Source organism: Streptomyces sp. NPDC002577, assembly GCF_053594815.1.
Map to the genome: position 1 here is coordinate 1 of NZ_JBSFWK010000032.1, position 54,935 is coordinate 54,935.

Genomic DNA, 54,935 nt, shown 5'->3' on the forward strand with positions numbered 1-54,935 from the left:
GCGACCTCGGGCCGGTTCAGGGTGATCGTCGCGATCCGGTCCTTCACCTCGTACACGATGTTCACGGCGGCTCCTCAGCGTCGCGGCAGACCGAGCGCTCGATAATATCGTTCTCGTGAACTGAAACAATAGTCTCTTCAAGGCTACGGGGCCCACCCAGTAGGCTCCAATACCATTCTCCAATTTGAGCAGTACCATCACAACATGACACAGAAGGCAGATCTCAACGGCGGTCCACCCCTCGGTGAACCGACCTGGAAGCAGCGCGCCGTCGAGCGTTCCACGAGGACGATGCAGCTGCGGGCCGAGCAACGGGTGCAGCGCTTCCTGGACTCGGCCCAGGCGATCATGGCGGACAAGGGCACCACGGACTTCACCGTGCAGGAGGTCGTGGACCGTTCACGCCAGTCGCTGCGCAGCTTCTACCAGCACTTCGACGGGAAGCACGAACTGCTGCTGGCGCTCTTCGAGGACGCCCTGAGCCGGACGGCGAAACAGATCAGGGCCGCAACAGACGAAGCGGACACGCCGTCCGCGCGACTGGAGGCCGCCGTACGCCTGCTCTTCGACGGCTCCCGGCCCCACCCTGCGATGACACACCCGCTGTTCACCGACTTCGCCCCGCGGTTGCTGCTGTCACACCCCGAGGAGGTGAAGATCGCGCACGCACCCGTCCTCACGGTCCTCACCGAACTCATGACGGAGATCGACGCGGAAGGCGGTCTGCGCCCCGGCCTGAAGCCCCGCCGCGCGGCCGCGATGGTGATGCAGACAGCGATGTTCCTGGCCCAGTCCAGCGGGCCCCACGCAAGGCCGGCCTCCCACCCGCTGACCTCCGACGAGGTCTGGGCGTTCTGCTCCGGCGGGTTCGCCCGCAGCTGAGGCACGCACACCACTCAAGGGTGAGAATTCTATTCTCGTTTCCAAAGAACTATCTTACACTCGGTGCATGTCAGACCTCTGGAGCGATCTTCTCGACTGCCTCGGCCTGCGTGCGCTTCCCTCACCGCCCCCACAACCGGACACGGATGGCGCGGGCACCCAGCCCTTGAGCCCCCAGTCCCCCCGCTTGGTCTTCGAAGGGCCCAACCAGCAGCTGAGTTATCACCGGCTCTTCGGCGGGCAGCTTCTGGCCCAGTTCGTGCGCGCCGTGCAACTCGCCTGTCCCGGCAAGGCCGTCAAGTCCCTCCATGTGCTGTTCCCACGGGCCGGCCGTACGGACGAGACCGTCCGGTACGAGGCGGAGCGCCTGCACGAGGGCAGCACCTTCGCCACCTGGTCGGTCGTCGCCCGGCAGCGGTCGGGCGTCGTCGCCACGGCGTCCGTGTCGATGCATTCCGCCGAGGACGGACCGGACCATCAGACCGTGGCGCCCGTTACCGCCCTCCTTCCTCCGGAGAAACGGGTGGAGCTCGGTCTGCTGCCCTGGGAGACGCGGGTGTCCGCCGATCTCGACTCCCCTGCGGCTCAGCCGCCGCAACTCGACCTGTGGATGCGCACGCCGCAGGCCGACCCCCGACTGGCCCCCGCCCTGCTCGCGTACGCCACGGACCTGACGCTCATCGGCACCGCCCTGCGCCCGCTCGAAGGCGTCAGCCAGCGGGACGCGCAACAGGCCTTCACCTCGGCGGTCACCTCGCACACCGTGTGGTTCCACCGGCCGTTCCGTACCGACGAGTGGCTGCTGCTGCGCCAGCACGCCCCGCTCCTGGCCCACGGCCGCTGCCACGGCCGCGGCGACGTGCTCACCGCCGACGGCTCCCTTGTCGCGTCGTACGCCCAGGAGGCCCTGTTGCGCTTCCGTACGGCGGATCAGCCCTCTTCCTAGCCCGGCCAACGAGGTGGGGGCACCCCGATGAGGGTGCCCCCCTTAAGTCCGGCTCGTCGTCACGAGCGCCCGGTCGCACTCAGGGCGCGGCCACCTCGATCACCACGGCCGAGCCCATGCCGCCGCCCGCACACATCGACGCGACGCCGATCCCGCCGCCCCGGCGGCGCAGTTCGTGGACGAGCGTGACGAGCATGCGCCCGCCGGTGGCGGCCACCGGGTGGCCGAGGGAGCAGCCGCTGCCGTTGACGTTGACCTTGTCCGGGTCGAGGTCGAGGAGGCGCACGGTCGCGACGCACATGGCGGCGAAGGCTTCGTTGATCTCGTACAGGTCGACGTCACCGGTCGAAAGGCCCGCGCGGGCGAGGGCCTTGGGGATCGCCTGCACGGGGGCGAGCCCGGTCTCGGCGGGGTCGACGCCGACGGACGCCCATGAACGTACGGTGGCCAGAGCGGGCAGGCCCAGCCGGCCGCTGGCGACGACCAGGGCTGCCGCGCCGTCGTTGCCGCCGCAGGCGTTGCCCGCCGTGATGCTGAACCCCTCGATCTCGGGGTGCAGCGGCTTGAGCGCGGCCAGCTTCTCCATCGTCGTGTCGCGGCGCGGGTGTTCATCGACCCTGAACAGACCGTACGGCGTGTCGACGGGGACGATCTCCGCGTCGAAGTACCCCTCGTCGATGGCGCGTACGGCGTTGCGGTGCGAGCGGAGCGCCCAGGCGTCCATGTCCTCGCGGCTCACGCCCGCCTTGACGGCGGCGTTCCAGCCGACCGTGATCGACATGTCCGCGTTGGGGGCGTCCGGCCGGTCGGGGTGGGTGGGCGGCAGCCACGGGTCCGTCCAGTCCTCGCCCTGCCGGAAACTCAGCCTGGGCGAGGTGGACGCGGAGTTGACGCCGCCCGCGATGACGACCTCGTCCATCCCGGCGCGTACGGAGCCGGCGGCGGTCTGCACGGCGGCCAGTCCGGCGGCGCAGTGCCGATTGTGGGCCAGCCCCGGTACGGAGGTCAGCCCCGCGGTGATCGCGGCGTGCCGGGCGATGACGCCTCCGCCGTACAGGCCCTCGCCGAGGACGACGTCGTCGATGCGGCCGGGCTCGATGCCCAGGCCGGCGAGGCGGTCGACGGTGGCGCGGACGACGACGTCGGCCAGGTCGTAGGCGGTGGTGTCGCGCAGCGTCCCCTTGCGGGCGGTGCCGACGGGGGTGCGCAGGGCGGACACGATGACGGCTTCGGGCGCTTCAGGCATGGGTGGTCTCCAGAGTCTCCGGGTTCTCCAGCTCGGCGAGGAGGGCGCGGCGCAGCAGCTTTCCGGTGTCGGTACGCGGCAGTTCGGGACGGAAGACGATGGCGTCGGGGGTCTTGGAGGTGCGCAGCCGCGCGTTGGCCCACTGCCGGATCTCGTCCGGGTCCCCGTCGCCGACGAGGACCGCGACGATCCGCTGCCCCCACTCCTCGTCCGGCACACCGACCACCGCCGCCTCCGTGACGCCGGGGTGGGCGACGAGGACGTCCTCGATCTCGGCGGGGGCGATGTTCTCGCCGCCGCGGATGATGGTGTCGTCGGCCCGCCCCTCGATGAACAGGTAGCCCTCGCCGTCCAGGCGGCCCCGGTCGCGGGTGGGGAACCAGCCTCCCCCACTCTCGGCTTCGCTCGAGCGGGAGGTACCCCCATCGTCCAGGGCGCTGCGCCCCAAGTACTCGCCGGAGATCTGCTCCCCGCGCACGAACACCAGGCCGGTCTCGCCGGCTTCGCAGGGCTCGTCGTCCTCCGTGCGCACGGCGATCTCGACGCCGGGCAGGGCGCGCCCCACGGAGGTGAGCCGGTCGCGTACGGCGGGGTCGTCGGAGGCGAGAGCGGCGCGGTGGTCATCGGGGCCGAGGACCGCGATCGAGGATGCGGTCTCCGTCAGACCGTACGCGTTGACGAAGTCCGTTGCCGGAAAGGCCCGCAGCGCCTTCTCGACGACGCTCCTCGGGGTGCGGGCGCCTCCGTAGGCGAGGCTGCGCAGGGTCGGCGTTCCGGCGTCGCCGCCGTCGGGCACCCGGTCGACGATGCGCGCCAGCATGGTCGGCACCAGCATCGCGTGGGTGACACGCTCCCGGCGCACGGTGGCGATCCACTCCTCCGCGTCGAACGCGGGCAGGTAGACGACGCGGCGGCCGGTGTAGAGGTTGGACAGCAGGTTCGTCAGCCCGGCCACGTGGTACGGCGGAACCGCCACCAGCGCCGCATCGCCCTCGGCCGCCGAGCCGAACTCCATGGTGTTCAGCACATAGGCGAGCAGGTGCTTGTGGCGCAGGAGGGCCGCCTTGGGAGCGGCGGTCGTACCGCTGGTGTAGAGGATGACGGCGACGGCGTCCTGGTCCCACGGTGCCGCTTCCTGCTCCGCGGCGGGGTCCGGCTCGGCCGAGCCGTCCACCAATGCGTCGCAGTCGTCGGGGCCGAGGACCAGAGCTCCGGGATGTCGTCCCGCTATCTCCTCCAACTGTTCATTGCCCAAGCGGTAGTTGAGGGGCACGAAGGGAACGCCCGCCAGCGCCGCACCGAACAGCGCCACGGGATAGGCGAGGTGGTTGACCCCGCGGTAGAGGACGGCGGGCGCCTCACGGAAGCGCCCGGCTGCGCGGCGGGCGAGACCCAGGAGTTCGGCAGCTGTCAGCGACCCGCCGTCCCGTGTCACCGCCGCCCGCTCGCCGCCCGAAGCAGCCATCTCGAGAATCATCGATATATTCATGAGAGTGCTATTCTCAGGTCCGAAGAGCGGGACTTTCAAGAGTGGGGAGCGTAGATGCAGATCACCGGGAGCTCCGCGATCGTGGTGGGCGGTGCCGGCGGCCTCGGAGAGGCGACCGTGCGCCGGCTGCACGCGGCAGGGGCGAAGGTCGTGGCTGCCGACCTCGCCGACGACAAGGGCAAGGCGCTTGAGCAGGAACTGGGCATCCGCTACGTACGGACGGACGCCACCAGCGAGGAGAGTGTGCAGGCGGCGATCGCGGAGGCCGAGTCCGCCGGTCCGCTGCGGATCGTGGTGGACGTGCACGGCGGCCCCGCAAGCGGCGGGCGCCTGGTCGGCAAGGACGGCAGCCCGCTCGGCCTCGACGGCTTCCGCACGACCATCGACTTCTACCTCACGGCCGTCTTCAACGTGATGCGGCTGGGCGCCGCCGCGATGGCCCGGCAGGAGCCCCTGGACGGCGGTTCGCGCGGCGTCATCGTCACCACCGCCTCCATCGCCGCGTTCGAGGGCCAGATCGGCCAGATCCCCTACGCCGCCGCCAAGGGCGGTGTGGCGAGCATGACGCTGGTCGCCGCGCGCGACCTGTCGCCGCTCGGCATCCGGGTCGTCGGCGTCGCGCCTGGCACGTTCCTCACCCCGGCCTACGGTCAGGCGGGCGACAAGCTGGAGGCCTACTGGGGGCCGCAGGTCCCGCACCCCCGGCGCATGGGCCGCCCCACCGAGTACGCCGAGCTCGTCCACCACCTCTGCGAGAACGACTACCTCAACGGAGAGGTCATCCGCCTGGACGGAGCCCTCCGTTTCCCGCCCAAGTAACCACCGGCGGGCGACCGTTGTACGACCGCAGCCGGAAGCCGAGAGAGAGGCAGGGGCCAGGGATGCGATCACAGGACGGTACGGAGGCCCGGCCGCCGTACCGCGTCGTCCAGTGGGCCACCGGGAACATCGGCAGCCGGACGCTGCGGGCCACCATCCAGCATCCGCAGCTGGAACTGGCCGGGGTGTACGTGCACACCCCGGCCAAAGCGGGTCGTGACGCCGGAGACCTGTGCGGTCTGCCTCCCGTCGGAGTCGCCGCCACCGACGACATCGAGGAGATCCTGGCGCTCGGCGCCGACTGCGTGCTCTACACGCCTCGCGAGCTGGACGTCGACGTACTGTGCCGGCTGCTCGCGTCCGGCACCGACGTGGTGACGACCCGGACCGACTTCCACCACCGCGACAGGCTCGAGCCGGACTTGCGCGAACCGGTCGAAGCCGCGTGCCGCAAGGGCGGGTCCTCCCTGCACAGCACAGGGAGCAGCCCCGGGTTCATCACCGAGGCCGTACCGCTGGTGCTCAGCTCGATCCAACGGCGGCTGGACAGCCTGCTGATCGAGGAGTACGCCGACCTGTCCCGGCGCGACTCCCCCGCGCTCCTCTTCGAGGTGATGGGTTTCGGCAGGCCCCCGGCGGAGTTCGACGCCGGGCGGGTGGAGAGTCTGGGCGCCAGTTTCGGGCCGTCGCTGCGACTGGTCGCCGACACCCTCGGCGTCCGGCTCGACGGGATCGAGGCGACCGGGGAAGCCGCCTGCGCACGCAGCCGCATGCGGATCGCCGCCGGCACCGTCGAGCCCGGGACCGTCGCCGCACAGCGGGTCACCGTGGCGGCCATGCGGGACGGCCGCCCGCTGCTGCGCTTCCGCGCCAACTGGTACTGCGGCACCGACCTCGACCGCGACTGGGACCTTCGCAGCACCGGCTGGCATGTCACGTTGGACGGGGACGCACCCCTCGACATCGACATCCGCTTCCCGGTCACGCTGGAGAGGCTGGCGGCGGTCTCCCCGTCGTACACCGCCAATCGCGCCGTGAACGCCGTCCCCTACGTCTGCCAGGCGCCCCCGGGCATCCGGACCACGGCCGACCTCCCGCAGATCGTCGCCGTACTCGGCTGATGCCCCGCGGTGCACTCGCCTTCGGAGAGTGAGTATGGACATGGAACACGCGAAGCACGTTGCCGCCCCGACGAGAGACGTCGCGGCGGTGCCCCAGCCATGAAGGCCGAAGACCAGTTCCATCTCGGCATCGTCGCGGAGGACTTCGAAGCGACCATGGCCGGTCTCTCGTCCCTGTTCGGTTACGAATGGGGTGACGAGGTCGGCGGGCCGATCCCGGTCACGCTGCCCACCGGTGACACCGTCCTCGATCTCAGATGCGCGTACTCGGTGACATCACCCCGGCTGGAGATCGTCCGGAGCATCCCGGGGACCATGTGGGAACCGGCGGCCGGAACAGGCATCCATCACGTCGGCTACTGGTCCGACGACGTGGCGGCGGACTCCGCCGAGCTCGTACGCCACGGCTTCGTGATCGAGGCGGCCCGGACGGGGCCCGACGGCACCCCGTTCTTCACGTTCCACCGGAGCCAGAACGGGTTTCGGGTCGAGCTGGTGACCCGAGCTGCGCAGCCCGGGCTGCAGCAGTGCTGGGCCGTCCCCAAGGGCACGGCATGACGTCGACTCCGTGCCGACCGCGACGATCTGACGGGAGAAATCCATGACGACTGTGGGCATCGCGACCGGCGGCGGCCGCGGGATGGGGCTTGCCTGCGCGCAACGGCTCACCGGCATGGTCGACACGGTGCTGCTCGTGGACCGGGACGAGGCATCCGTGACCGCCGCAGCCAAGGAACTGTCGACGGCGGATCGCGGAGCCGTCGTCGAACCCTTCGTCCTCGACATCACCGACGGGGACGGCCTGGCCCGGCTTGCCGCCCGCGTCCGCGAACTCGGCACGCTGCGGGCCGTCGCCCACGCCGCGGGCATCTCCCCGACCATGGCCGACTGGCGTCGCATCTTCACCGTCGACCTCGTCGGAACCGCGATGCTCGCCGAGGCACTCCGTCCGCTCGCCACCACCGGGACGGCGATGGTGTGCTTCGCCTCGATGGCACCGCTGCTCGACACCGCCGAGCCGGACCCCGCCGCCGTCGCGGCCCTGGACGCCCCGCTCGACGAGCACTTCCTGGACCGGATCCACGACGCCCTCGGTCCGGCCGTCGAGAACACAGGAGTGGCGTACTCGTGGGCCAAGCGCGGCGTACACCGCTTCGTACAGCAGGAGGCGGTACGGCTCGGGCCGCTCGGAGCACGCGTCTGCTCGGTCTCCCCCGGTGTCATCGACACACCCCAGGGCCGGCAGGAGGCAGCGAGCCACCCATCCATGGAGATGCTCGTGCAGCGCACGCCGCTCGGGCGCCCGGGACGCCCCGAGGAGGTCGCGGCCGTGGTCGCCTTCGCGCTGTCGGACGAGGCCGGCTTCCTGAGCGGCGTCGACCTCCTCGTCGACGGCGGCGTGTGCGCGGCGCTGCACGGTCCTGCCGGTCGGCGGTAACCGGCACACACGGCGGCACCACCTGCAGGAGTACGACGAGACTCGGCAAGGAGGACACATGGCTGCGCGACGAGTGGTGACCGGCCGTGCCGGCGACGGAAAGGGACACGTCGTCAGCGACGGTCCGGCTCCATGCGTGCTGACGACCGAAGGCCGGCCCGGCTTCCAGACGGTCTGCGTATGGGCGACGGATGCGGTGCCGCGTGTGCCCAACGCCGGAGCCGACCCGACCCGGGTGGAGCAGAAGTTCTTCCCCGGACCCGAAGGATCGCGGTTCCTGATCAACGTCTTCCCCCCGGGCTTCGGCACCGGCTCCGGTGTGTTCATGCACGCCACCTCGACGGTGGACTACGTGGTGGTGGTCACCGGTGAGGTCACGCTGGTCCTGGACTCCGGCGAGGAGGTGACGCTGCGCGCCGCCGACACCGTGGTGCAGAACGGCACCGTGCACGGCTGGCGCAACCCGTCGGACGAGCCCGCGGTCGTCGCGTTCACGGTTCTGGGCGCCCAAGGAGAGGATCAGTGACAGCGGAGCGGATGACACCGAGCCGGTACGCCGTTCAGACGCCGGACAAGCCGGCCATCGTCATGGGCTCGAGCGGCGATGTGGTGACCTATGCGCAGCTGGAGGAGCGGTCCGTACGGTTCGCCCGGGCGCTGCGCTCGCGCGGCCTGGCGGTCGGCGACCACATCGCCATCCTCATGGAGAACAACCGCGCGTATCTGGAGGTCGCCTGGGCGGCGCAGCGCTCGGGCCTGCACTACACGGCGCTCAACAGCCATCTCCGCGCGGCCGAGGTGCAGTACGTCCTCGACGACTGCGGCGCGGCCGCGCTCGTGACCAGCGAGGCGATGGCCGGCGTCGTCGCGGGCCTGGACCTCTCGCGCATTCCGGTGCGGGTGGTGGCGGCCGGCGAACTCGCGGGATTCGAGGCGTACGAGAACGTGCTGGCCGGGGAGTCCGCGGCGCCGCTCGCGGACGAGTGCGAGGGCCGCGAGATGCTGTACTCGTCGGGCACGACCGGCCGGCCGAAGGGCGTGCGCAAGCAGTTGCCCGGCACGCCGCTCGGCGACCCGTCATCGGCTCCGGTGCAGATCGCGCAGGGCATGTTCACGCTGGGCGCCGGGGCGGACTCGGTGTATCTGTCGACCGCCCCGCTGTATCACAGCGCGCCGCTCGTCTTCTCGATGTCGATGCACCGGCTCGGTGCGACGGTCGTCGTGATGGAGAGGTTCGACGCCCGCCGGTGTCTCGAGTTGATCGAGCGTCACCGGGTGACGCATGCCCAGTTCGTGCCGACGATGTTCGTCAGGCTGCTGCGGCTGCCCCAGGAGGAGCGCGAGCGGTACGACCTGTCGAGCCTGCGCAATGTCGAGCACGGGGCGGCGCCGTGCCCTGTGGCGGTGAAGCGCCAGATGATCGACTGGTTGGGGCTGATCATCCACGAGTACTACTCCGGCACCGAGGACGTCGGCTTCACGTCCATCGAGGCGGAGGAGTGGCTGGCCCACCCCGGTTCCGTCGGCCGGCCGAGGCAGGAATGCCACATCGTCGGTGAGGACGGCGAGGAACTGCCGACGGGTCACCCCGGCCTCGTGTACTTCGCGGGGGGCCGCCCGTTCCAGTACCACAACGATCCCGGCAAGACGGCGTCGATCACCACCGACAAGGGGTGGCGGACCCTCGGGGACATCGGATACCTCGACGAGGACGGCTACCTCTATCTCACCGACCGCCAAGCCAACATGATCATCTCTGGCGGTGTGAACATCTATCCGCAGGAGGCGGAGAACGTGCTCGCCGCTCACCCCGCCGTCGCCGACGTCGCCGTGATCGGTGTGCCCGACGACGAGATGGGCGAGGCGGTCAGAGCCATCGTGCAACTCGCCGACCTTGCCGCCGCCGGTACGGACCTCGAAGCGGAGCTGCTCACCTACTGCCGTAAGGAGCTCGCGACCTACAAGTGCCCGCGCGCCGTGGACTTCGTCGACACACTGCCCCGCGACCCCAACGGCAAGCTCTACAAACGGTTCCTTGGCCGCTAGTCGGGACGCAGGCTCCGGAGAAACAGCTGCACCGCGCTGCGCGTGTGGCGTTCCTGCTCGGCCGCGTCGGGCACGATGCCGAAGGACGCGTGGCGTGCGGGTACGCCCGAGACCATCCCGAGGAAGTGCCCGGCGAGCATCTCCGGGTCGTCGGCGACGATCGCGCCCGTGGCCGCATGCCGCTTCAGCAGGTCGACCACGAGCTGCCGGCGCGGCCAGAACCCGGCGCCGTACACCTGGCGGGCGATCTCGGGAAAGCGCGCCGCATGGGCGACCGCGAGCTGCCCGAGCTTGATCATCGACGGGTCGAGCGTCCGGCGCACGGAGACCTCCGCGATGGCGGTCAACGCCCCTTCGAGGTCGTCCAGGTCCGGTGCCGGCGGCTCGGGAAAGGGCCAGTCGGTGCGCTGGACCGCCCATGCGAGGACGGAGCTGAAGACGGCCTCCTTGCCAGGGAAGCGGGCGTACAGCGAGGCCTTGGTGGTGCCGGCCTCCTTGGCGATGGCGTCCATCGTGGTGCCGTCGTAGCCGTGCTCCAGGAACAGCTGGAGGGCGCGTTCGCGGACGTTCCGGTCCAGCTGCCTGGCCTGTTCCACAGTGGGCCGGCCACCGCGGCGAGGCGGTGTGCCACCCGGGCTCGGGCTGGATCGGGTCGGCGAGGTCACCCGCCGAAGTCTGCCAGAGCCGAACCCTGGAGCAAAAACTAGACTCAACAGTATAGTTATGTTCAGGCGATCCCAGGGACGACTGGAGGCGCAATGTCGGTGACGACCCATCAGCGGGAGACGATCGAGCGACTGGACGCCCGTTTCCAGCAACGGCGCGGGCAGGTGCCCGTGTTGGAGCGGCGGGCCGAGGCTGAGGGCATCAAGGCGATCCGGGCACGCGAGGACATGATCCCGCTGCTCTTCCCCCATACGACCTACAAGAGCTACCCGGAGCCGCTCATCACGAAGGGGCGCTGGGCGCAGCTGAACCGCTGGCTCGACTCGCTGTCGACCTACCGGGTCACCGACGTCGACGTGTCCGGCGTCGAGGACATCGACGGCTGGATCGAACGACTCGAGTCGGCCGGGCATCTGGTGTCGAGCTCCAGCGGCACGAGCGGCAAGAGCTCGTTCCTGAACAAGACCCGGCGCGACCGCGAGGCCACGCAGCAGAACCAGATGGCCTGCCTGGCCGAGGCCGGCATCCCCGCGGAGCCCACCTGGCACGTCATCCCCGTGGGGCCGGAGACCGGCCTGAGCGCGCACAACGCCGCCCGCGAGATGCTCATCGCCGCCTACGGGCGCCCCGACGCGATCCCCGTGCCGCGCACCGAGGCCCGCAAGGACCACTACCGCTACATGACCCGCCTCGCCGCGATCCGCAAGGCCATCGCGGACGGGACCGCCGAACCGGACGAGGTGGCGGAGGTCGAGGCCGCCGGCGCCCAGCGGCAGAGGCAGACCGAGGAACGCCTGCACCACTTCGCGGAGCACATCCTCAAGCGGCGCGGAGAGCGGATCTTCTTCAACTCCATGACCGCGCCGCTGTTCCGGCTGTGCGAGATCCTGAAGGAGTCGGGCGCGTCGGAAGGCGACATCACCGGAGAGAACGCGCTGATGACCGGCGGAGGCCTGAAAGGCAACACGCTGCCGCCGGACTACCAGACGCAGATCTACCGCATGCTGAACATCACGCCTGCCCGGCACCTGCAGTACTACTCGATGCAGGAACTGAACCTGCGCAACCCCAAGTGCCTAGAAGGGCGTTACCACGTGCCGGACGAGCTCGTCCTGTTCGTGCTCGACAAGGACGGCGAGTCGCTGGCGCCGGAGTCCGACGGTCAGGTCGAGGGCCGCGCCGCGTTCTTCGACCTCACCGTCGACGGGCGGTGGGGCGGGACGATCAGCGGAGACAAGATCCTCGTCGATCTCCGCGCCTGCCCGTGCGGCCGGCCGGGTCAGACCGTCTTCCCCGAGATCACCCGGTACTCCGACCTGCGCGACGACGACAAGATCACCTGCGCCGGCACCATCGACGCGTACGTCCGCGGCTTCGTCCAGGACTGAGCGGAGGACTCATGAGCACGGCAACCACGCACGCGCCCACCGGCGCGAAGATCCGGGTGCCGCACTTCGTGCGGGGCCGCCTCGTCTGGGGCGAGGACACCGAGTACCTGTCGCGCGACTTCGGCGTTCCGTTCGTCACCCCGCGGCTGCAGTTGAACGAGCTGTTCGTGCCACGCACCCAGCTGGGGCCGGCCTTCGACGTGCCGGTGGCGGAGATCATCGACTTCCTGGTCGAGACCGCGCAGCACCTCACGCTGGAGAAGAACGCATACCTGCAGGAGTCGCTCGAGATGACCGTGCAGGTAAGTGCCCTGCCGCGGCGCATCATCGAGAACACCTTCCGCCGGCCGGGGCAGTTCCTGACGAGGGAGGCGCTGGAGTACCGCCTCGAGCGCACCTTCGGCGGCCCAGAGGCCCTGGACGGCTGGGTCGAGCGCACCGACCCGAACGGCCGCGTGAACCGCGTCCGCGCCTTCCCGCCGCGGCTCGTCCACATGCTCGCCGGAAACTCCCCCAGCGCGGCCATGACGTCGATCGCCGACGCCGCGCTGGTCAAGGCGGTCAACGTGTTCAAGATGCCGTCCGCCGACCCGTTCACCACCGTCGCGGTGCTGCGCACCATGGCCGACATCGCGCCCGACCACCCCGTGCTGCGGTCGATGTCCGCCGTGTACTGGCGCGGCGGCGACGCGCAGGTCGAAGGGGTGCTCTACCGCTCCCAGTACTTCGACAAGCTGGTCGCCTGGGGCGGCGGCGACGCCATCGCGAACGCCGCGAAGTACGTGGGGCCGGGCTTCCAGCTGATCTCGTTCGACCCGAAGGTGTCGATGTCGGTCATCGGCAGGGAGGCCTTCGCGTCGGAGCAGACGCTGCAGGAGGTGGCCGAGCTGGCGGCCATGGACGCCACCGTCTTCAACCAGGACGCGTGCCTCGCCGCCCGCCATATCTGCGTCGAGGGCGACATCGAGCAGGCCGACCGCTTCTGCGCCCTGCTCTGCGAACGGCTCGGGGTCGACCGGGAGTTCGCCTCGGCGGTCGGTCCGAAGCCCGCGAGCGACATCCGCGAGGCGGTGGACGGCCTGCGGTTCCTCGAGCCCGACTACCGGATCTGGGGTGACTACGACGGCCGCGGCCTCGTGGTGCGCTCGCCGGAACCGGTCGACTTCCACCCCACGAACAAGACCGTCAACGTCGTGCCGGTCGCCTCGATGCTCGACGCCACCGAGTTCGCCACGGTGGCGACACAGACGGTCGGCGTCTACCCCTCGCACCGCAAGGCGGAGCTCCGCGACCGCCTCGCCACCGCCGGCGTACAGCGCGTCGTGAAGCTCGGCAGCGCCCTCACCGGCAGCATGGGCACGCCGCACGACGCCATGTATCCGCTGCACCGGTTCGTCAACTGGGTGGTGGACGATGACGCATGACACAGCCGAGGGCGGCCCCATGCGGCTGCGCGTGCTCGGCCGATCCGGTCTGCGCGTCAGCGAACTGTGCCTGGGCACGATGACGTTCGGCACCGCATGGGGATTCGGCGCGGAGGAAGCGACGTGCCGGGAGATCTACGCCGCGTACCGCGAGGCCGGCGGCAACTTCCTGGACACCGCCGACGTCTACACCGAGGGCGCGAGCGAGACGATCACCGGGCGCCTGATCGCGGCGGAACGCGACGCCGTCGTGCTCGGCACCAAGTACACACTGCCGACCGACAAGAACGACCCCAATTCCGGCGGCAACCACCGGAAGAACCTGCGGCGCAGCGTCGAGGCGAGCCTGCGCCGCCTGGGCACGGACCACGTGGACGTACTGTGGGTGCACGCCTGGGACCAGTGCACGCCGGCCGAGGAGACACTGCGGGCGCTCGACGATCTCGTACGCGCCGGCAAGGTGCTGGCCATCGGGGTGAGCAACACGCCCGCATGGGTGATCGCCCGCTCCGACGCCATCGCCGAACTGCGCGGCTGGAGCTCCTTCTGCGCCCTGCAGCTCGAGTACTCGCTGGCCGCCCGCACGCCCGATCGCGAGCTCCTGCCCATGGCGCGCGCGCTCGGACTCGCGATGTCCGCGTGGAGCCCCCTCGCGCGGGGCCACCTGGTCCGGAAGTCTGCGCAGGGCGATGCCGAGCGGCTGTCCCCACCGCTGCAACGGGCTCGGGACACCGCTGCCGAGATCGCCGCTGAGCTCGGCAGGACGTCCGCGCAAGTCGCCCTCTCCTGGGTTCTGCATCAGGGCCTCATGCCGGTGATCGGCGCACGCACCCTGACGCAGATCCGCGACAACCTCGCCGCGGTGAGCGTCCGGCTCGAGGCATCGCAGCTCGAACGACTCGACGCCGCCACGCGCGTCCGTCCCGGCTACCCGTACGACTTCCTGCAGAGGCACAGCGCCTCCCTTTCGCTCCCTGCGTAAGCGTCCGCAGCTCGTCTCGCTTCAGCGGGGAGCGGTCTTCGGCTCGCCGTCGCGGCCATGCTCGTCGTTGCCACCCCTCGTGACGGTGACGGCGAGCAAGGCCATGTCGTCGTCCGCGCCGCCGCTCCCGGTGTGCCGGTACACGTCGTCGACCACGGCGTTCAGCACCGTGTCGGGGCCGGCGAAGCGGCGGCCTGCGAGGGCGGTGAGCGGGTCGTAGAAGACCCCGGCGCGGTCGCGGGCCTCGGTGACGCCGTCCGTGTACAGCAGCAGGGTGGCGCCTTCGGGGAAGGGCGCCGAGTCCACCGCGACCCGGCCCGGGTCGGCGTCCAGCACCGCCAGGCCGAGCGGCAGCGCCGCCCTGGACGGCTCGGCGGCCAGGACCACACCGTCCGGCAGCAGCACGAGCGGCGGGGGGTGGCCGCGATTGACCAGTCTGACCTCGTCGCCGGACGGCGCGAACTCGGCAAGGAGGGCGGTGATGAAACCCTCGGTCCGGTCCAGGCTCGGCCGGGACTCGAGCTCACGGGCCAGGGTGCGCTCCAGTCTCCGCCAGACTCCGTCCAGCGTCGGTTCGTCCTCAGCGGCCTCACGGAACGCCCCGAGGACGATGGAGACCGCCTCGACCGCGCCCAGGCCCTTCCCCCGGACGTCGCCGATGATGCAGCGCAGCCCCTGCCCGGTGCTCTGGACGGCGTACAGATCTCCGCCGATCTGTGCCTCCTTGAGCGCGGCCTCGTAGCGTACGGCGATACGGAACCGCCCTATGCGGCTACGGGGGCGCGGCAGTACGGCGTTCTGCACGGTCGTGGCGATCTCGCGCGCCGAACGCAGCCCGACGTCACGGCGGTACAGCACCCGATTGATCACCACGGCCATGATCGCAACGGCCACGACCGACGCCAGCTCCGTCAGCCCGCCCTCCAGCTCGTGCGGCAGGTAGCCGAAACGGGTCAGCACAGCGGCGTCGACCGCACATGCGGCGATGCCGGTCAGCACGGTTCCCCACAGCGACATCAGCGGGGCCGCGATGATGGGCGCGATCGAGTAGAAGGCGGTCGCGCTGAACTTCGCCGGGGTCAGCACGTCCAGCAGGCCGCCGCCGACGAGCAGGACGCCGGGCAGCAGCCGGGCGCGGCGTACGAGGCCGCTTCCCACGTCGGTGCGGGGCTCACCAGCACTCGCCACGTCCGTGCTCCCGTCGTCAGGGCTGTCGCCTCAGACTTGCCGGGACCCCGCGTTCCGGCCAGCGGTGCACCCCCCGTGAGTGAATCGATTACGCCGCAGCCACACCCGGTACGAGGAGTGCCGACGGCGCGTAGGGTGCCCGGATGATCGAAATGCCGGAGGCGTTCGCGAGGAGCACTGTCGGGCGCGAAGGAGAACCCGGAGCGGTGTGGCTCGGCGAACTGCCCGGGATCGTGGAGGAGCTGCTGGAGCGCTGGGGGTGCGTCCCGGACGGCGAGGTCAGGCACGGGGGCGTCGGGGTGATCGTCCCGGTGCGACGGCGCGCCGAAGGGACCGCTGTGCTGAAGGTGTCGTTTCCGCATCCCGGCAACGTCCATGAGCCGGACGCGCTCGCGGCGTGGGGCGGGCGTGGCGCTGTGCTGCTGTACGAGCGCGACGACGACCGGTTCGCGATGCTGCTCGAGCGGGCCCGGACCTCGACCCTCGCGGAGCTCGAAGACGGTGACGAGGTCGTGGCGGTCGCGGGCCGGATCAGTCGCCGGCTTGCCGTCCCCGCGCCGCCGGGCCTGCCCCGGCTGCGGGAGCAGGCCGGCGCCTGGGAGGAGCAGCTCCGCGAGGATGCCGGGGAGCTGACGCACACACTGTCGCCCTACGTGCTGGACGCCGCCGTGGCGACCGTCCGCGAGCTGGGCGGCGTCCAGCCGGACATCCTCATCCACGGCGACCTCCACGCCGGGAACATCCTGCGTTCCGTCCGTGAGCCATGGCTGGCCGTCGACCCCAAGGGATACGCAGGAGACCCCGCCTACGACGGAGGCACGCTGCTCAAGTCGCGCGCTCTGCGGCTCCTCGAAGCGGACGACCTGCACAAGGCCGTCCACCGGACTCTGGACGTGTTCGCCGAGGCAGCGGAGCTCGATCGCGAACGGGTCCGGCGCTGGGCCCAGTTCCATGCCGTCCGGGCCGCGTTCTGGGGCCGCCGCCACGGATTCCGTGTCGCCCGCAGTGGACCACGATTGGACCGGCTCACCGAGTTCGCGGACGTCGTGGCGGAGTTGCTCGCCGAAGCCGTGGCTCCGGGACGGCGGGGCGGCGTCAGTTCAGCAGTGCCGTCATGAATGTCTCGCGCTGATCCGCCAGCCAGGACTGCAAGCGGTCCCAGCGTTCCCAGCCGCCGCGCTCCTCCAGCGCCTGGACGTAGACGGCCTCACCGTCGGCCACGCGCCTGGCGACGAAGGCCCGGCAGGTCTCGGTGGCCTGTTCGATGACGCCGGGCAGCTCGAGGCGTTCCCGCGGTGTGAGGCCGTAGCTGTCGGCGAGCAGCCGCAGTCGTGCCTGCCGGTCCAGCCCTGACGGATAGGAGGCGTTTTCGGACGCGGGGTCGGTCATCGGCACCCAGTAGAGGGCGGTCATCGCGACGTCCCAGAGGGGACGGCCGGGAGCCGCGAAGTCGAAGTCGATGAGGGCGGTGGCACGGCCGTCGTGGAAGACGACGTTCTCCGGGCACACGTCGTTGTGGCACAGCATCGTCCCTCCCTCCGGGTCGGCCAGATCCCGCGGCCAGTCGGCGGAGGCGTCGAACCCGACGGCCGCGCTCGCCTCGTGCAGACGCCGCAGCAGGCTTCCCACCGATTCCAGAGCGGTCGCTGTCATCGCCCAGCGCGGAAACGGCGGCAGGGCCACATCGCCGGGGACGAAGGTCAGCTGCTCACGGCCGTCCGCCATGAGGCCGACCGGGGAGGGAACCGCGTCGAAGCCGTGCTGTCTCAGCGCGGTGAGATGGGCATGGACAGCTCGCGCGTTCCGTGGCGCGGGCCGCTCCACCAGGGCGCCTCGGCGGAGGACCGCGCCTGCGTTCACCATGCCGCCTGCCAGCGCTTCGCCGTCCGCCCCCGCGCTCTGCTCCGTCATGCCGAGCACGCTACCGCCGTCCGGCACCGGTCACGGCCCCGGCGGCTGCTCTTACCTCGGTGGCTCCTGCCGTTCGGCGCAGAGCAGGTCGAGGGTGAGCGCAGCGGTCCAGGAGAAATTGAACGTGCCGCGGCCCTCGCCGCTGTACGGGTCGATGTACTCGGAGAACCGGGAGGCCGCTGCCGCGTTCAGGAAGGACGAGCGCAGCGAGTCCGCCCGTCCCGCGCGTTTGTGCACGCGCAGTGCGCGCTCGATGAGCCAGGCGGTGTTGAACCAGGCGGGGCCGCGCCAGTACCGCGTACGGTCGAAGGCGTGACCGGCCAGGTCGTAGCTGGGCACCAGGTCGGTGGCACGGGCGTGGAAGTGGGGGCTCGACAGGCTCCGCAGGAGCTGCTCGACGATGTCGCCCGGCAGGCCGGGGACGATGAGCGGGATCAGTCCCGCCACACTGCGCTCGGGGATCAGTTCTCCGGCGACCAGGTCCCGGACGAGGAACATGCCGGTCTCCGCGTCCCACAGACGTGCCACGAGGGCGTCCGTGAGCCGTTCGGCGCGGGCGGTGTGGACGGCGGGGTCGGCGCCCACGGCGGCGGCGATGCGCGCGAGGGCCAGTTCACTGACGATGAGGAGGGAGTTGGCCGCGGGGTCCTCGACGGCGAAGTGGTGCACGGCGGCGTCGTCGTAACCGTGGTCGCGGTAGTCGAGGGCGAGCCGTACGTACCGGCCGTAGTCGAGGTCGGTGGGCCGGTCGGCGGCGGTTCCGTGGGCGAGGTCCGCGCGCCGGAAGGTACCCGGGGCGGCCGGTTCGACGCGGGCGAGTGGGCTGTCCCAGCAGGGGCTGTTGTCCATGCCCGCTTCCCAGGGATGCACCATCGCCGTGAGGCCCGCTCCCGCCAGGTCGCGCCGGCTGAGCAGATAGCGGTGCCAGGCGCAGAGCCGCGGATACACGCGTGCGAGGAAACCCCGGCGCCCGGACCCCAACGGGTCCGCCCGGTGCACGAGCCAGGCAGCCAGGGCGTGGACGGGCGGCTGGACGATGCCCGAGGTCTCGAGCGCGGCCGGAGCGCCGGCCGCCTTTCCGGCGCGAGAGGACTGCCAGAAGTCCGGGCTCGGGAAGTACGCGCCCAGCGGGAGGACGGGGTTGAAGACGATGTGCGGGATCCGGCCGTCGCCCCACTGGGCCGCGAGCAGCGTCTCCAGTTCGCGCTGTGCGCGGCGTACGGAAAGGTGCCGCAGCCCGATCGCGATGAAGGCCGAGTCCCAGCTCCACTGGTGCGGGTACAGGCCGCGCGACGGGACGGTGGAGGCGCCCGTCCAGTTGTCGAGCAGGACCTGCGCCGCACAGCGCCACAGTGCCGGATGCCCGGAGACGGTGGGTGCGGGTGGGCCCGCGAGCGTCCTCACGCGACAGACCTCGGCCCAGGGCACCGACACCCCGTCAGTTCTGCTGCCCCTGGGCCTCTTGAGTGGCCGCTGAACTGCACTACCCGCTCCACGAAACGCTCCGGAGAGTTTGGGGATACACCGGTTACGTCGAGAATATCCACAACTTATGCCTTGTCAACAAGCAAAAGTGGGTGCTGTGATGCGTTCCCAGTAGACGAAAGTCGGCGATGGGGACACGCGCATGCGCATGAGGGCCCGGCGGTCGAAGGCGACCGCAGCCGGTCTGGCGGCAGCACTGGCGATCGGAATGCTGACGGGATGTTCGGGCAGGACCGGTCCCGGCGCACCGGACCGCGAGATCACCGTGTGGTCGCTGGAGAATCTGCCGCCGCGCGTCGCCGCGACGCAGAAGATCGTCGACCGGTTCGAGAAGCAGACCGGCATCGAGGTTCACCTGGTGGGAGTAGCCGAAGGGCAGCTGCCCCAGCTCATCATGTCGGCGGCCGCGTCCGGCCGGCTGCCCGACGTCGTCGGCGCGCTCCCCCTGGGCCCGGCCTGGCAGATGTACAGCAACGGCCTGCTCGACACCGAGATCCCGGGACAGATCGTCGACGAACTCGGCAAGGACACCTTCACCGCCAACGCCCTGGAGCTCACCTCCGACGGCGGCACCCGCCTCGGTGTCCCCTCCGACGCCTGGCTGCAGCTGCTCGTCTACCGCAAGGACCAGCTCGACAAGGCCGGTCTCGCGGTCCCGGACACATACGACAGGCTCCTGAAAGCCGCCAAGGGCCTCGACATCCAAGGTCGTGACGGCATGTCGGCCGCCACCGACCCGGGGGACGTCTTCACCCAGCAGAGCTTCGAGAACCTGGCGCTGGCCGACGACTGCCGGCTGGTCGACGGGCAGCACGACGTCGCCCTCACCTCCCCGCAGTGCGAGACCGCCTTCACGACGTACGACACGCTCGCCCGTGACTACGGCCCGCCGGGCACCCAGACCGTGGACTCCACCCGGGCCACCTACTTCGCCGGCAAGTCGTCAATGATCATCTGGTCGTCGTTCCTCCTCGACGAACTGGCGGGGCTGCGCAAGGACGCCCTGCCCAGCTGCCCGCAGTGCAAGGAGGACCCTGGGTTCCTCGCCCGCAACAGCGGGATCGTCACCGCGCTCAAGGGTCCGGACGCCGAGGAGCCCGCGCAGTTCGGCGAGATCACGTCCTGGGTCGCCACCAAGACCGCCGAGACCGACGCGTCACGGCAGTTCATCGAGTACATGATGGGCGGCGGATACGAGGACTGGTTCGGCATGGCACCGGAAGGCAAGATCCCGGTCCGGCGCGGCACCGCCGACGCCCCGGACAGGTATCTGGACGCCTGGCGCTCCAGCAGGATGGGCGTCGACACCCTCAAGCCCATGAACGAGGTCTTCTCCGACCAGTTGCTCGACCAGCTCGCCGACGGCGTCGGCAACATGCGCCGCTGGGGCATCGAGCAGGGCGAGGGGGCACTGGTGGGCGCCATCAGCGGCGAACTGCCCGTGCCCAAGGCCGTCGCCGCGATGACGAGCGGTCAGATATCGCCCGCCGAGGCGGCCCGTGCATCCGACGACGAGGTCACCGCCCTGCAGAAGTCGCTCCAGTAGCCCTCCAGTAGTCCCTCCCGTAGCCCGGCCGCCCCTGACAGAGGTCTTCGATGATGAGCACCGTGCAGTCCGGCGCGGCGGAGCGCCGCCCAGTTCCAGGCCACCGGCCCGAGTCGGCCCGGCCACCGCTACGGCGCCGCCCGCTCACCGCGAGCCGCCGCGAGAACCGAGCCGGTCTCGCCTTCGTCACCCCCACGTTCGTCGTCGTCCTCGTGGTGGTCGTCCTGCCCATCCTGTGGACGGTCCTGCTGGCCTTCCAGAAGGCCAAGCTCATCGACATCCAGGGCATGGGGCTGTTCGGCGACTGGTCCCTCGACAACTTCTCGCTCGTCTTCGGTTCGGCCGGCTTCTGGTCCAGCCTGACCACCACCCTCGCGTACACCGCGGGAGGCACGGCGGGTTCGGTGCTGCTCGGCCTCGTCGCCGCCCTCGCCCTGCGCAGGCCCTTCCGCGGCCGTGGTCTGCTGCGCGGCGCCATGCTGCTGCCCTACGTCGCTCCCGTGGTGGCCGTCGCGTTCGTCTGGAAGGTGGCGCTCAGCCCGCAGTACGGCATCGTCAACGACTGGGGCCGCCGGCTCTTCGGCTGGGACGAACCGCTGGCCTTCCTGTCCACCCGTCAGTACGAAGTGGCCTTGTTCGGCCGGCACTTCGACATCCCGCTGGCCCTGCTCACCGTCATCGCCTTCGAGTGCTGGCGCTACTTCCCTTTCGCGTTCCTGTTCATCCTGGCTCGTCTGCAGGCCGTGCCGGAGGGTCTTGAGGAGGCCGCGAAGGTCGACGGCGCCACGCCCCTGCAGCGTTTCCGGCACATCGTGCTGCCGCAACTGATGCCGGTGATCGCACTGCTGTGCGTGCTGCGGGGCATCATGACGTTCAACAAGTTCGACGACGTCTATCTGCTCACCGGCGGAGGCGCCGGCACGGACGTCGCGGCGGTGCGGGTCTACGACTTCCTCACCGCCCGCTACGACATCGGCGCCGCCGCCGCGCAGGCCCTCGTCCTGGCCGCCGTCCTCATGGTCCTGCTGGGCCTCTACTTCACGTTCTTCGGCAAGAAGGTGCAGGAGGAGTCGTCATGATGCCGCGCCCGTCCATGACGCGTCCGGCCATGACGCGCACGCAGTTCGAGGAGCGGCTGTTCGGCGCACTGCGCTGGGTGGTCATCGTCTTCCTCGCGCTGATCACCCTCGTGCCCTTCTGCTACATGCTGCTGCTGTCGGTGAAGCCCATCGACGCCCTGCTCCTCGACCCCGGATCCTTCTGGGTCTCCGCCAAGGACTTCACGCTCAGCACCTACGAGAACGTGCTCACGTCCACCGACGACGGCGGACAGGGGTTCCTGCGCCTGCTGCTCAACTCGGCCCTGGTGTCGCTGGGCACGGTCGTCCTCACACTGCTGGCGGCCGTGCCCGGCGCCTACGCCGTCAGCAGGCTGCGGTTCTTCGGCGGACGGCAGATCAGCGCACTGTTCCTCGCGGTATACCTCTTCCCCGCCACCCTGCTGGCCGTGCCGCTGTTCGTGATCTTCGCCAGGCTCGGTCTGTCGTCCAGCCTGGTGGGCCTGGCCGTCGTCTACGTTGCCCAGACGGTGCCGGTCTCCCTCTACATGCTGAAGAACTACCTGGTCACCATCCCCCGCTCCGTCGAGGAGGCCGCCGGTCTGGACGGCTGCTCGCGTCTGCAGACGATCCGCAGGATCGTCCTGCCGCTCGCCGCGCCCTCGTTGACCGCCACCGGGCTCTACGTCTTCATGATCGCCTGGAACGAGTTCCTCTTCGCTCTGCTGTTCCTTGCCGCTGATCCGGACAAGTGGACGGTGTCCCTCGGACTGGCCCAACTCGCAGGCGGCGTCGAGGTCCCCAAGACCGTACTGATGGCCGGCTCAGTGGTTTTGACCCTTCCTGTGGTACTTCTTTTCCTCACCGCCGAACGTCTGCTCACCGAGGGTCTCACCAGCGGCGCCGACAAGACCTGAGGAAACAAGGGGGTCCCCCATGCCGGCGAACCAGGCCAGTGCGGGGCATCTGCTGCGGCTCATCCGCAGTGGAGAAGCGGTCACGCGTGCCGACCTCCAGCGCGTCACTGGCCTGTCCCGGTCGACGGTGGCCCAGCGGCTGGATCTGCTGTGCGGTGCGGGCTGGCTCCGGCAGGTGGGCGGCACCTCGACCGGCGGCAGGCCCACCCAGCACCTGGCCCTCGATCCCGCCCACGGCGCGGTCATCGCGATAGACCTGGAGACACGGCACGCCCGCGCCGCCGTCCTCGATCTCGCCGGCACCGTCCTCGCCGAACACACCGCTCCGCTCCTCATCAGCGACGGTCCCGACCAGGTGCTGGACCGGCTCGGGGGCTGGTTTCCCGGGCTCATCGCCGCCGCCGGAATCGACGCGGCCAGGATCTGCGGCATCGGACTGTCCGTGCCGGGCCCGGTCGACTGGGAAACCGGCCGGGTCGTACAGCCGCCGATCATGCCCGGCTGGGACCAGTACCCCATCCGCGAACGCATGCAGGACGCCTACGCGCAGCACGTCGGCACCAGCCTGGAACCCGGGCCCGTCCCCGTGCTCGTCGACAACGACGCCACCCTCATGGCGCTCGCCGAACACCGCGCGGGCCACGCCGACTGCTCCGCCTTCGTCCTGGTCAAGGCGTCCACCGGCATCGGCGCGGGCGTCATCGTCAACTCCGAGGTGTACCGCGGCATCGACGGCAGCGCGGGCGACATCGGCCACATCCGGCTGCACGACCGCTCGGACGCCCTGTGCATGTGCGGCTCCTACGGCTGCCTGGCGGCCGTCGCCAGCGGCGGCGCGCTGGCCCAGCAGCTCTCGGCGCTCGGCATCCCCACCGCCTCCGGATCAGACGTACGGGAACTCCTCGCCAAGGGGCACCCGGACGCCATCAGACTGGCCCGGGCCGCCGGGCGGCGTGCCGGCGAAGTCCTCGTCACGGTGGTCACGCTGCTCAACCCGGGCGTGCTCGTGCTCGCCGGTGACCTCGCCGGAGTCCCCTTCATGACCGGCGTACGCGAACTGCTCTACCAGCGCGCCATGCCCCGCACCACCGCCCGTCTCCAGGTGGTCACCTCACACCTCGGCGACCGCGCCGGACTCGTCGGCGCCGCGGCCATGGTCGTCGACTTCCTCTACTCGCCCGACCGCGCCGACAGCAGGCTCGCCGCCCTCAGCCGCTGAGCCTCCCCGGCCCCACGCCGCCTTCTCGCACCGCCCTTCGCCGCAGGCGACTTATCTCCCAATGGCAGCACAACTGTTCAAGCACCTCATGAGTCAACTCTCTGAACACATCCCTAATATGAGGTGAAGAGCGTGCGAAAGAGACTTCTGGCAGCCACCGCCGTGGCTGCGCTGGCCGCTACCGGCGGCTGGGCTGTGCCCCTCGCCACTCCTGCCTTCGCCGCCGGGGCCGCCACCCCCGACGACTTCAACGGTGACGGCTACGCGGACCTGGTGGTCGCCACCCCCAAGGCGAAGGTGAACGGGCAGTCGCAGGCGGGGCAGTTGACCGTCCTGTACGGCTCGGCGTCCGGCGTGTCGACGAGCCGTTCCGCCCTGATCAGCCAGAACACCTCAGGGGTGCCCGGCACGGCGGAGGCGTACGACAAGTTCGGCACGTCCTACGCCAGCGGCGACCTCGACGGCGACGGCTACACGGACCTCGCGGTCGGCGTGCCGTCCGAGTCCTCGTCCGGTCCCGACCTCGGCATCGTCCAGATCCTGTGGGGCGGCTCCCAGGGGCTGGTCCACGGTGCGCTGACCCTGTACGGAGCCGAGGGCACGAACTCCGCCTACCTGTACGGATCCAATCTCGCGATCGGCGACTTCGACGGAGACGGCCGCGACCAGCTCGCCGTCACGGGCTACGGCGGGCTCTCGGTGTTCGACGACGGATTCACGCGGACCACGGCTCCCGCGCGGACCGAGTTGCCGACCGGTCCTTCCAACCTGTACCGCGGGACGGGGTCGGTCGTGGCGGGCGACTTCGACGGGAACGGCGCAGAGGATCTGGCCGTGTCCGGGGACAGCGACCTCGAGGACGACGACTCGAACGGCGTCTGGATCGGCTACTACGCGGGCGGCGCCGACGGCATGACGCTCACCGAGAATCCCGCGACCGTACCGCTCGACGCCGCGCACGTGCGGGCGGCGGGCGACATCGATCAGGACGGGTACGACGACCTGGTCACCTACGGATCGGGGTCCTCCTCAGCGGGCACCCTCGTCGTCCACTACGGCGGCGCCGACGGCATACCGGGCAGCTCGCGCAGCACCACGATCGACCAGGACACCGCGGGCGTCCCCGGCGTGAGCGAGTCGGGCGACGCCTTCGGTGCCAGTGCCTCGGTCGGCGACGTGACCGGCGACGGCTACGCGGACGTGGCGGTGGGCGCGCCCGGCGAGGACATCGGCAGCCTCAGCGACTCCGGAGCGGTCTGGCTGCTCAAGGGTTCGGCCTCCGGCCTGACGGGCAGCGGGGCCCAGTCCTTCTCGCAGGACACCTCGGGTGTACCAGGCGTCGCTGAGAGCTCCGACCGGTTGGGATACGACCTGCGCCTCGAGGACCTGAACCGCGACGGCCACGCGGACCTCGTCGCCGCCGCCTCCGGCGAGGACGTCTTCGACGACGATGTCCACTACGCCGATGGCGCCGACTGGGTGCTGCGCGGCAGCGACTCGGGCGTGACGACCTCCGGTGCACTGTCGTTCAGCGAGAAGGCGTTCGGCCTGACGTACCGCAACAAGTCCTTCGGATCGGGACTGGGGGGCTGACAGGGCGGGCTCGGAGGCCGACCAGACCGTCCTTCGAGCGCCGGGGAGGGGGCCACTCCGTCGTGGCTCCCTTCGCCGGGCCCTCACGGGTCAATATCGAGGCCGGCAGGGCGGGAACCGTGCCGGATCGGTGAAGTCCTGGTCGGCGTCGGGCCATCGGCGGCGCAGGAGGGCGGCGATGCGCGTTGATTGCCCGTAACCAGCCACGCAGCGACGTGGCGCGGTGGTGCGCGCAAAACGGCCGACGCTGAAAGTACGATCAACCAATGTCTGACACGACCGAAACCACGCCCGGCTGGCTGACGACCGACGAACTCGAACTCGCGCGCGCACGCATGCCGATCCTCTACGTCGAAGCGGTGCCGGTGCGAGTCGACGACAGCGGCGAAGTCATCAGCATCGGACTGCTGCTGCGCATCGGCCCCGACGGGACGGTCACCCGCACCCTCGTCTCCGGGCGGGTCATGCACCATGAACGTGTACGCGACGCCCTGCTGCGTCATCTGGAGAAGGATCTCGGCCCGGTGGCGCTGCCCCGGATCCCTGCATCCCTGCAGCCCTTCACCGTCGCCGAGTACTTCCCGACGCTAGGGATCACGCCTTTCCACGACCCCCGTCAGCACGCGGTGTCCCTCGCCTACATCGTCCCGGTGGCCGGTGACTGCCGCCCCCGGCAGGACGCCCTCGACCTTGTCTGGTTCAGTCCGCAGGAGGCATCGTCGCCGCTGGTACAGAACGAGATGCCCGGCGGCCACGGTGCCCTTCTCAAGCAGGCACTCGCGCACGTCGGCTGCCTGTCCTGAACGGATGACGCACGGTGGTCGCCGGGGAGGTCGTGCGGGCGGGTGGTCACAGCGTCAGCCGGGTAGGCGTCCCTTGCTGCGCATGGCCGTGCGGACGCGTTCCTCGGCGAGGCTGCGGGCCGCCGCGTGCGGAGTGGTGTCGCGACGCTCGGCTTCTTCCAGAACGGTGACGGCGTTCGCCCGCAGCCGCTGGGAGATCGCCTCGAAGGTGCGGGGGGTCGGGCCGGAACCCGGAGTAGCGGACGTCCATGGCGTAGGCGGCGGCCGCGAGTCCGGCTCCGACGCCTGGAAGGCGTACATGCGCTCGGCCACCAACACCGTCAACTACTCCAGCCGGCTCTCCCTCGCCCGGCCGCCATCGGGCGAGGCACCCAGCGGGGCGGTCCAGGCCGAAACCTTTACCCATGATCTGTCCGTTATGTTGGCTATGGAGAAGAATTTCCGGATCGTCCACCGCGACGAGAACGACTGGACCATCGTGGAGATCCACGGCGAGGTGGACGTGTACACCGTGCCGCAGATCCGCGATCACGTGGTCACGCGCATCGAAGAAGGCCGCCTCCGCGTCATTCTCGACCTGCGCCGGGTGACCTTCATCGACTCGACCGGCCTCGGAGTGTTCGTCGGAATCCTCAAACGCATCCGCGAACGCGACGGCGAGTTGAGGCTGGTGATCGCCAGCCAGACCGTCCGCAGGATCTTCGACCTCACCAGTCTGTACGGCGTTTTCCCCATCTACGACTCGCTCGACGCCGCGTTGACCGCTGCGTGACTGCCGAAGAGGGACGAGCCGGTGGAGAGCCGCCGCCGCACCTCAGAGATAGTGAGTCCTGACAAGAAAGATGTAACGAGCAGCCAGGACGAGCGTGGATACGAGCAACAGCAGTACCGACGGCAGCGGTGCCGACAACGCCGGGACGGAGGAGAGCAGCCCCGACGCCGGCGCGGATACGCCCCCCACGGCAACAGAGCCGGTGAGGCCCCGCGGGCGCGGATGGCGCCGTTGGATGATGGACACCCGGCCGCTGCGCCGCCCAGCCTTCCGCAGGCTCTGGACCTCGACCATCGTCACGGCTGTCGGCAGCCAGCTCACCGCCGTCGCGGTGCCCAAGCAGATCTACGACATCACGGGCTCATCGGCGTGGGTCGGATACGCGAGCCTCGCCGGACTCGTTCCGTTGGTGGTCTTCGCGCTGTGGGGCGGCGCGATCGCCGACAGCATGGACCGGCGCAGACTGCTGCTGCTGACCAACAGCGGCATAGCCGTCACCTCGCTGCTCTTCTGGGCTCAGGCCGTCACCGGCCTTGACTCCGTGCCGGTGCTGATGGTGCTGCTCGCCCTTCAGCAGGCGTTCTTCGGCCTCAACTCCCCCGCCCGCAACGCCTCCATCGCCCGACTGGTTCCCAAGGACGAGCTGGCCGCTGCGAACGCGCTCGGATCGACCGTCATGCAGACGGGGCTGGTGGCCGGACCGCTGCTCGCCGGTGCCCTCATCCCCCTCATCGGCCTTGCCGAGCTCTATCTGATCGACGCCCTGGCCCTGTGCGTCACCGTGTGGGCGGTCTGGCGCCTCCCCGCGCTGCCGCCCTTGACGGGGGCGGCGTCCGGGCGCGCGGGGTGGCGCGAGGTCATCGCGGGCTTCCGCTACATCGCCCAGCGCAAGGTGCTGCTGCTGTCCTTCCTCGCCGACATCATCGCCATGGTCTTCGGCATGCCGCGGGCGCTGTTCCCGCAGCTCGCTGCGGAGACGTACGCCCCGTACGGCGAGGGTCTGGCGCTCGGGCTGCTGTTCGCGGCCATCCCGATCGGTGCGGTGGCCGGCGGCCTGATGTCGGGCACGTTCTCCCGTGCTCGCCGGCACGGACTGATGGTCATCGCGGCGGTCGTGGCCTGGGGTGCGGCCATCACGGGATTCGGGCTGAGTACCAGTCTGTGGGTTGCGGTGGTGTTCCTCGCCGCCGCCGGAGTCGCCGACATGGTCTCCATGGTCTTCCGTGGAGCGATCCTGCTGTCGGCCGCCACCGACGAGATGCGCGGCCGGATGCAGGGGGTGTTCACGGTGGTGGTCGCGGGCGGCCCGCGGCTTGCCGACGTGCTGCACGGAACCGCCGCTTCGGTCCTGGGAGTACGTACGGCTGTCGCCGGCGGTGGCCTGCTGGTCATCGCCGCCATGCTGACCATGGCCGCCACGATGCCGGCCCTGCGCCGCCATCGGTCCTGATATCCGGACAACCGGGACGGCCCGAGGGCTTGGTGCGCCGCCACACGGTGCGCGGCGGGGCCAGGACGCGTGCCCGGAGGTCCGCCACAGTCAGGCCGCGTGCCTGCGGCGGCGACGGCGGGCGGCGATCGTGGCGGATCGCAGTGCGGGGGGGTGTCGGCCCGTACCCGAACCCGCGGGCGCTGATCATCGAGGCCGTCGCGGCCCTGTTCGACGACGTCTGGCGTGGCTGCTTCCGCTCCGGGCCTGATACACGAGAGGCCCGGCCGGGCGTGGGTGGCGCCCGGCCGGGCTGTGTTGTGCGCCTGCCTCAGTGGACGGCAGCGGGCTTACCTTTATCGGCGTAGGCGAAAGTCCCACGCGGTGGCGTCCTACGCGGTGGCGGACTCCTGCTCCGCCTCCACCTGCGCGGCCCACTCCCGCTTCGTGGACTGCCAGCCGTCCTCGTTGTGGCCGAGCCGCCAGTAGCCCGAGACCGACAGGTCCTCGCGCGGGATCTGCCGCTCCACGCGCAGCAGCCGGCGCAGCTCCTTCACGAAGCCGGCCTCTCCGTGGACGAACGCGTGCACCCGGCCCGCGGGGAACTCCAGCGCGCACACCGCCTCGACCAGCGCCTCACCCACCGGCCGGTCCCCGCGGTGCAGCCACACGACGTCCGCGTCCGAGTCGATCCGCTGCTCCTCCTCGGGCCCGGCCACCTCGACATAGGCACGCACGTCGGCACCGTCGGGCAGCGCCTCCAAGGCGGTCGCGATCGCGGGCAGGGCGCTTTCGTCCCCGGCCAGCAGATGCCAGTCGGCGCCGGCGTCCGGCGCATAGCCGCCACCGGGACCCATGAGCCGCACCACGTCGCCCGGCTGCGCCCGCACCGCCCACGGCCCGGCGAGGCCCTCGTCGCCGTGGATCACGAAGTCCAGCGTCAGCTCACGCCGTTCGGCATCCCAGGCGCGCACCGTGTACGTCCGCGTCACCGGCCACTGCTCAGGCGGGAACTCCGCGCGGATCGTCTCCATGTCGAACGGCTCCGGGTAGCTCACGCCCTCGGCCGGGATCAGCAGCTTCACATAGTGGTCGGTCCAGGTGCCCGCCGTGAACGCGGCGAGCCCCTCCCCGCCCAGCACAAGGCGCTGCATGTGCGGGGTAAGCCGTTCGGTCCGCACCACCTGTGCGGTGTGCGGCTTCCGAGGCCTGCGCGCCGGTCGCTCAGTCATGACTCTCCCCTTGTCCCTTATTTAGACTCACTAAACCAGCATGATGCGGTGATGTTACGATCGCCAACCATCAACAGGAAACTTGATAATCGGGTGCGTCACCGGCGCGAATACGACGAATGGGGAACAGTCGGCGCGCCGGCTCGAGCAGCCACGTAACGGAGACCGGTTCGACCGGACAGAACGAACGGAGCCGCATGTCCATCCTGGCCCGGCCGGCGGTGGCCTCCATCGCCGCCAAAGCGCTGCAACGTCTTTTCCTGCTGGCGCGCCGACGGGCCTCCGGGCCCGGTTCTACGGCGTCGCGGCTCGCCCGCTTTCCGGATCTCCCGCGCAAGACGCGCGAGTTGACGATCCCGACCTCGGTCGCCCCGGCCCGCGTCACGGTGTACCTGCCCGGCTCCGCTCCGGACTCCCCTCCGCCCGTCCACGTGAACTTCCACGGCGGCGGCTACGTCCTGCAGGGCGCGGAGATCGACGACGCGCTGTGCCGCTGCCTCGCCGCGCAGGCAGGAGTGGCCGTGGTCAACGTGGAGTACGTCGTCGCCCCGCAGCACCCGTTCCCCGCCCCGCCCCGCCAGGCGTACGACGTCGTCCGCTGGGTCGCCGAACACGGCGCCGAGCAGGGATGGGACGGCAGCCGCCTCACGGTGGGCGGCCAGAGCGCCGGAGGCGGACTCGCCGCGGCCGTGGCGCGCCAGGCCTTCGAGGAGAGCGGGCCTTCGATCGCCCTGCAGGTCCTCCACTACCCGCCGCTGGATCTCGCGACGAACGCCAAGGACAAGCGAGCCGCCATAGCGAAGCCGATGCTGCGCCCATGGATGGCGGAGATCTTCGACAACTCCTACGTGCCGGACCCGCGGAAACGCACCGACCGGCTCGTATCGCCCGCGAACCCGGCGGACACCGCCGATCTCAAGGGCATCGCCCCGGCCCTGGTCATCACCGCGGAGTTCGACCTCCTCAGGGCAGAGGGCGAGCGCTACGCGGAACGTCTGCGGAAGGCAGGCGCCCTGGTCGAGCACCACGACGTGGCCGGAGCCGATCACGGGTACGACGGCGACGACGACGAGAAGGCCCGGCAGGTCTATGCGCTGATCGCCCGGCATGTACGGAAGGCCGTCGGCATCGAGGCACCCGACGCCACATGAGCCGATGCGGGATGTCGCCGGCCGTCCCTCCCGGAACGGCCGGCGACGTTCAGCGGTCCCCGCACGGCGCCGCTGCCCGGCCACCCGGACTTAGAGGTGCTCACAAAATGGGCGCCCGGCTCGAGACGCCTGGCACGCACGCTCGCCGCGTTGCCGAAACACCCTAGTAGCTCCGCTACGAGGGTCTTCCGGCGCCTTGCGATCGCACGCACCAGACGCCTCGAGCTGATCGGACTCCCATTTTGTGAGCACCTCTTACACGGTTCCGGGCAGCGTGACGCCCAACTCCCCTGCCTTTTCCGTCAGTTCGCGCCACACCTTCGGCGCCACCGGCACTCCCTTCGCGCCACGCTCCGCGGCCACCGCGGCGCTGCGCTCACCGGGGTAGAACACCCCGGCCGCACCGTCCGCCGTCGGCAGCCCCTTGAGGGTGCTCAGGGTGGTGTCCACGGCCGCGGTGAAGCCGTCCGCGCCGCCGAAGGCCGCCGGGTCGAGCGCGATGAGCAGCGCGTTCTGGCGGTGCTTACGGCCCTGGGGGGCGTCCGAGTGGAAGGCGGAGAAGATCGGCGCGCCCACGAGCACGCTGGTCAGCAACTCGAAGGCGAGCGACATGCCGGACCCCTTGGCGCCGCCCAGCGGCAGCGGCATGACCGCCTTCTCCGGGTCGGTGGTCGGGGTGCCGTCCTCGGTGGCGGCCGCGCCCTCCGGCAGCGGGGTGCCACTCGCCTTGGCCTGGCGGATCTTGCCCAGCGCGATGGTGGCGGTGGCCATGTCGAGGAGCAGTGGGGCGTGGCTCGACGACGTAGCGGTGGGTACGGCGATGGCGAGCGGGCTGGTGGCCACGGCCGCGCCCTTGACCCCGGTGTAGCCCATGTTGGGCATGCCGGCGACGAAGCCGATGCCGATCAGGCCCTGTTCGGCGATCTTCGACACGTAGTAGCCGATGGCGCCGGTGTGGACGGTGCGGCGCACGCCCACGGCGGCGATGCCGGTGGTCCTGGCCCTGGTCACGGCCTCCTCGGCGGCCGCGGTGAGGGCGACCGGGCCGGGTGCGCGGTCGGCGTCCAGGACGGCGGCGGCCGGCGTCGCGGACTCGACCGTGATCTCGGCCCCGGCGTTGGCCACACCCTTGGCGAGCAGGTCGAGGTAGGCGGGGACGCGCGCGATGCCGTGCGATTCGACGCCGCGCTGAGCGGCCCAGACGAACACGTCGGCGGTGGTGCGGGCGTGGTCCGGGTCGAGGCCCCCCTTCTCGAGGAGGGCGGCTGCGAAGGTGCGCAGCTCCTCTGCGGGGACCAGGACCTTCCCCGGCTTGGGGGTTGGGGTGTTGCTCATGGTGGCGGGTGCCTCCTGGGTCAGCGGGTGACGAGAACGTCGACGACGGCGGTGGTGCCCTCGGCCACGGCCTTGAGGGCGCGCTCCAGCGCGGGCGTGAGCGCGTCCGGCGCGTCGGCGGTCTCGGTGTGCATGCCGAACGGCTCGGCGAACTGCGCTAGTCGGGGCAGCCGGTGCAGGTCGGTGCCGAGCCACTCGCCGGTCTCCGCCGCCGCGCCATCGGGGTAGAACCGACGGTGGTTGAGGTTCATCGACTTGTAGACACGGTTGTTGAAGACCACGATCAGCAGCGGCAGGTCGTACGCCTTGGCGGCGTCGTACGACTGGATCACCGGGTTGTACGCGAACGCCCCGTCGCCGATCGTGAGCACCACCGGGCGCCCCTTGGCCGCGAGCTTGACGCCGAGCGCCACCGCGATGCCCTGGCCGAGCCCGCCCTGCACGTAGAAGTACGAGTCGGGGTCGGAGGTCTGGACGTGGCGCTTGACGACGCGGCTGTGCGTGATGGTCTCGTCGACGACGATCGCGTCCTGGCCGTGGAGCAGCCTGCGCAGCGTCGCGGCGACCAGCACCGGGTCGATGCCCTCGGCCTCGGCGGCCTTCGCCTCGGCTCCGGCGATCGCGGTCTGCTCGGCGGCGTGCCGCTCCTCCTGCGCCGCTCGGCGCGCGGCGACGGAAGCCTCATCGAGATCCTTCGCACGCTTGGCCAGCTGGCGCAGCGTGTTGGCGACGTTGCCCTCCAAGTACCGGTCCGCGAACAGAACCTGGTAGACGACGTGCGGGCGCTGCGGCACCTCATCGATCACGACGATCTTCGCCTTGGACGGGCGGCGCGACGGCGGGTAGAAGGGAGCCCGGCAGTTGACGAGCAGGATCAGGTCCGCCTCGTCCATCCACGGGCCGATGTCGCTGCCCGCGTGCAGCGGGTGGGTGCGCGGGAAGTTGCCGCACACCGCCGAGTCCGGCTCGACGACCGGGATGTCCCACGCCTCGGCGAAGGCCACCAGGGCCTCGAATCCGCCCGCCTCACGACCCGCCGTCTCCGTGACGATCACGGGGTTGACCGCCTCGCGGATCATCTGGGCGACGGGGTCGACCTCTTCGGGCGAGCTGTGCGTCGAGCCCGGCTGCACGATCGGCTTGGCCTCGCGGCCGTCCCACTCCTCGAGGAGGATCTCCAGCGGGATGTTCAGGTACGCCGGGCCCGCGGGTGCGCGCCAGGCCAGCTCCGCCGCGCGCGTGATCATCGTGGGCAGGGTGTGGACGCTCGCGGCCTCGTTGGACCACTTGGTGAACGGCTGGGCGACACCGTGCGGGCCGCCCACGATCGACAGGTTGCGGTACCACTGGCCGCCCGGGTCCTTGCCGGGACCGTCGCCGTACGTGGCCGACTCCGAGGAGCTGACCACCATCGGGACGCCCGCGAGGAGCGCGCCGTGGACCGCCATCGAGCCCTGCAGCAGGCCGGGGGCCGCGTGCAGCAGGACGCCCTGCGGCCGGCGCTTGACGAGTCCGTAGCCGGTGGCCATGCCGACGGCGACGGTTTCGTGCGTCAGGTCGAGGTACTGCGGGCTGGGAGCCCTGTCCCGGTGGTGCCGGGCGAGGGACTCCCACACCGGGGCCCATTCGGACCCCGATGAGCAGAAGATGTAGTCGGCGCCGACGGCGTTGAAGGCGGAGACGACGGCGTCACCGCCGTCGGTGCCTGGGGTGTGCTGGGTGTCCGTCATCTCGTGTGGTTCCTCAGCCCTCGATCGGCCAGTTCAGGACCTCGGAGATACCGCGGCCCATGATCCATTCAAGCTCCTCGGGCGTGAAGTCCCAGTGCTTGGTGAACTGCTCGATCGTGTCGGTGTAGGTGATGCCGTGGCCGAGCAGGCGGGTGATGTCGGTGCCGTAGAAGCACCGCTGCGGGCCCATCTTGTCGACCATCTCGCGCACGTACTTCTGGATGTTGTTGTTCGGGAAGGGCTGCGTCGAGTAGCCCGGGAGCGCCGACACCTTCACGTAGATGTTGGGGTGGGCGGCCAGGTCGGCGGTCTCCTGGACCCAGTAGCCGATCGCGTCGTCGACGCAGCGGGCCATGATGCCCATGTGGTCGATGATGATCTTCAGCTCGGGGTGCTTCTCGGCGATCTGGCCGAGCTCACGCTTCCAGATCGGCGCGTGGACCATGGTCGGGATGCGCAGCTCCTCGGCGATCGGCCAGTACCAGTCGTTGGTGCCGTCGATCATCCAATTGCGGTCCTGCGGCCGGTGGAAGGTGAGGCGGGTGCCCTTGACGTGCGGGTTCTGGGCGAAGTCCGTCAGCATGGCCTTGCCCTCTTCGGGCTTGTTCTGCGGAATGCGGGCCATGATGCCGAAGCGGTCCGGGTGGGCCTCACATGCCTCGAGGGCGTAGTCGATGCGGTCGCCCTCCCACGACGGGGGCAGGATCAGCGCGCGGTTCACGCCGGCCTCGTCCATCAGCTCAAGGGCCTCCTCGTACGAGAAGGGGTCCTCGCGGTGGCCGTTGAGGCGGATGCGCTCACGCGCGCCCGGCACCCAGGGGCGGTCCGGGGTCTCTTCCTTCCAGATGTGGATCTGCGTGTCGACAACGAACATGGCTTCAGCTCTTTCTCTTCGAAGGGGGGTGGTGGGGCGGTGCGGGAGGAACGCTAGGCGGACCGTGAGCCCTTGCCGAGCCCTGGGAGTGCAAGCTGTTGTTGCGCGGAAGTGCGCTGCAGGCAGGGCATTTTGAGGTTGCTTCAGAAGTCGCCGAAGACGGCGCCGACGATGTGCTCGGCGATCGCCATGGAGGCCGTGGCCGCCGGCGAGGGAGCGTTGCGCACGGCGGTGATCCGGCCCACCTGATGGATACGGAAGTCGTCCACGAGGGTGCCGTCCCGGTCCAGGGCCTGGGCGCGTACGCCCGCGCCACCGCGGACCACGTCCTTCACACCCACACCGGGGACGTACAGCTTGGCGTCCTTCATGAAGGACGCCATGGAGAAGGAGCCCTTGTACTCCTTGATGCCGGTACGCCAGTGCTGCGCGGCCATCTTCCAGGACCCGGGGTACGCGGCGAGGCCGATGAGATCGCCGGGCGAGATCCTGCTGCGCCGGTAGCCCTCCCTGGCCAGGGCCAGGACGGCATTGGGCCCGACCTCCACGGAACCGTCGACCCGTGGGGTGAAGTGCACGCCGAGGAAGGGGTAACGCGGGTCCGGCACCGGGTAGACGAGCCCGCGCACCAGGTCGGTCTTCTCCGGTTTGAGCAGCATGTACTCGCCGCGGAACGGGATGATCTTCGGCTCCTGCTTGTCCTGGGCGAGCCCCGCGACGGAGTCCGAGTGGAGGCCCGCGCAGAGGATCAAGCGGTCGACGCGGACCCTCTCCTGCCCGGAGGCCACCTCGATCCCGTCCGGCACGGTGGTGATGCCCGTGACCGGGAAGCCGAGCCTCACCTCGCCGCCCGAGTCGACGATGTCCTTGGCGAACGACCGGGCGATCGCCGGGTAGTCGGTGATCGCGGTGCGCGGGGAGTGCAGGGCCGCGACGCCGCCGGCGTTCGGCTCGGTCTCCTTGATCTCCTCCTTGGAGAGCTTCCGCAGGTCGGGCACGTGGTTGTTCCTGGCGCGCTCGTAGAGGTTCTCCATGCGGCCGAGCTCGTCCTCACGGACCGCCACGACCAGCTTGCCGATCTGCCGGTACGGCAGTTCCCGGTCCTGGCAGTACTCGCGCAGCAAGGACACGCCGCGCACGGTCAGGTCGGCTTTGAGGCTGCCCGGCGTGTAGTAGATCCCGGCATGCACCACGCCCGAGTTGTGGCCGGTCTGGTGGACGGCGACCTCCTGCTCCTTCTCCAGCACCACGACGCGGGTGCCGGGGCGGCGCAGGGCGATCTCGCGGCCCGTGGCCAGACCCACGATGCCGGCGCCGACGATGCCGATCGTTTCGTCAGCCATCGGCATCCTCCTCTCTTGTGAGGCGTCTCGCGATCGTCAGGCGCCGAAGTGGATGGCGACGGTCTTGACGCGTGTGGAGAAGCGCAGGACCTCGTCGCCCTGCTCCTTGTAGGCCGTACCGGAGTCGCGGAACCCGCCGAAGGGCAGGTGCACGTCCCAGCCGGTGGTGGTGGTGTTCACTGCGATCTGCCCGCACTCGGCCTCGTCGGCGAAGCGGTGGGCGGATGCGAGGTCGCGGGTGAAGACGGCGGCGGCGAGGCCGAAGTCGGAGTCGTTGACCGCCTCGACGGCCGCCGTGAAGTCGTCGACGGCGCGGACGGCGAGGACCGGGCCGAAGACCTCCTCGCGCCAGATCGCCGTCTCGGGGGTGACGTCGACGAGCACGGTCGGCTGTACGTAGCAGCCGTGCGCGCGGTCGCCCGCGGTGTCCGCCTGGCCGCCGGCGAGGACGATGGCGCCCTGCTCCATCGCGCGGGCAAGGTCGGCGAGGACGGAGTCGCGCTGCTTCGGGCTGGACAGCGGGCACAGCGTGGTGGCCGGGTCGCTGCCCGGGCCGACCTTCAGGGCCTTGACCTCTGCGACCAGAAGGCGGGTGAACTCCTCGTACACCGGCCGCTCGACGATGACCCGGCTGGTGGCGGTGCACCGCTGCCCGGCCTGGCCGAAGGACGCTGCGACGACGGCCTTCGCGGCCGCCGGCAGGTCGGCGTCCTTCAGGACGACGGAGGCGTTCTTGCCGCCGAGTTCGCCCTGGAAGCGGACGTTGCGGTCGGCGAGGCGGCGGCGGATGCGACCTCCCACCACGTTGGAACCGGTGAAGGTGATGCCGACGATCCGCGGGTCGTCGAGGAGTGCTTCCTCGATCTCGGCCGTACGGCCCGTCACCACGTTCAGGACACCGGCCGGCAGGCCCGCGTCGTGCAGGGCGCGCGCGAAGTGCAGGCCGGAGAGCGGGGTCTCGGTGGCCGGCTTGAACACGGCCGCATTGCCCGCGGCGAGCAGCGGGGCGAGCTTGCGCGCCGGGGTGATCAGCGGGTCGTTCCACGGGCTGATCACCAGGATCACGCCGATGGGCTCGCGTTGGGTGTGGGTGCGGTGGTTCGGGCGGGCGTCGTGCAGCAGCGTGCCGTAGCCCTGGCGGGCCAGCCCCGCGTAGTACTCGAGGAAGTCGGCGGCCTTCAGCGTCTCGCCGCGGGCCTCGGCCAGGGTCTTGCCGTTCTCGGCGGTGACGTCGGCCGCGATGTCCTCGACGCGCTCGCGGATCAGCCGTGCCGCGTCGGTGAAGATCCTGGCCCGCTCGAAGGGGCTGGTGCGCTTCCAGACGGCGAAGCCGCGCTCGGCCTGGTCGTAGGCCCGGGTGACGTCCTTGGCGGCGAGGGCCGGGATCCGGGCGATCGGGGTGCGGATGTCGGCCGGGTCGCGGACGTCGATCCACTCTCCGGTAGTCACCCACTCTCCGCCGGAGAGCGCTTCCAGGGTACGCATTGAAGATCACTTCCTTCGTCCGCCGCGGTGCGGGTCCGCGGTCTGCACAGGGAGCGGCCGAACGGGCCGGATGCGACAACACACCATGTCGGGGCGGGGCCACCAGCCCCGCGGCGGCAGGCATTGGTTGCGCTGCACGCGTGCCGTACGGCGCGCGGCCCGTGCTGGAATCGGCGGGCCCGATCCCGTAGATCAAGACCGTTGGATCAAGGAGGAGACCGATGGCTTACGCAGTCGTCGCCCACTACCGCTGCGAGCCCGCCGACGAGGACACCGTGCGCGCCGCGCTGCTGAAGATGCGCGAGCACACGCGGACGGAGCCCGGCAACCTGGCGTACGAGGTGCACGCCGAGGAGGGCCGGCCGGGCGGGTTCGTGCTGTACGAGCAGTACAAGGACCGCGCCGGGTTCGACGCGCACGCGGCCGCGGACCACTTCGACGAGCTGATCGTGCGCACGGTGCGGCCCCTGCTGACCGAGCGCACGGTGACGTTCGCCGAGGTTCTGTAGGACCGGCGGACAGGCCACGGGGCCGGGCGGCGGACACGCCCCCCGGCCCCGGCTGCTGCCACCGTGTCAGAACTCGTTGCCCCAGCAGTAGCGGGCGAGGGTCTCGACCAGGACGAGCTTGCGCCGCTGGTCCTCGGCGCCGAGCAGCGGACGGGAGGCCGAGTCCGCGAAGCCGCGCGAGGGCGCGATCGCCATGTCCTCGATGTCCTTGATCTCGGCGGCGACGTCGATACGGGTCATCACCGTGTCGATGTCCTCGAGTTCGGGCACGGACGCGTCGACCACGGTGAGGCACACGTCCCGGTCCTCGGGCAGGGCCTTCAGCAGGTCCAGTTCGGCCGGGGTGTCCTGGTAGTACGGCAGGACCCAGCGGTCCGCCGGCACAGCTCCGTACAGTTGCTCGGCCTTCGCGCGGTCCACCGCGGCGGGGGCCTCCCAGCCGGCGCAGAGGCCGATCCGGACGCCCTCGGGGCGGGTGTCGAGACGGACGGCCAGGGCCTCGACGGCGAGGGCGTCCTCGAACGAGAGTGTTCCCGGGGCAGGGGCCTCGGGGGCGGTCTGGGCGAGCAGGAGCGGGTTGTCGAGCTGGATGAGCTTCACGCCGCGCGCCACGAGCAGCTCGATCTCGGCCTGGATGATCTCGGCAAGCGCCTCACCGAGTTCGCGCGCCGATGCGGGGCCGCCGGAGCCGGCGAGACCCGGCTCGAAGCAGGTGGCGGCAAGATACGCGGGCGATGGCAGCGATGCCTTGGCGGCGATCTGAGTGAGGCCGGCCACCGTGCCCGCCCAGTCGGCGAGCAGCGGTCCCTTCGCCTTCGGCAGGGACTCGGCCATCCAGTGCGGCAGGCCGTCCACCGTCTCCTCCGTACGGCGGAAACCGGAGACACCGTCGAACACGGCGCTGCGGAAGTCCTCACGCGGGAAGTGGCCGTCCGTGACCACCGTGGAGCGCAGCTTGCGCTGGAGGACCACCGCTTCCTTCACCGCGCCGAGCTCGGCCTCGCGCAAGGCCGCCTCGTCGATCTCGCCGCGGGCGAACTGCTCGCGGGCGGCGAGGAGTTCGGCGGGACGCACCAGGCTGCCGTGGTGGTCGATGCGGTAGTTGAACGTATCCGCCATGGCTCAGACGCCCTTTCCGGAGTTCTCGGCCGGCTTGCCCGCGACGCCCCACGCAGGGAACTCCAGCTCGTAGCCGAGGGATTCGAGGACCTCGTCGGCGACCTGCTGGTCCTCCCCCGCCGTGCCGCCGGCGACGCCGAGGCCGCCGATGATCTCGCCGTCCTTCTTGATGGTGACGCTGCCCTCGGTGGCCATGATCGGCAGCGCGGCACCGGGCAGCTGGGAGAGCTGCGAGAAGAACACCGGCTGGCTCTCCTGCCACTTCTTCAGCATCTTGCCGGGCCGCTGCATCACCGCGGCGGTGTAGGCCTTGGCGCGGGCGATGTCCGGGGTGAGCGGGCGGGCGCCGTCCGAGCGGCGGATGGCGACGACGAAGCCGCCGGCGTCCACCACGGCGACGCTGAACGCCTTGCCGACGGCCTGGCCGCGCTTGAAGCAGGCGTCGATGATCTCTTCGGCGCCGTCGAGGGTGAGCTTGCTCATGCTGCTTCCTTCTGCGTGGTGAACAGGCGGCGGAGCTTCGCGACCGCGGCGTTGTACTTCTCGGGGGCCTCCCAGTACATGGAGTGGGGGGCGTCCTCGACGATCTCGAGGTGCGAACCCTCGACCAGCTCGTGGGCGCGCCGGACGGTCTTGACGCTCAGGACGGCGTCCTTCTCGCCCGCGAGGAAGGCGACCTTCAGCCCGGAGGCCTTGATCTCGTCGAGGGTCGGGCCGTCGGTGTCGAGGTTGCGCAGGTCGGCCATCTTGGCGACGTTGAAGGTGCCCATCTGGTGGAAGAGGAAGGTCAGATCGGGGCGGTCCTGCTGGAACTGCTTGGTGAGCAGCCGGTCGATGACCGGCAGCTTCACCGCCTCGGCGCGGTCGGCCTTGGCGAGCTCGGTCAGCTCCGGGTGGGCGATGGAGCCGAGGGAGTGGCCGAGGACGACGGAGTCCACGCGCTCGGGGCGGGTGAGTCCGGCGCGCAGGGCGGCGACGGAGCCGATGGACTGACCCACCAGCATCACGTCGGTGAGGTCCTCCTTGTCGAGGACGGCCACAAGATCGCCGGGGAAGTCCTGGCCGTCGAACTCCGGCATGGACGATTCAGACGTGCCGAAGCCGCGCAGGTCCACGGTGACGACCGTGAACTCGTCGCGCAGCGCCGCGACCTGTTGCCACCAGGCGGCGTGGTGGCCGCCGGAGCCGTGCACGAGCAGGATCGCCGGACCGCTGCCGTGGCGCTCGTAGTAGATGGAGGTGCCGTCGGAGTCGGCGAAGGGCATGGGGGTAACTCCTAGCGAGCTGCGGTCAGTTGGGGCGCTTGGCGTGGTAGACGAGCTCGATCATGGTGTGGTCGGGGTCGTGGATGTAGCAGAACTTGGACTGGTTCTCGGGGCGCTCGATCGGGCGTGTGTGGCGGATGCCCAGCTCCTTGAGGTGGTCCAGGAACTCGTCCCAGTCGTCGACCTCGACGGCGAAGTGGTAGGGCGCCATCCGCTCCATCTCCTCGACCGGCGTGAAGTGCAGGTCGAAGTTGCCGCGGGTCATGAGGACGACGCGGGTGTTGGACTTGGGCTGGATGCGCTTCATCCCGAAGACCTTGGCGTACCACTCGGCGGTACGGTCCGGGTCGGTGGTGGGGAAGTTGACGTGGTGGATGTAGCGGGGTTCCCTGCTCATCGCTTGCTTCCTTTCAGGGGTGTTCAGGGGAGGACCGACTCCTCGACGGGCTCCTCGTGCACGGGGTTGGAGAGCACGCCGATGCCGCTGATCTCGATCTCGACGGTGTCGCCGGGCTCCAGTTGGCAGGTGGCCTCGGCGCCCATCCACAGGACGTCGCCGGGGTGCAGGGTGAGGTGCCGGCTCATCTCGACGATGAAGTCGTAGGGGTCGAAGACCATGCCGCCGGTGGCGAACTCGGCCCGTGTCTCGCCGTTCACGCGCAGGGTGGTGGTCTGGGCGAGGGCGTCGACGGAGGTCTCGATCCAGGGGCCCATCGGCTTGAAGGTGTCGCTGTTCTTCGCCCGCCAGAAGGTGCGGTCCTGGTGCTGCCAGGTGCGGGCGCTGACGTCGTTGCCGATGGTCCAGCCGAAGACGGCCTCGCGGGCCTCGTCGTACGTGGCGTGGCGGACGGTGCGGCCGATGACGGCGACCAGTTCTGGCTCGGCCTCGAAGCGGCCGGTGACCTCCTTGGGCTTGACGATGGGCGAGCCGTGCCCGGTGAGCGCGTTGTTGGCGCGGTAGCCGATCTCCGGGCGCTCGGGGATGACCGCCTTGGTGTCGCCGAGGGCGCGGGCGTGCTCGATGTGCCGGGTGTAGTTCATGCCGACCGCGTAGAAGACGGACGGGACCACCGGGGGCAGCCAGCGCGCGCCGGCCACCGGGACCTTGCCGGTCACCTGCGGGATGCAGTCGAGCGGAGAGCCGGAGAGCAGCTCGAGTACGTCTCCGTCGACCCGAGCCCAAGTCGGCTGCCCGTCGATCTCGATCCGGGTGTACCTCATACAGCGGGCGCTCCCAGCCGGTGCGAGATGCGCTTGGTGATCAAGTAGGAGTCCAGGGCCTCCGGGCCGCCCTCGCGCCCGTAACCGCTCTCCTTGACGCCGCCGGAGGGCGCCTCGTGGACGGATCCGCCGCAGTGGTTCACGGAGAGGATGCCGGCCTCCAGCTCCCGGGTGGCGTACTCGGCGGTGGCGGCCGATTCCGTGAAGGTGTAGGCGGCCAGGCCGTACGGGAGAGAGTTGGCGACAGCGAGCGCCTCGTTCAGGTCCGTGAAGGGGACGATGGGGGCGATCGGGCCGAAGGGCTCCTCGATCATCAGCTCGGCGTCGGCGGGGACGTCGGTCAGGACGGTCGGCGCGAAGAAGTAGCCGGGCCGCTCCAGGCGGGTGCCGCCCGTGCGGACGGTGGCGCCGCGCTTGACGGCGTCGGCGGTGAGGCGCTCCAGTGCGGCCAGGCGCCGGTCGTTGGCGAGCGGGCCCATCCTGGTGCCCTCGGCGAGGCCGTCGCCGACGACGACCGCTTCGGCGGCCTTCACGAACTCGGCCGTGAAGTCCTCGTAGAGGCTCTCGTGGACGAGGAAGCGGCTGGGCGAGGTGCACACCTGCCCGGCGTTGGCGAACTTGGCCTGGGCGGCGCGGCGGGCGGCCTCGGCGGGGTCGGCGTCCGCACAGACGATCACCGGGGCGTGGCCGCCCAGCTCCATCAGGGTGGGCTTCATGACCTGCCCGGCCTGGGCGGCCAGCAGCTTGCCGACGGGGACCGAGCCGGTGAAGGCGACGAGGCGGATGGCCGGGGAGGCGATCAGGTGGGCGGAGACCTCGGCGGGCTCTCCGAAGACGATGTTGAGCACGCCGGCCGGGACGCCCGCGTCCGCGAAGCAGCGCACCAGCGCGCACGCGGTGGCGGGGGTCTCCTCCGAGGCCTTGATGATGATGGAACAGCCGGCGGAGAGAGCGGAGGAGATCTTCCGCATCGGCCCGCCCGCCGGGAAGTTCCAGGGGGTGAAGGCGGCGACCGGGCCGACGGGCTCGCGGCGCACGGTGAGCAGGGTGCCGGGTTCGGAGGGGATGACGCGGCCGTACGCGCGTCGGGCGTCGTCGGCGTGCCAGCGCAGGGTTTCGGCGACGCGGCGGGCCTCGCCGGTGGCCTCGGCGAGCGGCTTGCCCTGCTCCAGGGTCATGATCCGGCCGACCTCGGCGGCGCGTTCGGTGAGCAGGTCGGCGGCCCGGTGCAGGATCGCGGTGCGGCGGGCGATCGGGGTGTCGCGCCAGGTGCGGAAGCCCTCTTCGGCGGCGGCGAGCGCACGGTCCAGGTCGTCGGTGGTGGCGAGCGGGACCTCGCCGATCGCCTCTTCGGTTGCGGGGTTGATGACAGGGGCGGTCTGGCCGCCGCCTCCCTGACACCACTCACCCGCTATGTACAGGTTGACGGTGGGATATCCGGTCTCGGTCACGGTCTCAGTGCTCATGGGTGCAATGCCCTTTCAGGCTCGCGAAGAATGGGGGCGGCACCGGGTGCGGCGCGCGCCTTGCCCGGATCGGCTCAGCGGGCAGCCGGGGCCTCGGCGTCGCGGTTGGTGCGCAGCGCCCAGATGGTGTGGGGAGGCGCGGTCTTGTGCACGCGGGTCTCGTAGCTGTCGTCGACGCGGTCCATGTCGGCCGCGTACTCCACGCGGCCGCCGCACGGGGCGTGCAGGAAGCGGAAGACGTTGGAGCCGATGGTGTGCCGGCCGAGCTTGCGGGCCTCGCGCCAGCCGCTGTCGATCATGTGGTTGCCGCCCTCGATGACGTCGTCGAAGCCGGGCACCTCGTAGGCGACGTGGTTGACCCCGGCCCGGTCGGGGCGGTGGCAGAGCAGCATGGTGTGCTGGTCGTCGTCGCCGGGGGCCTGCATGAAGACGCCCATCGGCTCGACGACGTCGGTGGGGCGGAAGCCGAGCCGCTCGGTGTAGAAGGCGACGGCCTCCTCGCGGCCCTGCTTGGGGATGTTGAGGGCGACGTGGCACATGCGCAGCGGACGGACCTGGCCGATGGTCTCCAGTGCCGTGTTCCACCGCCGGACGCTGCCCGAGACGTTGCCGGGGCGGGGCTCGACGGCGAGCCCCCGCGCCCGGGCGAGGGTGAGGCCGACGCCGAAGCCGGTCTCGTCGACGGTGTGGTGGACGCCGTCGGCGCTCTCGCGCACGGTGCGGTCGCGCCCCGACCCGGCCACCAGCCGGTCCAGCTCCTCGGGCGTGTCCACGCCCCAGACCACCTCGCGCAGGGTGGGTCCCGGCTCGACGGGCTCCGGGAGCCACGGGCCGGGCCGGGTCTCCAGGTGGAGGGTCTGGCCGGCGAGCGTCTCGAATACGGCGTGCTCATCGGTCCGTTCCACGAGGAAAAGGCCGAAGTCCGTGAAGAAACGGATGCATTCCTCGAGGTTCTCGATGCTGTAGGTGACCGCCTCTATGCGCTGGATGCCCATCGGTTCCTCATTTTCCGTTCATTGCCGGGGATTTCCCGTTCACTGCCGAGGAATACTCCCGGCCACGGATTCCCGGTGATCTTAGATGTGCCGTCAGGCAGCCTCAACGGCTGCGCGGCGCAGGGTGTGCAAACGATGTTTGCGAACGCGGCACCCTTCCTCACCTCTTGATGCTCGGAATGGGATTCCTGGAGAACCAGTCGGTCAGGAACTCCAGGAATACGCCGATCTTGCGGGGCGTCGCCTGGCCGGGACCGTAGATCGCGTACAGCGGGCGGTCCGGCACCGGGACGGCGGGGAGCAGGACCTCCAGGGCGCCGGAGACCAGGTCGTCGTAGGCGGGCCGCTGGGGCAGCAGGGCGATGCCGCGGCCGTGGACGGCTGCTTTCTGCAGCGCGATGTAGGAGTTGGACTGGAAGGAGATGTTGCGGATCTTGTGCAGGGTCGAGGTGTGTCCGTGGCCGAGGCGCCAGACGGGGTCGTTGACGTGCACGAGGCATTCGTGGGCGCCGATGTCGTTGGGCTCCTGCAGCGTTCCGTTGGCGGCCAGGTAGTCGCCGGAGGCGCAGAGTACGAACGGCAGTGAGGCGATCTTCTTCAGCCGGACGCTGGAATCCCTCAGGTCACGAGTGTGGAAGGCGACATCGAATCCGCTGTCCAGAAAGTCGTAGGTACGGTCCGACATTCCGCCGAGTTCGAAGCGGACCTGGATTTTCGGGTGGGCCGCGGAGAACGCGGCTATCGCGTCGCCCAGGTCCAGGCTGCCTATCCATTTGGGGCAGATGATGCTGAGTGTTCCCTCGGCGCGGTCGTGGAGCTGCGCTATGCCGGCGTCCTCGGTGTCGATTTCGTCGAGTATGCGTGCGGCGAAGGCCGCGTAGCGCTGGCCCGGCTCGGTCAGACTCACCGAGCGGGCGGTGCGGTTGACCAGGCGTACGCCCAGCTGCCGTTCCAGCTCCGCGACGTGCCGGGAGACGAGAGACCCGGAGGAGCCCAGCTTCTTCGCCGCACCGCTGAACGAGCCCACCTGGGCGACGGTGACGAAGCTGTGCATGACGAGCAGGCGGTCCATGGGTCCCTCCATTGCCCCCGCGGCTGAAACAGATCCGGGGCCGGTCGAACGTACGGGTGGTGCGGGTGGTGCCGACGGGCGCGGGCGGCGCTTTGCCGCCCGCGCCCGGGAGGAGCGGGGCGCCTTGTCCGGCGGAGCCGTTGCCGTGCAGGGAGACGGGCGCACCGCACCCGGCATTACTTCGGGCAGTACTGCGGCGCCTCGTCCAGGTTGTCTTTCGTGATCAAAGTAAGGGGAACCTTACTGACCTTGTCAACCTTCTTGTCGCCAAGAAGGTCGACCGTGCGCTCGACGGCGGTCTGCCCGATGACCAGGGCAGAGTTGGCGACGGTCGCGGAGAGCTCCCCGGACTTGACGGCCGCGATGCCGTCCTCGGTGCCGTTCACGGAGACGATCTTGACGTCCTTGGCGCCGGCGGCGTCGAAGGCCTTGCGGACGGCGAGGGCCATCTCCTCGTTGGCGACGAACGCGTAGTCGAGATCGGGATGGGCCTGGATCATGTTCTCGGCGACGTCCTGCGCCTTGGCCGGGTTGAACATGCCGGGCTGGTTGGCGACGACCTTCGCGTTGGCCGGCAGCGCTCCCTTCAAGCCGCCGACCAGCAGGTCGGAGGCTGCGCCCGGGGCGCCCGCGACGATGCCGACCGTGACGTCCTTGCCCCCGGCGTCCTCGGCGATCCATCCCGCGTCCAGCGAGCCGACCTTCTTCAGGTCGACCACGGCGGCACCCAGCACGTTCGACATGTCGTCAGTGGCCACAGAAGTCAGATAGATCGGAATGCCGGCGCTCTTGGCCTTGGCTATGTCGCCTTCCAGTGCGTCGACATTGACGGTCTGCACGATCAGGGCGTCCACGTTCCGGGAGATCATGTCCTCGATGTTGGACAGTTCGGTCCCGGCGTCCTGCTTGGAGTTGGCCGAGTAGACCTTGGCCCCTTTCTCCTTGGCCGTCTGCTCGATGGACTTCAGCAGACACGAGTGGAAGTGCGTGTTGGCGCCGTTGACGAATCCAAGGGTGATGGAATCGTCGCTCCCGCTTCCGGACTCGGAGCCGCAGCCGGAGAGCACCAGGGCGGCGGCGCCGACGAGCGAGGCCACGACGGTGATGGGGGTCCCCCCGCGCGAGCGAATTCGAGCGTGGGGGAGGGGGCGGGCGGTGGGCTTCATGGAGTTGGCCTTTCCTGCATCGTTGAAGAGAAGGTGCGGGCACGGAATGGGCGGACAAGGACCGCGAGTTGTGCGTACGGGGCCGCGCGCCCTCAATGGCCCGGCGCGGACTTGCGCTGGAACTCGTTGACGATGGCGGCGAGCAGCAGCACCGCGCCGGTCACGACGAACTGGTAGTAGCTGTTGACCTGGAGCAGGTTGAGGGCGTTGGCGACGACGCCGAGCAGCAGCACGCCGAGGATCGTGCCGGGTACGGTGCCGTGGCCTCCCGCCAGCGAGGTGCCGCCGATCACCACCGCTGCGACGGCGGTGAGCTGGAGCTGCAGGCCTCCGGTGTTGGGGGCGGCGGCGCCGAGCCGGGAGAGCAGCATCAGTCCGGCCAGCCCCGCGAGTGCGCCGGCGAGCGCGTACAGGGCGAGCTTGCGCCCGGAGACGTTGATGCCGCTCAGCCGCGCGACGTGCTCGTTGCCGCCCATCGCGAAGGCGTCCCGGCCGAAGGTGGTGAACCGCATGGCCAGGCCGATCACCGCGAGGACCAGCAGCGCCACGATCGCCAGGTACGGGATGCCGAGGAGGCTGGAGTTGCCGAGCGCGGACATCTTGACGCCGATGGAGATGCTCTCGCCGTTGAGCACGAGCAGGGCGACACCGTCGAGGAGCATGGCCGTGGCCAGCGTCGCGACGAACGGCGCGACCCTGGTGAAGGTCACCACCAGCCCGTTGACCAAGCCGATCACGGCGGCAAGAAGCAGGCTGACCACCACTGCCACGGCCGTGGAGTGCCCTTTGGACAGGAGCTGCGCGGCCACCGACAGAGTGACCGCCGCGTTGCTGCCCATGGAGAAGTCCATGCCGCCCGCGGTCATCAGCAGGGTCAGGCCGGCCGCGATGACGGCGGTCACGCTGATCTGCCGTGTGACGTTGAGCAGGTTCTGCGAGCTGGTGAACGAGTCCGCCTGCAGGGCGGTGAACACGGCCACCAGGACGAGGACGACGATGAGGCCGCCGTGCGGGACATGCAGCAGGGACCTGGGCGTCAGACGGGATGCGGTGCGCTCCGGCGGCGCGGCCTCCGTGTCCGGGGCGGCGGCGGGGGTCTTGAGGCTCACTGGTGCTGTCCTCCGAGTGCGGTGGCGACGAGTTCGTCGTGGGTGATGGCGGTGATGTCGTACTCCGCGACGGTGCGCCCGGCCCGGACCACCAGGACCCGGTCGGCAAGGCGCATCACCTCCTCCGCCGATGAGGAGGCGAGCAGTACGGCGACGCCGCGCGAGGCCAGTTCGTCGACGAGGGTGTGGATCTCCGCCACGGCGGCCACGTCCACGCCGTTGGTGGGGTCTTCGAGGAAGCAGGCGGCAGGGCTGGTCTCCAGCCACTTGGCGAGCAGCACCTTCTGCTGGTTGCCGCCGGACAGGCTGCCGACCGGCGGGTCACCGCCCAGCGTGACCACGCCGTAGCTCCTTCGGCGGGGGGCCGCACGGCGAGCCAGCTCGCCACGCCGGTGCAGCCGCCTGCGGTGGAAGCGGTCATCGGCGAGCATCAGGTTCTCGTCCACGGACAGGCCCTGGACCAGGCCGAGTGCACGGCGGTCGCCGGTGACGCAGCGCAGGCCGCCGGAGAGCGACGCGGCGACCCGGCCGAGCGGCACGGGCCTGCCGTCGACGCTCAGTTCGCCGCCTTCGGGCCGCGTCCGCCCGGAGAGCAGGTCGAACAGGCGGGACTGGGCGTCCCCGGCGGGCCCGAGGACGGCGACGACCTCACCCTTGCGCACGTCGACCGCGAAGTCCCGGATGGACCGGCCCTGGCTCAGGCCGCGCACGGAGAGTCCGATCTCGTCCTTCGGAGTGGGCCGTTCGGGGCGCTGCGAGACCACCTCGCGACCGACCATGGCACGCACCAGACCCGCGGGGTCGAGGTCGGCGGCGGGCGCGCTGCGGACGACTTCGCCGTCGCGCAGGACGGTGAGCCGGTCGGCGACCGCCATCACCTCGTCGATGTAGTGGGAGATGTAGACGACGGCGACGCCCTCGTCGCGCAGGGTGCGCACCAACTCCCGGATGCGTGCCGCGTCCTTGGCCCCGAGGCAGGCGGTGGGCTCGTCCAGGATCAGGACCCGGCCGCCGCGGCGGACCTCGCGGGCCACCTCGACCATGGTCTGCTCGGCGACGGTCAGTTCGCCGGCCGGGCGCGTGACGTCGATGTCGATACCGAGGTCGGCCAGGGCGCGCGCCGCCTCCTGGCGGACCGAGGACCAGTGCACGGCGCCGCGCCGCCTGGGCAGCGCGCCGAGCATGACGTTCTCGGCGACGGTGAGCCCCATGGCCAGCTCGCGGCGCTGCGGAACCATGCTGATCCCGAGGTGCCTGGCGCGGCGCACGGTCAGCGAGGAGTGCGCGTGGCCGGACACCTCGAGGCTTCCCTCGTCGGGCTGGTGGACGCCGCACAGGACCTGCACGAGGGTGGACTTGCCGGCCCCGTTCATGCCCATCAGCGCGTGCACCTCACCCGGGTACAGCTCCACGCCGACGCCCTTGAGCGCGGCCGCGCCGCCGAACCTCTTGGTGACGCCGCGTACCCGTACCAGGGGCGTGCGGCCCTCGTCCGCTGCCGTCGCCATCACCTCGGTCCCTCCTTGACAGCGGCTGTGCGGAACTGCTGCGGCGGTCACAGCCGTGCGCCGTCCCCGTCGGCGGCCGCCTCGGCCGTGGCACCGCCGGGGGCCACGCGGGCGTAGCCGCGGATGTCCGGAAAGGGGGGCTCCCGGTCGGGCTGGAGGTCCACCTGGAAGGTGTTGAGGCACATCCCGAGCATCGTGAAGTTGCCGAGAGCGCCGATCGTGTCGACCAGGCCGCGGGAGCCGAAGTGGGCGTGGGCGCGGGCGAAGGTCTCGTCCGAGACGAAGTGCTCTTCCAGGATTTCCCGGCAGAAGGCGTAGAAGGCCGCGTCGGCCTCGTCCTCGAAGTGCGCCTCGCGCTTCTCGGCGATCGCCTTCACGGCGGCCTCCGGAATGCCGGCCTCGATCGCCTGGTGCACGTGCGCGTTCCAGGAGTACTGGGCGTCCCAGTTGCGGGCCGCCATCAGCAGGGTCAGCTCGCGCAGGTGCTTGGGGAGGCTGCAGTCGAAGCGGGCGAACGCACCGAGTGACTCGGCTCGTTCGCACATCTCCGCGCTGTGCAGCCAGACCCGGAAGGGGCCGCGAACGGCACCGCGTCGCCCCGCGATCCGCTCGGCCAGCTCCTTCTGGCGCGGGTTCATATCCTCATCGGTGAGTACGGGGAGCCTCATGGCCGAGATCCGCCTTCGCAATCCGGGCACGGTCCGGTTTCGCCGTGCGACGGCTGCTGACCGTACCCGCGGCGGCGAGAACCTCACCCCTCCCGGAGCGCAAGGTAAACCTGCACGCCAGAAGGCAGTCATTCACGGGGAGGGCACCTAACGTCGGTCGACGCAACGCCGTTGAAAGGAACTCCGGATGACCGTCATCATCAAGGCCGCGTCCGTGCCTCTCCTCGACCGAGGAGGCTCGGTCGTGACGACTCCCCTCATCACCACGTTGTCCGCGGACGGTGAGAACCGGATCACGAGCGGGATGAGCGTCTATCCGGTCGGCTCGGGGGCGCCGCTGCACTCGCACAACTGCGACGAGCACGTAACGATCCTCGAGGGCGAGGCGGAGGTGGTGGTCGACGGCGAGGTGACGAAGCTGGAGCAGTTCGACACGACGTACGTCCCGTCACCCGTCCCGCACCTGTTCCGCAACATCGGCGACCGTCCCCTGCGCATCCTGTGGGTGTACACATCGGGCCATGTGACGCGTACGTTCACCGAGACCGGAGTGACCGTGGAGCATCTGTCGGATCAGGATCAGATGGGGTGACATGGCTCGGGCCGGGCGCACATCGCGACCCGGCCCTGGCGTATGTCCACGTGATCAGCCGGTGGCGGACACCGTCTGCGTCGTGCCGGCGCTCTGCTGCGTCCGCTGAGTGCTGCGCAGCGCGGCGATGCCGATGAACACCATGGACGACACGCCCGCCAGCGCGAAGGCGGTGAAGCCCCAGTCGCCCTGGTCGGCGGCGAGCAGCTGGCCGCCGAGCCACGGGCCGAAGACGGCGCCGAAGCGGCCCATGCCGGAGGTCCAGCCGACGGCCGTGGCGCGGCTCTCGGGGACGGAACGGATCGAGACCGTCGCGTAGATCATCGTCTGGGCGCTGTTGAGGAACACGCCGGTGAGGAAGACGACCAACGTGGTCACGCCCAGCGGCATGTGGACGCTGAGCAGGAAGACACCTGCGGCGGTCAGCGCGAACCAGATCGCGGAGATGCGCGGGGCGCCGAAGCGGTCGGCCGCCCGGCCGGCGACCAGCATGCCCACGATGCCGCCGAGGTTGAACAGGACCACGAAGGTCAGGGCCGAGCCGAGGTTGTAGCCCTCGCTGCGCATCAGGGTCGGCAGCCAGGTGGCGACGCCGTAGACGAGCAGCAGACCGCCGAAGGAGGCCAGCCAGTACAGCAGGGTCTGGATCCACTCGCCGCCGCGGAAGAGGTCGACCAGGTTGCTCCAGCGGTCCCCGGCGGCCTGCTTGCCGGACTTGTCGGCAGGCAGCTCGACGTCGTAGCGGGTGGCGAGCATCCGGGCCTCCTCGGCGCGGCCCTTGGCGACGAGGAAGCTGAGCGACTCGGGCAGGACCTTGGCGAGCACCGGGGCGAACAGCAGCGGGAGGACGCAGACCCAGAAGGCGGCGCGCCAGCCGACCGGCTCCACCAGCCACTTGGCCACGTAGGCCGAGAGGATGCCGCCCGCGTGATGGGCCGTCATCAGCATGCCGATGATGATGGCGCCGCGGCCGCGCGGGGCGTAGTCGGAGACCATGCTGATCGCCGTGGGCAGCAGACCGCCGAGGCCGACGCCCGCCAGGGTCCGGCCGAGGCCGAAGACCGCGAGGCTGTCCGCCATGGCACACACGGCCGAGGCCAGCGAGAAGAGGGTCACACAGGCGACCATCAGCTTCTTGCGGCCGATCCGGTCGGCGACCGTGCCGGCGGTCAGGGCGCCGACCAGCATGCCGAAGGTGGCGTAGCTGCCGAGGTCGCCGGCCTGGTCCGGGGTGAGACCGAAGGTCTTCGTGGCCAGCAGGTGCGGCAGCACCGAGCCGTAGATGAACATGTCGAGACCGTCGAAGAGGACGGCCAGCCAGCACAGACCGACGACCAGGAAGGCCAGTCTGCTGCCGCGAGCGGGCAGGGAGGGGGAGGAGGACATCGTTGTTTTCCTCTCGTCCAGGAGGCGGTCCCTGGAGGGGATCAGTGAGGGGGTCCCCCTGCTCGGGCCGGGCCGAGAGCTCGGGGGAAGGGTCGACGTGGCTCGTGCAGCGGACCCGGTGTGCGCTAGACACTAAGGACCCACCCGCAAAGCGTCAACACTTTTGTCAACAATCTCATCGACGATCTGCTGGCCGGACGCACGCCGATACGGCGAGGGGGTGGACACGCACGACACAGCGCGCGCCCACCCCCTCGTACGGCCCGTCTACGGGGCGGGTGGCGTGCCGTGCGTGTGGAACGACTGGATGGTCTTCAGACCCCACGCCTGGCCCTTGGCCCGCTCGGGTTCGGTCCAGGTGATCAGCGGCCAGTCGGGGGCCAGCACCAGACGGGTCAGCGGGTTGCACAGCTCGATGCGGTTGCCGCCCGGCTCGTAGACGTACAGGAAGAACGTCTGCTGGATGGCGTGCTTGTGCGGTCCGGTCTCGATGAACACGCCGGTGTCGATGGCGAGGTCGGCGGCGCGCAGGATGTCCTCGCGGGTGTCGGTCGCGAAGGCGATGTGGTGCAGGCGGCCGTTGGAGCCTGTCCAGTCCTCGGTGTAGACCACGTCGTACGACTTGTTGCTGAAGGTCAGCCAACGGGCCGCGACCCTGCCGCTGTCCAGCTGGATCTGCTCGGTGGGCCTGGCCCCGAGGACGTGCTGCTGGAACTCGGCGTTGGCGAGCACGTCGGCGGCGAGGAAGTTGACGTGGTCCAGGCGGCGCACACCCACGCCCCGGTTGGGCTTGGCCTGCGGCTGGTTCTTCAGCGCGGGTTTCAGTTCGTCGGGGGCCTGGTAGTGCTCGCTCTCCCAGTACAGGGCGTGTTCGTGCCCGTCGGGATCGGCGGTGAGGTACAGCTTGCCGATGCCGGGCTCGTCCTCGGCCCAGCGGCCGGGGCGGCCCGCCTCCTCGAGCGCCTTCACGCGGCGCCGGAGGGCCTCCTCACTGGAGGTGCGCAGGGCGAGCCGGCCGAGCCCCGGCGTCTCACGGGCCGTCAGCACCAGGCTGTGGTGCTCGTAGTCGTCGAAGGTCCTCAGGTAGACGGTGTCGCCGTCCTGTCCGTTGACCGTGAGGCCCAGGTAGTCGGTGAAGAAGGCGACGCTGGCGTCCAGATCCGGGGTGAACAGTTGGGCGTGGCCGATATGGGCGATGTCACCGAGAGGCGGCGTCATCTGCGGCTCCTTAAGAGGGGGGTGCGGGTGGTGCTGTCTCGGCGGACCTGGGGAACACGGTGCCGTCGAAGATCTTGCGGGCCGTACGGACCACGGCCGTACGGCGGGCGGAAGGCAGGCCGTCGGACGTGGTGCCGAGGCTGCTTTCGATGTCCAGGAATCCCGTGGGATGTTCGATGCGGATCCGGTCACCGCGGTCCGGGAGCTCCGCGAGCTCCGCGCCGACGCTGCCCTCGATCCGCAGGCCGGCGGCGACACTGGCCGCGCCGAGCACGCCGATCGACGTGTGGCAGCGCACCGGAATGAAGGTGCGGGTGGTGACCGCGCCGCCGTCACGCGGTGGGGCGAGCAGGGTGAGCTTCGGCACGGTGGCGTCCGACACGTCGCCGAGGCCCATCAGTCGTCCCGCCCGGAGACGGATCTCGCGGAGCCGGTCGGCGAGCGCGACATCCTCCTCCAGGTCCCTCGGCGACTCGTAGCCGGTGACCTTCAGCGATGAGGCCGCCATCAGCACGGTCGGCATGCCGTTGTCCACACAGGTCACCGGTACGCCGTCGATCAGGTCGCGGACGTTGCCGGTGGGCAGCAGCGGGCCGCTGCCGGGCGGGAACTCGATCACCACGGGGGCCGCCGTGCCCGGCACGCCCGCGATCTCGGCATCCCCCGTGTAGTCAACCCTGCCGCCCGGCGTGGGGAAGGTCGCCGTGGCGAGGTCGCCTGTGTTGACCATCCGGATGCGGACGGAGGTCCGCTCCTCCCCCGCCGGGACGAGCCCACGCTCGACGGCGAACGGCCCGATCCCGGCGAGGATGTTGCCGCAGTTCTGGCGGTCCGTCACCTCGGGTCTGTCCACGGCGACCTGGAGGAAGAGGTAGTCGACATCGGCCCGCGGATCGGACGATGCCGACACCACGGCCACCTTGCTGGTGAGCGGGTGCGCGCCGCCCAGACCGTCGATCTGACGCTCGTCGGGGCTGCCCATGATCCGCAGCAGCAGCTCGTCGCGGGCGGCCGGTTCGGCGGGCAGGTCATCGGCCAGGAAGTACGCGCCCTTGGAGGTGCCGCCCCGCATCAGCAGGCAGGGCACCTCTTCGGGCACGCGGGTCACGATCCCGCCCCCTCGCGGGCGTACTCCTCATACGTCTTGTACGCGACGCCGAGCCGCTCGAGGGTCTCGCGCAGCCCGTAGCGGTCCAGGCCGAGCTCGCCCTCGAGGAAGGCGGCGCGGGACCTGGCCTCCTTGGCCTCGCGGGCCTCGGACGCCTCGATCACCAGGCGGGCGCGCTCACGGGGTACGACCACCACGCCGTCGTCGTCGGCGAGGATCACGTCACCCGGGCGGATCACCTGCCCGTCGATGGCGACCGGCACATTGACGGAACCGCCCGTGGCCTTCACGGTGCCCTGTGCGGAGACGGCCCTGGACCACGCGGGAAAGCCCATGTCGCGCAGTTCCTGCGTGTCCCGGATGCCCGCGTTGATCACCAGGCCGCGCACTCCGCGCTTGTGCAGCGCGGTGGCGAACAGCTCGCCGAACATGCCGTCCGTGGAGGGCGAGGTGGTGGTGACGACGAGGATGTCGCCCTCACCGCACTGCTCGACCGCCGCGTGGATCATGAGGTTGTCGCCGGGCCAGCTGAGCACCGTGACCGCGGTGCCCGCCACCCGTACGCCCCGCTGGATGGGGCGGAGTCCGGGGCCGAGCAGACCGGTGCGGCCCATCGCCTCGTGCACGGTGGCCACGCCGTAGCCGGAGAGCGCCTTGACGTCGTCGGCGTCCGCCTTGGGCGGGTTGGTGACGATCACGCCGCTCACGCTTCCTCCTTCTGCAGAGCTCCGCTTCGGCTCCGCTGCGGCCGGGTGCCCGCTCCGCTGCGCTCCGCGGACCCCCAGCCTCCGCTGCACCTCAGCTCGCTCATGCCAGCTCCTTCGCGATCTGCGGGTACGGACGCATGTACGCCTCGGCCATGGTCTTGTGCGCCAGACCCAGGTTCGGGCCGGCGTTCCGCTTGAGCTGGACGCCGCGGCGGACGGCGAGGTCCGTGTAGTAGTCCCACAGGTGCTGCTGGGCGCCGAGGCACTCCATGGCCTTGCGCTTGGTCTCCCACACCTCGGTGATGTCG

Annotated in this window: 53 protein-coding genes (1 of these 53 running past the window's edge); 23 read left to right on the plus strand and 30 right to left on the minus strand. The window is 70.3% G+C overall.

What is annotated here, in order from left to right; genetic code table 11:
- Positions 1–204: 204 nt before the first annotated feature.
- Together ACWD4J_RS30360 and ACWD4J_RS30365 are read left to right on the plus strand one after the other, a co-directional pair.
- Entirely contained in the window at positions 205–882 is a 678-nt protein-coding gene (locus tag ACWD4J_RS30360) for a TetR/AcrR family transcriptional regulator (protein WP_451398644.1), read from the plus strand.
- Between the two features lie 67 nt (positions 883–949).
- On the plus strand, positions 950–1,828 hold the full coding sequence (locus ACWD4J_RS30365) for an acyl-CoA thioesterase (RefSeq protein WP_451398645.1): 879 nt from the start codon (positions 950–952) through the stop codon (positions 1,826–1,828).
- 79 nt (positions 1,829–1,907) lie between these two features.
- On the opposite strand, the gene ACWD4J_RS30370 is transcribed toward ACWD4J_RS30365, so the two are convergent.
- Complete coding sequence (locus tag ACWD4J_RS30370) at positions 1,908–3,074, minus strand: thiolase family protein (RefSeq protein ID WP_451398646.1); 1,167 nt, start codon at positions 3,072–3,074, stop codon at positions 1,908–1,910.
- The gene (locus ACWD4J_RS30375; RefSeq protein ID WP_451398647.1) at positions 3,067–4,539 is read right to left on the minus strand and encodes a class I adenylate-forming enzyme family protein; all 1,473 of its coding nucleotides are present in this window, start codon (positions 4,537–4,539) and stop codon (positions 3,067–3,069) included. The genes ACWD4J_RS30370 and ACWD4J_RS30375 overlap by 8 nt, the downstream gene beginning before the upstream one ends.
- 78 nt (positions 4,540–4,617) lie before the next feature.
- Between ACWD4J_RS30375 and ACWD4J_RS30380 the strand changes: the two genes are divergently transcribed.
- The 6 genes from ACWD4J_RS30380 to ACWD4J_RS30405 all read left to right on the plus strand — a co-directional run bounded on the left by ACWD4J_RS30380 (position 4,618) and on the right by ACWD4J_RS30405 (position 9,987).
- On the plus strand, positions 4,618–5,382 hold the full coding sequence (locus tag ACWD4J_RS30380) for an SDR family NAD(P)-dependent oxidoreductase (protein WP_451398648.1): 765 nt from the start codon (positions 4,618–4,620) through the stop codon (positions 5,380–5,382).
- Between the two features lie 62 nt (positions 5,383–5,444).
- Entirely contained in the window at positions 5,445–6,503 is a 1,059-nt protein-coding gene (locus ACWD4J_RS30385; protein WP_451398649.1) for an NAD(P)H-dependent amine dehydrogenase family protein, read from the plus strand.
- 99 nt (positions 6,504–6,602) lie between these two features.
- On the plus strand, positions 6,603–7,061 hold the full coding sequence (locus tag ACWD4J_RS30390) for a VOC family protein (protein WP_451398650.1): 459 nt from the start codon (positions 6,603–6,605) through the stop codon (positions 7,059–7,061).
- 43 nt (positions 7,062–7,104) lie between these two features.
- Positions 7,105–7,941, plus strand: coding sequence for an SDR family oxidoreductase (locus ACWD4J_RS30395; RefSeq protein WP_451398651.1), 837 nt, complete (start codon positions 7,105–7,107; stop codon positions 7,939–7,941).
- 58 nt (positions 7,942–7,999) lie between these two features.
- Positions 8,000–8,467 (plus strand): cupin domain-containing protein, encoded by a 468-nt coding sequence (locus ACWD4J_RS30400; protein ID WP_451398652.1) that lies wholly within the window; start codon positions 8,000–8,002, stop codon positions 8,465–8,467.
- On the plus strand, positions 8,464–9,987 hold the full coding sequence (locus ACWD4J_RS30405) for an acyl-CoA synthetase (protein ID WP_451398653.1): 1,524 nt from the start codon (positions 8,464–8,466) through the stop codon (positions 9,985–9,987). Before ACWD4J_RS30400 ends, ACWD4J_RS30405 begins: the two co-directional genes overlap by 4 nt.
- Here the strand turns inward: ACWD4J_RS30405 and ACWD4J_RS30410 are convergent.
- A complete protein-coding gene (locus ACWD4J_RS30410; protein ID WP_451398654.1) occupies positions 9,984–10,583 on the minus strand; it encodes a TetR/AcrR family transcriptional regulator in 600 nt (199 codons plus the stop codon). The genes ACWD4J_RS30405 and ACWD4J_RS30410 overlap by 4 nt on opposite strands.
- Before the next feature lie 162 nt (positions 10,584–10,745).
- Between ACWD4J_RS30410 and ACWD4J_RS30415 the strand changes: the two genes are divergently transcribed.
- From ACWD4J_RS30415 to ACWD4J_RS30425, 3 genes are read left to right on the plus strand one after another with little or no spacing between them, the layout of a single operon-like run.
- Positions 10,746–12,041 (plus strand): hypothetical protein, encoded by a 1,296-nt coding sequence (locus ACWD4J_RS30415; protein ID WP_451398655.1) that lies wholly within the window; start codon positions 10,746–10,748, stop codon positions 12,039–12,041.
- 11 nt (positions 12,042–12,052) lie between these two features.
- A complete protein-coding gene (locus ACWD4J_RS30420) occupies positions 12,053–13,465 on the plus strand; it encodes an acyl-CoA reductase (RefSeq protein ID WP_451398656.1) in 1,413 nt (470 codons plus the stop codon).
- Positions 13,455–14,447 carry an aldo/keto reductase gene (locus tag ACWD4J_RS30425; protein ID WP_451398657.1) on the plus strand — a complete coding sequence of 331 codons (993 nt, stop codon included), beginning with the start codon at positions 13,455–13,457 and terminating at the stop codon, positions 14,445–14,447. The genes ACWD4J_RS30420 and ACWD4J_RS30425 overlap by 11 nt, the downstream gene beginning before the upstream one ends.
- A gap of 21 nt (positions 14,448–14,468) precedes the next feature.
- On the opposite strand, the gene ACWD4J_RS30430 is transcribed toward ACWD4J_RS30425, so the two are convergent.
- Complete coding sequence (locus tag ACWD4J_RS30430) at positions 14,469–15,635, minus strand: PP2C family protein-serine/threonine phosphatase (RefSeq protein ID WP_451398658.1); 1,167 nt, start codon at positions 15,633–15,635, stop codon at positions 14,469–14,471.
- A 143-nt stretch (positions 15,636–15,778) separates the two neighbouring features.
- On the opposite strand from ACWD4J_RS30430, the gene ACWD4J_RS30435 reads away from it, so the two are divergent.
- Positions 15,779–16,753: an aminoglycoside phosphotransferase family protein gene (locus ACWD4J_RS30435; RefSeq protein ID WP_451398659.1), complete on the plus strand. Its 975-nt coding sequence runs from the start codon at positions 15,779–15,781 to the stop codon at positions 16,751–16,753.
- Here ACWD4J_RS30435 and ACWD4J_RS30440 read toward each other — a convergent pair.
- Both ACWD4J_RS30440 and ACWD4J_RS30445 read right to left on the minus strand, forming a co-directional pair.
- On the minus strand, positions 16,731–17,546 hold the full coding sequence (locus ACWD4J_RS30440; RefSeq protein ID WP_451398660.1) for a phosphotransferase: 816 nt from the start codon (positions 17,544–17,546) through the stop codon (positions 16,731–16,733). The two genes, ACWD4J_RS30435 and ACWD4J_RS30440, sit on opposite strands and share 23 nt — an antisense overlap.
- 51 nt (positions 17,547–17,597) lie before the next feature.
- Entirely contained in the window at positions 17,598–18,950 is a 1,353-nt protein-coding gene (locus tag ACWD4J_RS30445) for an MGH1-like glycoside hydrolase domain-containing protein (protein ID WP_451398661.1), read from the minus strand.
- 223 nt (positions 18,951–19,173) lie between these two features.
- On the opposite strand from ACWD4J_RS30445, the gene ACWD4J_RS30450 reads away from it, so the two are divergent.
- The 6 genes from ACWD4J_RS30450 (at position 19,174) to ACWD4J_RS30475 (ending at position 26,167) form a co-directional block, all read left to right on the plus strand.
- Positions 19,174–20,577 carry an ABC transporter substrate-binding protein gene (locus tag ACWD4J_RS30450; RefSeq protein WP_451398662.1) on the plus strand — a complete coding sequence of 468 codons (1,404 nt, stop codon included), beginning with the start codon at positions 19,174–19,176 and terminating at the stop codon, positions 20,575–20,577.
- Positions 20,578–20,630: 53 nt separating this feature from the next.
- A complete protein-coding gene (locus ACWD4J_RS30455; RefSeq protein ID WP_451398663.1) occupies positions 20,631–21,656 on the plus strand; it encodes a carbohydrate ABC transporter permease in 1,026 nt (341 codons plus the stop codon).
- Positions 21,657–21,685: 29 nt separating this feature from the next.
- Complete coding sequence (locus ACWD4J_RS30460) at positions 21,686–22,552, plus strand: carbohydrate ABC transporter permease (RefSeq protein ID WP_451398737.1); 867 nt, start codon at positions 21,686–21,688, stop codon at positions 22,550–22,552.
- Positions 22,553–22,571: 19 nt separating this feature from the next.
- The gene (locus ACWD4J_RS30465) at positions 22,572–23,771 is read left to right on the plus strand and encodes an ROK family protein (protein ID WP_451398664.1); all 1,200 of its coding nucleotides are present in this window, start codon (positions 22,572–22,574) and stop codon (positions 23,769–23,771) included.
- 132 nt (positions 23,772–23,903) lie between these two features.
- A complete protein-coding gene (locus ACWD4J_RS30470) occupies positions 23,904–25,364 on the plus strand; it encodes an FG-GAP-like repeat-containing protein (RefSeq protein ID WP_451398665.1) in 1,461 nt (486 codons plus the stop codon).
- A gap of 266 nt (positions 25,365–25,630) precedes the next feature.
- Positions 25,631–26,167, plus strand: a complete 537-nt coding sequence (locus tag ACWD4J_RS30475) for an NUDIX hydrolase family protein (RefSeq protein WP_451398666.1) — start codon at positions 25,631–25,633, stop codon at positions 26,165–26,167.
- Between the two features lie 54 nt (positions 26,168–26,221).
- On the opposite strand, the gene ACWD4J_RS30480 is transcribed toward ACWD4J_RS30475, so the two are convergent.
- Positions 26,222–26,479: a hypothetical protein gene (locus tag ACWD4J_RS30480; protein ID WP_451398667.1), complete on the minus strand. Its 258-nt coding sequence runs from the start codon at positions 26,477–26,479 to the stop codon at positions 26,222–26,224.
- Here ACWD4J_RS30480 and ACWD4J_RS30485 point away from each other — a divergent pair.
- Positions 26,466–26,939: an STAS domain-containing protein gene (locus ACWD4J_RS30485; protein WP_451398668.1), complete on the plus strand. Its 474-nt coding sequence runs from the start codon at positions 26,466–26,468 to the stop codon at positions 26,937–26,939. The genes ACWD4J_RS30480 and ACWD4J_RS30485 overlap by 14 nt on opposite strands.
- Positions 26,940–27,033: 94 nt before the next feature.
- Positions 27,034–28,389 (plus strand): MFS transporter, encoded by a 1,356-nt coding sequence (locus ACWD4J_RS30490; protein ID WP_451398669.1) that lies wholly within the window; start codon positions 27,034–27,036, stop codon positions 28,387–28,389.
- 371 nt (positions 28,390–28,760) lie between these two features.
- Here ACWD4J_RS30490 and ACWD4J_RS30495 read toward each other — a convergent pair whose 3' ends face one another.
- Positions 28,761–29,600, minus strand: a complete 840-nt coding sequence (locus ACWD4J_RS30495; protein ID WP_451398670.1) for a siderophore-interacting protein — start codon at positions 29,598–29,600, stop codon at positions 28,761–28,763.
- A 197-nt stretch (positions 29,601–29,797) separates the two neighbouring features.
- On the opposite strand from ACWD4J_RS30495, the gene ACWD4J_RS30500 reads away from it, so the two are divergent.
- Entirely contained in the window at positions 29,798–30,751 is a 954-nt protein-coding gene (locus ACWD4J_RS30500) for an alpha/beta hydrolase fold domain-containing protein (RefSeq protein ID WP_451398671.1), read from the plus strand.
- 255 nt (positions 30,752–31,006) lie between these two features.
- On the opposite strand, the gene ACWD4J_RS30505 is transcribed toward ACWD4J_RS30500, so the two are convergent.
- From ACWD4J_RS30505 to ACWD4J_RS30525, 5 genes are all read right to left on the minus strand, one after another.
- Entirely contained in the window at positions 31,007–32,086 is a 1,080-nt protein-coding gene (locus tag ACWD4J_RS30505; protein WP_451398672.1) for an Ldh family oxidoreductase, read from the minus strand.
- A gap of 20 nt (positions 32,087–32,106) precedes the next feature.
- On the minus strand, positions 32,107–33,816 hold the full coding sequence (locus ACWD4J_RS30510; protein ID WP_451398673.1) for a thiamine pyrophosphate-dependent enzyme: 1,710 nt from the start codon (positions 33,814–33,816) through the stop codon (positions 32,107–32,109).
- 13 nt (positions 33,817–33,829) lie between these two features.
- Entirely contained in the window at positions 33,830–34,690 is an 861-nt protein-coding gene (locus ACWD4J_RS30515) for an amidohydrolase family protein (RefSeq protein WP_451398674.1), read from the minus strand.
- A gap of 143 nt (positions 34,691–34,833) precedes the next feature.
- Positions 34,834–36,033, minus strand: coding sequence for an L-2-hydroxyglutarate oxidase (gene lhgO / locus ACWD4J_RS30520; protein WP_451398675.1), 1,200 nt, complete (start codon positions 36,031–36,033; stop codon positions 34,834–34,836).
- Between the two features lie 36 nt (positions 36,034–36,069).
- Positions 36,070–37,518: an aldehyde dehydrogenase family protein gene (locus ACWD4J_RS30525; RefSeq protein WP_451398676.1), complete on the minus strand. Its 1,449-nt coding sequence runs from the start codon at positions 37,516–37,518 to the stop codon at positions 36,070–36,072.
- A 221-nt stretch (positions 37,519–37,739) separates the two neighbouring features.
- On the opposite strand from ACWD4J_RS30525, the gene ACWD4J_RS30530 reads away from it, so the two are divergent.
- Positions 37,740–38,027 carry a putative quinol monooxygenase gene (locus tag ACWD4J_RS30530; protein WP_451398677.1) on the plus strand — a complete coding sequence of 96 codons (288 nt, stop codon included), beginning with the start codon at positions 37,740–37,742 and terminating at the stop codon, positions 38,025–38,027.
- A 66-nt stretch (positions 38,028–38,093) separates the two neighbouring features.
- On the opposite strand, the gene ACWD4J_RS30535 is transcribed toward ACWD4J_RS30530, so the two are convergent.
- The 12 genes from ACWD4J_RS30535 to ACWD4J_RS30590 all read right to left on the minus strand — a co-directional run bounded on the left by ACWD4J_RS30535 (position 38,094) and on the right by ACWD4J_RS30590 (position 49,586).
- Positions 38,094–39,146, minus strand: coding sequence for a methionine synthase II (cobalamin-independent)-like protein (locus tag ACWD4J_RS30535; RefSeq protein WP_451398678.1), 1,053 nt, complete (start codon positions 39,144–39,146; stop codon positions 38,094–38,096).
- A gap of 3 nt (positions 39,147–39,149) precedes the next feature.
- The gene (locus tag ACWD4J_RS30540; protein ID WP_451398679.1) at positions 39,150–39,629 is read right to left on the minus strand and encodes a GlcG/HbpS family heme-binding protein; all 480 of its coding nucleotides are present in this window, start codon (positions 39,627–39,629) and stop codon (positions 39,150–39,152) included.
- Positions 39,626–40,411 (minus strand): alpha/beta fold hydrolase, encoded by a 786-nt coding sequence (locus ACWD4J_RS30545; protein WP_451398680.1) that lies wholly within the window; start codon positions 40,409–40,411, stop codon positions 39,626–39,628. The genes ACWD4J_RS30540 and ACWD4J_RS30545 overlap by 4 nt, the downstream gene beginning before the upstream one ends.
- A gap of 25 nt (positions 40,412–40,436) precedes the next feature.
- The gene (locus ACWD4J_RS30550) at positions 40,437–40,808 is read right to left on the minus strand and encodes a VOC family protein (RefSeq protein WP_451398681.1); all 372 of its coding nucleotides are present in this window, start codon (positions 40,806–40,808) and stop codon (positions 40,437–40,439) included.
- 23 nt (positions 40,809–40,831) lie between these two features.
- Complete coding sequence (locus tag ACWD4J_RS30555) at positions 40,832–41,632, minus strand: fumarylacetoacetate hydrolase family protein (protein WP_451398682.1); 801 nt, start codon at positions 41,630–41,632, stop codon at positions 40,832–40,834.
- On the minus strand, positions 41,629–43,098 hold the full coding sequence (locus ACWD4J_RS30560; RefSeq protein ID WP_451398683.1) for an NAD-dependent succinate-semialdehyde dehydrogenase: 1,470 nt from the start codon (positions 43,096–43,098) through the stop codon (positions 41,629–41,631). The genes ACWD4J_RS30555 and ACWD4J_RS30560 overlap by 4 nt, the downstream gene beginning before the upstream one ends.
- Positions 43,099–43,172: 74 nt before the next feature.
- Complete coding sequence (locus ACWD4J_RS30565) at positions 43,173–44,093, minus strand: VOC family protein (protein WP_451398684.1); 921 nt, start codon at positions 44,091–44,093, stop codon at positions 43,173–43,175.
- Positions 44,094–44,253: 160 nt separating this feature from the next.
- Positions 44,254–45,165 (minus strand): LysR family transcriptional regulator, encoded by a 912-nt coding sequence (locus ACWD4J_RS30570; protein WP_451398685.1) that lies wholly within the window; start codon positions 45,163–45,165, stop codon positions 44,254–44,256.
- A 176-nt stretch (positions 45,166–45,341) separates the two neighbouring features.
- Positions 45,342–46,331: a sugar ABC transporter substrate-binding protein gene (locus ACWD4J_RS30575; RefSeq protein WP_451398686.1), complete on the minus strand. Its 990-nt coding sequence runs from the start codon at positions 46,329–46,331 to the stop codon at positions 45,342–45,344.
- A 92-nt stretch (positions 46,332–46,423) separates the two neighbouring features.
- A complete protein-coding gene (locus ACWD4J_RS30580; protein ID WP_451398687.1) occupies positions 46,424–47,440 on the minus strand; it encodes an ABC transporter permease in 1,017 nt (338 codons plus the stop codon).
- Positions 47,437–48,948 (minus strand): sugar ABC transporter ATP-binding protein, encoded by a 1,512-nt coding sequence (locus ACWD4J_RS30585; protein WP_451398688.1) that lies wholly within the window; start codon positions 48,946–48,948, stop codon positions 47,437–47,439. The genes ACWD4J_RS30580 and ACWD4J_RS30585 overlap by 4 nt, the downstream gene beginning before the upstream one ends.
- 47 nt (positions 48,949–48,995) lie before the next feature.
- A complete protein-coding gene (locus ACWD4J_RS30590) occupies positions 48,996–49,586 on the minus strand; it encodes a carboxymuconolactone decarboxylase family protein (RefSeq protein WP_451398738.1) in 591 nt (196 codons plus the stop codon).
- A gap of 217 nt (positions 49,587–49,803) precedes the next feature.
- Between ACWD4J_RS30590 and ACWD4J_RS30595 the strand changes: the two genes are divergently transcribed.
- Positions 49,804–50,208 (plus strand): cupin domain-containing protein, encoded by a 405-nt coding sequence (locus ACWD4J_RS30595; protein WP_451398689.1) that lies wholly within the window; start codon positions 49,804–49,806, stop codon positions 50,206–50,208.
- A 54-nt stretch (positions 50,209–50,262) separates the two neighbouring features.
- Here the strand turns inward: ACWD4J_RS30595 and ACWD4J_RS30600 are convergent, their stop codons facing one another.
- The 5 genes from ACWD4J_RS30600 to ACWD4J_RS30620 all read right to left on the minus strand — a co-directional run.
- The gene (locus ACWD4J_RS30600) at positions 50,263–51,594 is read right to left on the minus strand and encodes an MFS transporter (RefSeq protein WP_451398690.1); all 1,332 of its coding nucleotides are present in this window, start codon (positions 51,592–51,594) and stop codon (positions 50,263–50,265) included.
- A 267-nt stretch (positions 51,595–51,861) separates the two neighbouring features.
- Entirely contained in the window at positions 51,862–52,812 is a 951-nt protein-coding gene (locus ACWD4J_RS30605) for a catechol 2,3-dioxygenase (RefSeq protein ID WP_451398691.1), read from the minus strand.
- 10 nt (positions 52,813–52,822) lie between these two features.
- Positions 52,823–53,920, minus strand: coding sequence for a 4-oxalomesaconate tautomerase (locus ACWD4J_RS30610; RefSeq protein WP_451398692.1), 1,098 nt, complete (start codon positions 53,918–53,920; stop codon positions 52,823–52,825).
- Positions 53,917–54,627, minus strand: coding sequence for a 4-carboxy-4-hydroxy-2-oxoadipate aldolase/oxaloacetate decarboxylase (locus ACWD4J_RS30615; protein WP_451398693.1), 711 nt, complete (start codon positions 54,625–54,627; stop codon positions 53,917–53,919). The genes ACWD4J_RS30610 and ACWD4J_RS30615 overlap by 4 nt, the downstream gene beginning before the upstream one ends.
- Positions 54,628–54,727: 100 nt before the next feature.
- Positions 54,728–54,935, minus strand: partial view of a PIG-L deacetylase family protein gene (locus ACWD4J_RS30620; RefSeq protein ID WP_451398694.1) — the end only. Its footprint extends 542 nt past the window's final position; 208 of the gene's 750 nt are visible here — the last part of the coding sequence; its start codon lies beyond the right edge, outside the window — the gene reads right to left on this strand; its stop codon occupies positions 54,728–54,730.

What these genes read in the sequence shown, in the direction of transcription:
- ACWD4J_RS30595 (WP_451398689.1), top strand. Translation starts at nt 49,804, where the DNA reads ATGACCGTCATCATCAAGGCCGCGTCCGTGCCTCTCCTCGACCGAGGA.
- ACWD4J_RS30590 (WP_451398738.1), bottom strand. Translation starts at nt 49,586, where the DNA reads ATGAACCCGCGCCAGAAGGAGCTGGCCGAGCGGATCGCGGGGCGACGC.
- ACWD4J_RS30535 (WP_451398678.1), bottom strand. Translation starts at nt 39,146, where the DNA reads ATGGCGGATACGTTCAACTACCGCATCGACCACCACGGCAGCCTGGTG.
- ACWD4J_RS30400 (WP_451398652.1), top strand. Translation starts at nt 8,000, where the DNA reads ATGGCTGCGCGACGAGTGGTGACCGGCCGTGCCGGCGACGGAAAGGGA.
- ACWD4J_RS30395 (WP_451398651.1), top strand. Translation starts at nt 7,105, where the DNA reads ATGACGACTGTGGGCATCGCGACCGGCGGCGGCCGCGGGATGGGGCTT.
- ACWD4J_RS30360 (WP_451398644.1), top strand. Translation starts at nt 205, where the DNA reads ATGACACAGAAGGCAGATCTCAACGGCGGTCCACCCCTCGGTGAACCG.
- ACWD4J_RS30450 (WP_451398662.1), top strand. Translation starts at nt 19,174, where the DNA reads ATGCGCATGAGGGCCCGGCGGTCGAAGGCGACCGCAGCCGGTCTGGCG.
- ACWD4J_RS30605 (WP_451398691.1), bottom strand. Translation starts at nt 52,812, where the DNA reads ATGACGCCGCCTCTCGGTGACATCGCCCATATCGGCCACGCCCAACTG.
- ACWD4J_RS30475 (WP_451398666.1), top strand. Translation starts at nt 25,631, where the DNA reads ATGTCTGACACGACCGAAACCACGCCCGGCTGGCTGACGACCGACGAA.
- ACWD4J_RS30365 (WP_451398645.1), top strand. Translation starts at nt 950, where the DNA reads ATGTCAGACCTCTGGAGCGATCTTCTCGACTGCCTCGGCCTGCGTGCG.
- ACWD4J_RS30390 (WP_451398650.1), top strand. Translation starts at nt 6,603, where the DNA reads ATGAAGGCCGAAGACCAGTTCCATCTCGGCATCGTCGCGGAGGACTTC.
- ACWD4J_RS30510 (WP_451398673.1), bottom strand. Translation starts at nt 33,816, where the DNA reads ATGACGGACACCCAGCACACCCCAGGCACCGACGGCGGTGACGCCGTC.
- ACWD4J_RS30570 (WP_451398685.1), bottom strand. Translation starts at nt 45,165, where the DNA reads ATGGACCGCCTGCTCGTCATGCACAGCTTCGTCACCGTCGCCCAGGTG.
- ACWD4J_RS30370 (WP_451398646.1), bottom strand. Translation starts at nt 3,074, where the DNA reads ATGCCTGAAGCGCCCGAAGCCGTCATCGTGTCCGCCCTGCGCACCCCC.
- ACWD4J_RS30385 (WP_451398649.1), top strand. Translation starts at nt 5,445, where the DNA reads ATGCGATCACAGGACGGTACGGAGGCCCGGCCGCCGTACCGCGTCGTC.
- ACWD4J_RS30420 (WP_451398656.1), top strand. Translation starts at nt 12,053, where the DNA reads ATGAGCACGGCAACCACGCACGCGCCCACCGGCGCGAAGATCCGGGTG.
- ACWD4J_RS30550 (WP_451398681.1), bottom strand. Translation starts at nt 40,808, where the DNA reads ATGAGCAGGGAACCCCGCTACATCCACCACGTCAACTTCCCCACCACC.
- ACWD4J_RS30575 (WP_451398686.1), bottom strand. Translation starts at nt 46,331, where the DNA reads ATGAAGCCCACCGCCCGCCCCCTCCCCCACGCTCGAATTCGCTCGCGC.
- ACWD4J_RS30530 (WP_451398677.1), top strand. Translation starts at nt 37,740, where the DNA reads ATGGCTTACGCAGTCGTCGCCCACTACCGCTGCGAGCCCGCCGACGAG.
- ACWD4J_RS30440 (WP_451398660.1), bottom strand. Translation starts at nt 17,546, where the DNA reads ATGACGGAGCAGAGCGCGGGGGCGGACGGCGAAGCGCTGGCAGGCGGC.
- ACWD4J_RS30560 (WP_451398683.1), bottom strand. Translation starts at nt 43,098, where the DNA reads ATGAGCACTGAGACCGTGACCGAGACCGGATATCCCACCGTCAACCTG.
- ACWD4J_RS30465 (WP_451398664.1), top strand. Translation starts at nt 22,572, where the DNA reads ATGCCGGCGAACCAGGCCAGTGCGGGGCATCTGCTGCGGCTCATCCGC.
- ACWD4J_RS30425 (WP_451398657.1), top strand. Translation starts at nt 13,455, where the DNA reads ATGACGCATGACACAGCCGAGGGCGGCCCCATGCGGCTGCGCGTGCTC.
- ACWD4J_RS30495 (WP_451398670.1), bottom strand. Translation starts at nt 29,600, where the DNA reads ATGACTGAGCGACCGGCGCGCAGGCCTCGGAAGCCGCACACCGCACAG.
- ACWD4J_RS30515 (WP_451398674.1), bottom strand. Translation starts at nt 34,690, where the DNA reads ATGTTCGTTGTCGACACGCAGATCCACATCTGGAAGGAAGAGACCCCG.
- ACWD4J_RS30415 (WP_451398655.1), top strand. Translation starts at nt 10,746, where the DNA reads ATGTCGGTGACGACCCATCAGCGGGAGACGATCGAGCGACTGGACGCC.
- ACWD4J_RS30500 (WP_451398671.1), top strand. Translation starts at nt 29,798, where the DNA reads ATGTCCATCCTGGCCCGGCCGGCGGTGGCCTCCATCGCCGCCAAAGCG.
- lhgO (WP_451398675.1), bottom strand. Translation starts at nt 36,033, where the DNA reads ATGGCTGACGAAACGATCGGCATCGTCGGCGCCGGCATCGTGGGTCTG.
- ACWD4J_RS30380 (WP_451398648.1), top strand. Translation starts at nt 4,618, where the DNA reads ATGCAGATCACCGGGAGCTCCGCGATCGTGGTGGGCGGTGCCGGCGGC.
- ACWD4J_RS30525 (WP_451398676.1), bottom strand. Translation starts at nt 37,518, where the DNA reads ATGCGTACCCTGGAAGCGCTCTCCGGCGGAGAGTGGGTGACTACCGGA.
- ACWD4J_RS30555 (WP_451398682.1), bottom strand. Translation starts at nt 41,632, where the DNA reads ATGAGGTACACCCGGATCGAGATCGACGGGCAGCCGACTTGGGCTCGG.
- ACWD4J_RS30565 (WP_451398684.1), bottom strand. Translation starts at nt 44,093, where the DNA reads ATGGGCATCCAGCGCATAGAGGCGGTCACCTACAGCATCGAGAACCTC.
- ACWD4J_RS30435 (WP_451398659.1), top strand. Translation starts at nt 15,779, where the DNA reads ATGATCGAAATGCCGGAGGCGTTCGCGAGGAGCACTGTCGGGCGCGAA.
- ACWD4J_RS30540 (WP_451398679.1), bottom strand. Translation starts at nt 39,629, where the DNA reads ATGAGCAAGCTCACCCTCGACGGCGCCGAAGAGATCATCGACGCCTGC.
- ACWD4J_RS30505 (WP_451398672.1), bottom strand. Translation starts at nt 32,086, where the DNA reads ATGAGCAACACCCCAACCCCCAAGCCGGGGAAGGTCCTGGTCCCCGCA.
- ACWD4J_RS30455 (WP_451398663.1), top strand. Translation starts at nt 20,631, where the DNA reads ATGAGCACCGTGCAGTCCGGCGCGGCGGAGCGCCGCCCAGTTCCAGGC.
- ACWD4J_RS30485 (WP_451398668.1), top strand. Translation starts at nt 26,466, where the DNA reads ATGCGCTCGGCCACCAACACCGTCAACTACTCCAGCCGGCTCTCCCTC.
- ACWD4J_RS30375 (WP_451398647.1), bottom strand. Translation starts at nt 4,539, where the DNA reads ATGGCTGCTTCGGGCGGCGAGCGGGCGGCGGTGACACGGGACGGCGGG.
- ACWD4J_RS30600 (WP_451398690.1), bottom strand. Translation starts at nt 51,594, where the DNA reads ATGTCCTCCTCCCCCTCCCTGCCCGCTCGCGGCAGCAGACTGGCCTTC.
- ACWD4J_RS30585 (WP_451398688.1), bottom strand. Translation starts at nt 48,948, where the DNA reads ATGGCGACGGCAGCGGACGAGGGCCGCACGCCCCTGGTACGGGTACGC.
- ACWD4J_RS30545 (WP_451398680.1), bottom strand. Translation starts at nt 40,411, where the DNA reads ATGCCCTTCGCCGACTCCGACGGCACCTCCATCTACTACGAGCGCCAC.
- ACWD4J_RS30460 (WP_451398737.1), top strand. Translation starts at nt 21,686, where the DNA reads ATGACGCGCACGCAGTTCGAGGAGCGGCTGTTCGGCGCACTGCGCTGG.